Origin of the sequence: Undibacterium sp. Ji49W (assembly GCF_049340205.1) — a bacterium.
Lineage (GTDB): Bacteria > Pseudomonadota > Gammaproteobacteria > Burkholderiales > Burkholderiaceae_D > Undibacterium.
Genome location: NZ_JBMPOW010000013.1, coordinates 114,076 through 171,746, shown reverse-complemented (window position 1 = coordinate 171,746; position 57,671 = coordinate 114,076). Strand labels below are relative to the sequence as shown.

The 57,671-nt window shown below is 52.3% G+C and carries 48 protein-coding genes (2 of these 48 only partly in view); 21 read left to right on the top strand and 27 right to left on the bottom strand.

The genetic code is table 11. From position 1 onward, the window contains the following. A protein-coding gene (locus tag ACO0LK_RS17315) for an SDR family oxidoreductase (protein ID WP_422977168.1) crosses the window boundary here: on the top strand, positions 1 to 469 show its 3' portion. The gene continues 350 nt to the left of window position 1, outside the view; the window shows 469 of its 819 coding nt (coding positions 351-819); its start codon lies beyond the left edge, outside the window; the stop codon is at positions 467 to 469. 127 nt (positions 470 to 596) lie between these two features. Here ACO0LK_RS17315 and ACO0LK_RS17310 read toward each other — a convergent pair whose 3' ends face one another. Further along, the gene (locus tag ACO0LK_RS17310) at positions 597 to 1,646 is read right to left on the bottom strand and encodes a porin (RefSeq protein ID WP_422977166.1); all 1,050 of its coding nucleotides are present in this window, start codon (positions 1,644 to 1,646) and stop codon (positions 597 to 599) included. A 376-nt stretch (positions 1,647 to 2,022) separates the two neighbouring features. On the opposite strand from ACO0LK_RS17310, the gene ACO0LK_RS17305 reads away from it, so the two are divergent. Then, positions 2,023 to 2,787: a hypothetical protein gene (locus ACO0LK_RS17305; protein ID WP_422977164.1), complete on the top strand. Its 765-nt coding sequence runs from the start codon at positions 2,023 to 2,025 to the stop codon at positions 2,785 to 2,787. 88 nt (positions 2,788 to 2,875) lie between these two features. On the opposite strand, the gene glmU is transcribed toward ACO0LK_RS17305, so the two are convergent. Further along, positions 2,876 to 4,252 (bottom strand): bifunctional UDP-N-acetylglucosamine diphosphorylase/glucosamine-1-phosphate N-acetyltransferase GlmU, encoded by a 1,377-nt coding sequence (gene glmU / locus ACO0LK_RS17300; protein WP_422977162.1) that lies wholly within the window; start codon positions 4,250 to 4,252, stop codon positions 2,876 to 2,878. A 335-nt stretch (positions 4,253 to 4,587) separates the two neighbouring features. Here glmU and ACO0LK_RS17295 point away from each other — a divergent pair, with 335 nt between their 5' ends. The 6 genes from ACO0LK_RS17295 to ACO0LK_RS17270 all read left to right on the top strand — a co-directional run bounded on the left by ACO0LK_RS17295 (position 4,588) and on the right by ACO0LK_RS17270 (position 11,406). Beyond that, a complete protein-coding gene (locus tag ACO0LK_RS17295; RefSeq protein ID WP_422977160.1) occupies positions 4,588 to 5,229 on the top strand; it encodes a PepSY-associated TM helix domain-containing protein in 642 nt (213 codons plus the stop codon). 60 nt (positions 5,230 to 5,289) lie between these two features. After that, entirely contained in the window at positions 5,290 to 5,808 is a 519-nt protein-coding gene (locus ACO0LK_RS17290; RefSeq protein WP_186946145.1) for a DUF2271 domain-containing protein, read from the top strand. Positions 5,809 to 5,827: 19 nt separating this feature from the next. Beyond that, the gene (locus tag ACO0LK_RS17285; protein ID WP_422977158.1) at positions 5,828 to 6,637 is read left to right on the top strand and encodes a DUF4198 domain-containing protein; all 810 of its coding nucleotides are present in this window, start codon (positions 5,828 to 5,830) and stop codon (positions 6,635 to 6,637) included. Positions 6,638 to 6,658: 21 nt separating this feature from the next. Next, positions 6,659 to 7,678 carry an FAD:protein FMN transferase gene (locus ACO0LK_RS17280; protein ID WP_422977156.1) on the top strand — a complete coding sequence of 340 codons (1,020 nt, stop codon included), beginning with the start codon at positions 6,659 to 6,661 and terminating at the stop codon, positions 7,676 to 7,678. Between the two features lie 50 nt (positions 7,679 to 7,728). Next, positions 7,729 to 9,225, top strand: a complete 1,497-nt coding sequence (locus ACO0LK_RS17275) for a sulfite reductase subunit alpha (RefSeq protein ID WP_422977154.1) — start codon at positions 7,729 to 7,731, stop codon at positions 9,223 to 9,225. 261 nt (positions 9,226 to 9,486) lie between these two features. Then, positions 9,487 to 11,406, top strand: a complete 1,920-nt coding sequence (locus ACO0LK_RS17270) for a M64 family metallopeptidase (RefSeq protein ID WP_422977152.1) — start codon at positions 9,487 to 9,489, stop codon at positions 11,404 to 11,406. A gap of 126 nt (positions 11,407 to 11,532) precedes the next feature. On the opposite strand, the gene ACO0LK_RS17265 is transcribed toward ACO0LK_RS17270, so the two are convergent. From ACO0LK_RS17265 to ACO0LK_RS17210, 12 genes are all read right to left on the bottom strand, one after another. Beyond that, positions 11,533 to 12,171 carry an SGNH/GDSL hydrolase family protein gene (locus ACO0LK_RS17265; RefSeq protein WP_422977150.1) on the bottom strand — a complete coding sequence of 213 codons (639 nt, stop codon included), beginning with the start codon at positions 12,169 to 12,171 and terminating at the stop codon, positions 11,533 to 11,535. A 12-nt stretch (positions 12,172 to 12,183) separates the two neighbouring features. Beyond that, positions 12,184 to 12,525: a zinc ribbon domain-containing protein YjdM gene (locus ACO0LK_RS17260; RefSeq protein WP_422977148.1), complete on the bottom strand. Its 342-nt coding sequence runs from the start codon at positions 12,523 to 12,525 to the stop codon at positions 12,184 to 12,186. Positions 12,526 to 12,657: 132 nt separating this feature from the next. Next, positions 12,658 to 14,328, bottom strand: a complete 1,671-nt coding sequence (locus ACO0LK_RS17255; RefSeq protein ID WP_422977146.1) for a hypothetical protein — start codon at positions 14,326 to 14,328, stop codon at positions 12,658 to 12,660. Positions 14,329 to 14,358: 30 nt separating this feature from the next. Then, on the bottom strand, positions 14,359 to 14,808 hold the full coding sequence (locus tag ACO0LK_RS17250) for a GNAT family N-acetyltransferase (RefSeq protein ID WP_422977144.1): 450 nt from the start codon (positions 14,806 to 14,808) through the stop codon (positions 14,359 to 14,361). Next, complete coding sequence (locus ACO0LK_RS17245; protein ID WP_422977142.1) at positions 14,805 to 15,305, bottom strand: DinB family protein; 501 nt, start codon at positions 15,303 to 15,305, stop codon at positions 14,805 to 14,807. Before ACO0LK_RS17245 ends, ACO0LK_RS17250 begins: the two co-directional genes overlap by 4 nt. Before the next feature lie 103 nt (positions 15,306 to 15,408). Next, positions 15,409 to 15,882, bottom strand: a complete 474-nt coding sequence (locus ACO0LK_RS17240) for a VOC family protein (RefSeq protein ID WP_422977140.1) — start codon at positions 15,880 to 15,882, stop codon at positions 15,409 to 15,411. 369 nt (positions 15,883 to 16,251) lie between these two features. Continuing rightward, positions 16,252 to 16,485, bottom strand: coding sequence for a hypothetical protein (locus tag ACO0LK_RS17235; RefSeq protein ID WP_422977138.1), 234 nt, complete (start codon positions 16,483 to 16,485; stop codon positions 16,252 to 16,254). Between the two features lie 433 nt (positions 16,486 to 16,918). Further along, positions 16,919 to 20,197: a fused isobutyryl-CoA mutase/GTPase IcmF gene (icmF, locus tag ACO0LK_RS17230; protein ID WP_422977136.1), complete on the bottom strand. Its 3,279-nt coding sequence runs from the start codon at positions 20,195 to 20,197 to the stop codon at positions 16,919 to 16,921. 291 nt (positions 20,198 to 20,488) lie between these two features. Beyond that, entirely contained in the window at positions 20,489 to 24,127 is a 3,639-nt protein-coding gene (locus tag ACO0LK_RS17225) for an indolepyruvate ferredoxin oxidoreductase family protein (protein ID WP_422977134.1), read from the bottom strand. Between the two features lie 447 nt (positions 24,128 to 24,574). Then, on the bottom strand, positions 24,575 to 27,292 hold the full coding sequence (locus ACO0LK_RS17220; RefSeq protein ID WP_422977132.1) for a glycoside hydrolase family 3 N-terminal domain-containing protein: 2,718 nt from the start codon (positions 27,290 to 27,292) through the stop codon (positions 24,575 to 24,577). A 230-nt stretch (positions 27,293 to 27,522) separates the two neighbouring features. Continuing rightward, positions 27,523 to 28,539, bottom strand: coding sequence for a LacI family DNA-binding transcriptional regulator (locus ACO0LK_RS17215; protein ID WP_422977130.1), 1,017 nt, complete (start codon positions 28,537 to 28,539; stop codon positions 27,523 to 27,525). Between the two features lie 68 nt (positions 28,540 to 28,607). Next, positions 28,608 to 29,507 carry a LysR substrate-binding domain-containing protein gene (locus tag ACO0LK_RS17210; protein ID WP_422977128.1) on the bottom strand — a complete coding sequence of 300 codons (900 nt, stop codon included), beginning with the start codon at positions 29,505 to 29,507 and terminating at the stop codon, positions 28,608 to 28,610. 121 nt (positions 29,508 to 29,628) lie between these two features. On the opposite strand from ACO0LK_RS17210, the gene ACO0LK_RS17205 reads away from it, so the two are divergent. Further along, positions 29,629 to 30,111 carry a DUF1348 family protein gene (locus tag ACO0LK_RS17205; protein ID WP_422977126.1) on the top strand — a complete coding sequence of 161 codons (483 nt, stop codon included), beginning with the start codon at positions 29,629 to 29,631 and terminating at the stop codon, positions 30,109 to 30,111. Here the strand turns inward: ACO0LK_RS17205 and ACO0LK_RS17200 are convergent. The 5 genes from ACO0LK_RS17200 to ACO0LK_RS17180 all read right to left on the bottom strand — a co-directional run bounded on the left by ACO0LK_RS17200 (position 30,081) and on the right by ACO0LK_RS17180 (position 34,605). Beyond that, the gene (locus ACO0LK_RS17200; RefSeq protein WP_422977124.1) at positions 30,081 to 31,280 is read right to left on the bottom strand and encodes an acyltransferase family protein; all 1,200 of its coding nucleotides are present in this window, start codon (positions 31,278 to 31,280) and stop codon (positions 30,081 to 30,083) included. The genes ACO0LK_RS17205 and ACO0LK_RS17200 overlap by 31 nt on opposite strands. 123 nt (positions 31,281 to 31,403) lie before the next feature. Beyond that, entirely contained in the window at positions 31,404 to 32,108 is a 705-nt protein-coding gene (locus ACO0LK_RS17195; protein ID WP_422977122.1) for a LytR/AlgR family response regulator transcription factor, read from the bottom strand. Between the two features lie 28 nt (positions 32,109 to 32,136). Then, on the bottom strand, positions 32,137 to 33,198 hold the full coding sequence (locus ACO0LK_RS17190) for a sensor histidine kinase (protein WP_422977120.1): 1,062 nt from the start codon (positions 33,196 to 33,198) through the stop codon (positions 32,137 to 32,139). Position 33,199: 1 nt separating this feature from the next. After that, complete coding sequence (locus tag ACO0LK_RS17185; protein ID WP_186946125.1) at positions 33,200 to 34,138, bottom strand: LysR substrate-binding domain-containing protein; 939 nt, start codon at positions 34,136 to 34,138, stop codon at positions 33,200 to 33,202. 20 nt (positions 34,139 to 34,158) lie between these two features. Then, positions 34,159 to 34,605 (bottom strand): Lrp/AsnC family transcriptional regulator, encoded by a 447-nt coding sequence (locus tag ACO0LK_RS17180; RefSeq protein ID WP_422977118.1) that lies wholly within the window; start codon positions 34,603 to 34,605, stop codon positions 34,159 to 34,161. A 125-nt stretch (positions 34,606 to 34,730) separates the two neighbouring features. Here ACO0LK_RS17180 and yedA point away from each other — a divergent pair, with 125 nt between their 5' ends. Beyond that, entirely contained in the window at positions 34,731 to 35,618 is an 888-nt protein-coding gene (gene yedA, locus ACO0LK_RS17175) for a drug/metabolite exporter YedA (protein WP_422977116.1), read from the top strand. A gap of 21 nt (positions 35,619 to 35,639) precedes the next feature. Here yedA and ACO0LK_RS17170 read toward each other — a convergent pair whose 3' ends face one another. Continuing rightward, positions 35,640 to 36,689 (bottom strand): GGDEF domain-containing protein, encoded by a 1,050-nt coding sequence (locus tag ACO0LK_RS17170; protein ID WP_422977114.1) that lies wholly within the window; start codon positions 36,687 to 36,689, stop codon positions 35,640 to 35,642. Positions 36,690 to 37,045: 356 nt separating this feature from the next. On the opposite strand from ACO0LK_RS17170, the gene ACO0LK_RS17165 reads away from it, so the two are divergent. Beyond that, positions 37,046 to 37,615 (top strand): methylamine utilization protein, encoded by a 570-nt coding sequence (locus tag ACO0LK_RS17165; RefSeq protein ID WP_422977112.1) that lies wholly within the window; start codon positions 37,046 to 37,048, stop codon positions 37,613 to 37,615. Positions 37,616 to 37,745: 130 nt separating this feature from the next. Next, a complete protein-coding gene (locus tag ACO0LK_RS17160; protein ID WP_422977110.1) occupies positions 37,746 to 40,130 on the top strand; it encodes an EAL domain-containing protein in 2,385 nt (794 codons plus the stop codon). 22 nt (positions 40,131 to 40,152) lie between these two features. Here ACO0LK_RS17160 and ACO0LK_RS17155 read toward each other — a convergent pair whose 3' ends face one another. Continuing rightward, a complete protein-coding gene (locus tag ACO0LK_RS17155) occupies positions 40,153 to 41,865 on the bottom strand; it encodes a diguanylate cyclase domain-containing protein (protein ID WP_422977108.1) in 1,713 nt (570 codons plus the stop codon). Positions 41,866 to 42,163: 298 nt separating this feature from the next. Here ACO0LK_RS17155 and ACO0LK_RS17150 point away from each other — a divergent pair, with 298 nt between their 5' ends. The 7 genes from ACO0LK_RS17150 to ACO0LK_RS17120 all read left to right on the top strand — a co-directional run bounded on the left by ACO0LK_RS17150 (position 42,164) and on the right by ACO0LK_RS17120 (position 48,789). Further along, positions 42,164 to 43,312 carry a tetratricopeptide repeat protein gene (locus ACO0LK_RS17150; protein ID WP_422977106.1) on the top strand — a complete coding sequence of 383 codons (1,149 nt, stop codon included), beginning with the start codon at positions 42,164 to 42,166 and terminating at the stop codon, positions 43,310 to 43,312. A gap of 177 nt (positions 43,313 to 43,489) precedes the next feature. Then, the gene (locus ACO0LK_RS17145; protein WP_422977194.1) at positions 43,490 to 44,362 is read left to right on the top strand and encodes a DUF3034 family protein; all 873 of its coding nucleotides are present in this window, start codon (positions 43,490 to 43,492) and stop codon (positions 44,360 to 44,362) included. A gap of 35 nt (positions 44,363 to 44,397) precedes the next feature. Beyond that, positions 44,398 to 44,844 carry a group I truncated hemoglobin gene (locus ACO0LK_RS17140; RefSeq protein WP_422977104.1) on the top strand — a complete coding sequence of 149 codons (447 nt, stop codon included), beginning with the start codon at positions 44,398 to 44,400 and terminating at the stop codon, positions 44,842 to 44,844. A 530-nt stretch (positions 44,845 to 45,374) separates the two neighbouring features. Beyond that, positions 45,375 to 46,199, top strand: a complete 825-nt coding sequence (locus ACO0LK_RS17135) for a DUF3034 family protein (RefSeq protein ID WP_230412079.1) — start codon at positions 45,375 to 45,377, stop codon at positions 46,197 to 46,199. A 63-nt stretch (positions 46,200 to 46,262) separates the two neighbouring features. Then, the gene (locus tag ACO0LK_RS17130) at positions 46,263 to 46,706 is read left to right on the top strand and encodes a group I truncated hemoglobin (protein ID WP_422977102.1); all 444 of its coding nucleotides are present in this window, start codon (positions 46,263 to 46,265) and stop codon (positions 46,704 to 46,706) included. 31 nt (positions 46,707 to 46,737) lie between these two features. Then, positions 46,738 to 47,409 carry a methylamine utilization protein gene (locus ACO0LK_RS17125; protein WP_422977100.1) on the top strand — a complete coding sequence of 224 codons (672 nt, stop codon included), beginning with the start codon at positions 46,738 to 46,740 and terminating at the stop codon, positions 47,407 to 47,409. A 168-nt stretch (positions 47,410 to 47,577) separates the two neighbouring features. Then, positions 47,578 to 48,789, top strand: coding sequence for a M24 family metallopeptidase (locus ACO0LK_RS17120; protein WP_422977098.1), 1,212 nt, complete (start codon positions 47,578 to 47,580; stop codon positions 48,787 to 48,789). Positions 48,790 to 48,863: 74 nt separating this feature from the next. On the opposite strand, the gene ACO0LK_RS17115 is transcribed toward ACO0LK_RS17120, so the two are convergent. The 4 genes from ACO0LK_RS17115 to tagH all read right to left on the bottom strand — a co-directional run bounded on the left by ACO0LK_RS17115 (position 48,864) and on the right by tagH (position 53,314). After that, positions 48,864 to 49,346: a TssQ family T6SS-associated lipoprotein gene (locus ACO0LK_RS17115; RefSeq protein ID WP_422977096.1), complete on the bottom strand. Its 483-nt coding sequence runs from the start codon at positions 49,344 to 49,346 to the stop codon at positions 48,864 to 48,866. Positions 49,347 to 49,358: 12 nt separating this feature from the next. Next, positions 49,359 to 51,119 (bottom strand): serine/threonine protein kinase, encoded by a 1,761-nt coding sequence (locus tag ACO0LK_RS17110; protein ID WP_422977094.1) that lies wholly within the window; start codon positions 51,117 to 51,119, stop codon positions 49,359 to 49,361. A gap of 128 nt (positions 51,120 to 51,247) precedes the next feature. After that, entirely contained in the window at positions 51,248 to 52,018 is a 771-nt protein-coding gene (locus ACO0LK_RS17105) for a PP2C family protein-serine/threonine phosphatase (RefSeq protein WP_422977092.1), read from the bottom strand. A 21-nt stretch (positions 52,019 to 52,039) separates the two neighbouring features. Then, on the bottom strand, positions 52,040 to 53,314 hold the full coding sequence (gene tagH, locus ACO0LK_RS17100) for a type VI secretion system-associated FHA domain protein TagH (RefSeq protein WP_422977090.1): 1,275 nt from the start codon (positions 53,312 to 53,314) through the stop codon (positions 52,040 to 52,042). A 575-nt stretch (positions 53,315 to 53,889) separates the two neighbouring features. Here tagH and ACO0LK_RS17095 point away from each other — a divergent pair. After that, positions 53,890 to 54,408, top strand: a complete 519-nt coding sequence (locus ACO0LK_RS17095) for a helix-turn-helix domain-containing protein (RefSeq protein ID WP_422977088.1) — start codon at positions 53,890 to 53,892, stop codon at positions 54,406 to 54,408. Between the two features lie 149 nt (positions 54,409 to 54,557). Here ACO0LK_RS17095 and ACO0LK_RS17090 read toward each other — a convergent pair whose 3' ends face one another. Further along, positions 54,558 to 55,067: a DUF1993 domain-containing protein gene (locus ACO0LK_RS17090; RefSeq protein ID WP_422977086.1), complete on the bottom strand. Its 510-nt coding sequence runs from the start codon at positions 55,065 to 55,067 to the stop codon at positions 54,558 to 54,560. Positions 55,068 to 55,387: 320 nt separating this feature from the next. After that, positions 55,388 to 56,002 (bottom strand): OmpW/AlkL family protein, encoded by a 615-nt coding sequence (locus ACO0LK_RS17085; protein ID WP_422977084.1) that lies wholly within the window; start codon positions 56,000 to 56,002, stop codon positions 55,388 to 55,390. A gap of 237 nt (positions 56,003 to 56,239) precedes the next feature. On the opposite strand from ACO0LK_RS17085, the gene ettA reads away from it, so the two are divergent. Beyond that, positions 56,240 to 57,671, top strand: the 5' portion of a protein-coding gene (ettA, locus tag ACO0LK_RS17080; RefSeq protein ID WP_422977082.1) for an energy-dependent translational throttle protein EttA. It continues 236 nt past the right edge of the window; only the first 1,432 of its 1,668 coding nucleotides appear in the window; the start codon lies at positions 56,240 to 56,242; the stop codon falls past the right edge of the window.

Genomic DNA, 57,671 nt, shown 5'->3' with positions numbered 1-57,671 from the left:
TTTCTGGGGCAGTATCTGGTGCACGCATGCGGCACTGCCCTACCTGAAAAAATCGCGTGGCTCCATCGTTGCCGTTTCTTCGCTGGCCGGCTTGATCGGTGTGCCAGGTCGCACGGCTTACAGTTCCAGCAAATTTGCCATGGTCGGTTTTTTTGAAAGCCTGCGTGCAGAGCTCAGGGGTTCAGGCGTCAGGGTCACGCTGGCTTACCCTGGCGTGGTTGCCACCCAGATCCGCTATCACGGTTATAACGCCGCAGGCGAAGCTGCTGGCAGCAGTGGTCTGAAAGAAGATGATGCGATGTCGATAGAAGAATGCGCCGCCCTGATCATACGCGGCTATGAACGCGGCGACCGCGAAGTGGTCATGACCTTCAAGGGCAAACTGGGGCGCTGGCTGAAATTGATAGCACCAGGCCTGGTAGAAAAAATGGCGATGGCGGCGCTGAAGAAAGAAGTCAGGCCGCACTAGGAACATAAACGAACAGTTTCATCAAGCAAAAATGGCCTGAGCTGCAATCGCAGTTCAGGCCATTCAGTTTTCTACTGCACTACTTGATCAGAAACGATCAGAATCGATCAGAATCGATCAGAATCGATCAGAAGCGGTGTTGAATACCTACCGTCGCAGACGACTGATTGGTCGCAAAACCGGCATCATCACGTGATACACCTGTCAGCTTGTTGTTGCTGGCCTTGGCATAGCCGGTGGCTACGTAGATGTCAGTGCGTTTCGACAAAGCATATCTGGCGCGCAATACCAGCAAACCCGGGTCAGCATCTGCACCTGGCGCTACATTCTTGATGTCTTGATAGTAGTACACACCTGTCAATGTCCATGCCGGAGCCACTGCATAATTGGCACCCAGCCACAGGGTGTCACTACGCTGATCGGCTGCGCCGGTAGCCAGGGTTTTCTTGAAATTGCGGTAACCGACAAACAGCTTGGCATCACCCAGATCATAGGTGCCGCCCAGATGCAATACCTTGGCCTGGTCGTAAGAGCCGTTGGCGATCGGTGCGCTATTGTTTTGTTCGTAAGTGATGACCGCAGCCCATGGGCCATCAAATGCACTGGCAGCCAGGATGTATTTGGCGTTGCCCGACGTATTGCCAGCGACTTCACCAAAACCATAGGTTGCACCCAGTTTGAAACCCTTGCCATCAAACTGGTATTTGAGCAGATTGGAAACACCGGTCAGCATGCCGTCTTTGCGGTTGCCCGTAGCACCGGCAGAAGTTGCCCAGGAATATTGCGGCGCATAGCCCATAGGGTCAAATGGCAAAATGAAATCATAGATTGTGCTGTAAGAACGACCAGCAACGATACGACCAAAGTCACCCTGCAAACCCACGTTCGCCTGACGGCCAAAGATGTCACCATCGGATGCGCCGGTATCCAGCAAGACGCCGCCTTCCAGCTGCATGATGGCTTTCAGGCCATTGCCCAAGTCTTCGCTACCGCGCAGACCAAAGCGCGATGTATTCATACCACCACTGTTGAGTTTGAACTGGCTGTTTTTATTTGCATCAGCATTGTTGTTGTAAGTGATATTGGCATCAATCAAACCGTAGATGGTCACACTTGATTGTGCATGTGCTGCACTTGCCATGCATACCAGCGTTGCGACGCCGAGTAGCTTTTCCATTGCTGTTCTCCTTTAGAAATTTTATTTTGCAGACAACATGCGCGTCATGTAGTCCAGGTCGTGCTGACCTGTGATGTGAATACAAACAGTTCAATACGCCCTGAATACATGCTAAAGAATTGAGGCTTTCAGTTTCCTTTCTATTGCCGCCTTTGGCTCTTGCAGGCTGACGGTCTGTGGTAAAAAAGCCTCTTTACACCATAGTTGAATTTTCTGGTTCCAGCCAGATTTTCCATTCCGCTTACGCCATTTTTTGTTGGTTTTACTCCCTTTTTCTACGTTTGGTCTCATTGCGATGGTGGCATGCGACAGCGCGTCTTAATCTGTCTCTGCAGTCACCCATAACCCGAAACAAACTTACCAAATGGAGCTCATCATGAATAAAGTTACATCTATCCTCAACAATGCCACAGCCAAAAAACTGGTGTTTGCTGCCAGTCTGGCAATTTTCTCTGCCAGCAATGCCATGGCTTTTTCTGAAACAGAATTCCGTACGGCAGTGAAGAAACTCGTAGCTGGTCCCGACACCAGCCCCAGCTCCGGAATCAGTCACGATCAATATGTTGCCAAGGCCGTCAGCATGTGGTTGAACCAGGATTACGTTAACTCCGTCGGGCAGGCAGAAATTGATGCAGCACGACAAGCCAGCCAGCATGCCGCCAACAGCTTTAACAGCTTGCTGCAACAAGAACCAGGCAACCCCTTGCTGATGTCGTATGCAGGCGCAGCGACGGCCAAATCCTCGCTGGAAAAAATAGCAAAAGAAGAAAAAACGACAGCACTGGAAGATGGCACCGCCATGGTGGAACAGGCATTGCAACTGGCAGGCAACAGCCAGGCCATGCATGGTTCGGTACCGGTTGCGCTGGAAGTACGCTTTGTCGCCGCCAGCACTTTTCTGGCTGTACCACGGGTCATGAACCGCAAGCAGCAAGGCGAACAATTGTTGAATGAAGTGCTGGATGCCCCACAGTTTGCCCAGACTGATCTGAACTTCCGTGGTGCAGTATGGTTGCGTGCCGCCACACTGGCGATGGAACAGCAACGTGCAGATGATGCCAAAAAGTTTTTGACCGAAATCCTGAATAACAATGCGCCGCAATCACGCAGCGCGACGGAACTGTTGCAGAAACTGTCCTGATCACTTGTCCTGATCAATGCTAATGAAGATATACCCTGAGCTTGCGGTCAGCATCCATCAAGACCGCAAGCGCACAGGTTGCAAGACTTTATTTCTTGATTTTTACTGGCCTTTGCCAGGAATCAATCGTCAATTGCCTGGGGCGGGATACCGTCAGTTTGCCTGCCGGTGCATCCTTGGTCAGGGTAGTACCAGCACCCAGCGTCGCCCCCTTGCCCACCCGCACTGGCGCCACCAGTTGGGAATCACTGCCGATGAAAGCATCATCCTCGATGATGGTACGGCTTTTGTTGACGCCATCATAATTGCAGGTGATGGTACCGGCACCGATATTCACACGGCTGCCTATCGTGGCATCGCCTATATACGCCAGGTGATTGGCCTTGCTGTGCGCCGCGACCTGGCTATTCTTGACTTCAACGAAATTGCCGATGTGCACATCTTCGGCCAATTCTGCACCGGGGCGCAAACGCGCATATGGCCCTATCTGTGATGCAGCGCCAACAATTGCCCCTTCAATATGGCAAAACGCCTTGATCACCGCGCCCGCCGCGATGCGTGCATTCTGGATAACGCAGTGGGCCCCTATGCTGACGCCATCTTCCAGAACGACATCACCAATAAACACGCAACCCACATCGATGCTGACATCACGCCCGCATTGCAGGTGGCCGCGCGCATCGCCACGTACATCAATGCGCGCCGGGTCAAACAGGGTCACACCCTGTTCCAGTAACTGGCGGGCGATATTCAGTTGATGGGTTCTTTCCAGCTCGGCCAATTGCACCTTGCTGTTGACACCCAGGGTTTCCCAGATGGCATCCGGTTGCGCCGATACCACTTCGACACCGCTGGCGACTGCCAGTGCGACGATGTCGGTCAGATAATATTCACCCTGCGCATTATTGTTCGACAACTGACCCAGCCAGGATTTCAACTGCACGGTCGGTGCCAGCATGATGCCGGTGTTGATTTCGGTAATCTGGCGCTCTGCCTCATTCGCATCTTTTTGTTCGACAATGCGCACGATGTTTCCATTGCCATTTTCCCTGACGATACGTCCCAGACCAGTAGGGTCAGCCATGTGGGCGGTCAGAATACCCAGCTTGTCATTACCGGCAGCAGCAACCAGGCGTGCCAGGCTGGCGGGGGTGGTCAGCGGCACATCGCCATACAAAACCAGGGTGGGTACGCTGTCATCCAGTACCGGAATTGCCTGCGCCACGGCATGGCCGGTACCCAGTTGTGGTTCCTGACGGGCAAAACGCAAGTCGTCGGCAGCTACGGCAGTAGGCACTTGCTCACCGCCATGTCCATAAATAACGCAGATATTGCTGGCATGTAGCTGGCGTGCCGTGTCGATAACATGCGACAGCAAGGGCTTGCCAGCCAGTCCATGCAAGACCTTCGGCAGGGAAGACTGCATGCGTTTGCCCATACCGGCAGCGAGAATGACGACGTTCATGGTGTATTGAGAAAGTGAATATCCTGAAAATTTTATCACGCGGGACCGTTCCGCCCCGTGCCAGATACTTACCCGGTACTTGGCAAACACGGATTAAACCCGTAACCGCTGGATTTTTGCCGGCTTTTTGTTGAGTTTTTGTCGGGTTTTTGTCGGGTTTTTGTCGGGTTTCTGCCAGACCTTTAATGCACTTTTAATTCTGGCAAGATACAAAAAAGTACAATTCAGCCTGTTCTGCGAAAGCTGACTCATGTACAATTGAGAATAATTATCATTTAGAATAGCAAGCCATACGCTTTATTTTTCGCTTTTTTGGATTTACTTAGATTTACGACATGCAGCCAACCAGTTCCGATCCATTGCCACTACAACAAAAACGGGCCTTCTGGCTGCGTCATCTGCATCAGTGGCACTGGATCAGTTCCGCCATGTGTCTGGTTGCCATGCTGCTGTTTGCCGCCACCGGCATTACGCTGAACCATTCTGCCCAGATTGAGGCGCATCCGGTAGTCAGCAAGAAGAACGGGCAATTGCCATCGGCCTTGCTGGATCAGTTGCTGGCCCTGAAAAACACTGATGATGCCTTGCTGCCCGCCCCGGTGACAGACTGGCTGGGTCATGAACTGGATATTCAGGTCAACGGGCAAGTACCCGAATGGTCACCAGAAGAAGTGTATGTTGGCCTACCCCGCCCCGGTGGTGATGCCTGGATGCGCATTGCACTCGATACCGGCGATATCGAATACGAACTGACCAGCCGTGGCTGGATTGCCTATTTCAATGATCTGCACAAGGGCCGCAATACCGGCACTGCCTGGAACTGGTTTATCGATGCATTTGCCGTCGCCTGCCTGATTTTTTGCGTGACCGGATTATTCCTGCTGAAAATGCATGCCAGCAAACGTCCAAGTACCTGGCCGCTGGTGGTATTTGGCCTGGTCGCACCGTTTTTGCTTGCCCTGATGTTTATCCATTAGTTTCATCCTAAGTTTATCTTTCGTTTATTCATTGATTGTTCATCATAAGGTTGTTCACCCATGCGTAATTTGCTCCCGTTTGCTATCTCCAGCCTGCTCGGCGCTCAGGCCATGAATGCCGTTGCGGCCGACCTGACTCTGAAAGTGGAAGTACCCGCCCTGAAAGTGGCGGAATACCACAAGCCCTATGTCGCCATCTGGCTGGAAAAACCAGACCAGACTTTTGCCGGCAACCTGTCAGTCTGGTACGACATGAAGAAACGCGACAATGAAGGCACGAAATGGCTGAAGGACTTGCGTCAATGGTGGCGTCGCAGTGGCCGCGAATTGCAGATGCCTGTCGATGGCCTCAGTGGCGCAACCCGCACCACGGGTGAACAAACCCTGAGCTTTGCCGGCAACAAGGGTGTGCTGGCCAATTTGCCAGCGGGTGATTACCAGTTGATCGTCGAAGCAGCACGTGAAGGCGGTGGCCGTGAAGTCGTCAAAGTGCCATTCCAGTGGCAAGCCAAGGGTGAACAAAACCTCAAGGCCCAGGGCAGTCATGAACTGGGTGCCATTGCTGTGACCATCAAATAAATCAGGCTCAAGGATAATAATGAAAACTTTCAAAAAAATCGCCCTCCTCTCGGCACTGGCATGCGTCGCTTTCTCTGCCCAGGCACACCGCGCTTTCCTGGTACCGTCTTCCACTGTGGTGGCAGGTAATACGCCATGGGTAACAATCGATGCCGCCGCTGCGACTGATGTCTTCGTTTTTGATCACAACGCACTGAAGCTGGACAACCTGTTTATTACAGCGCCGGATGGCACTGCACAGAAACCGGAAAACGCCAGCACCGGCAAGTTCCGCAGCAGTTTTGATGTGAAACTGAGCCAGGTCGGCAGCTATAAAATCGGCTTCGTGAATGAAGGCCTGATGGCCAGCTATAAAGAAGAAGGCAAGGTCAAACGCTGGCGCGGCACGGCAGAAGCGTTTGCCAAGGAAGTACCGGCAAATGCAGAAGAACTGCAAGTCACGCAACGCAGTGGCCGTGTTGAAACTTTCGTTACCAATGGCAAACCCGGCGGCAAGGCCATGGATATCAGCGGCAGCGGGCTGGAACTGAGCGGCATCACGCATCCGAATGACTTGGTGGCAGGTGAAACAGCACAGTTCCGTCTGTTGCTGGATGGCAAACCAGCCGCCAATGTCAACGTGACTGTGATCGCTGGTGGCGTACGCTACCGTCAAAAGCTGGATGAAAAAACCTTTGTCACCGACAAGGACGGCAAATTCAGCATCACCTGGGCAAACGCTGGCCTGTACTGGCTAGAAGCAGAACTGAAAGATGACAAACAGGTCAAAGCACCTGCCAAGGTCAGGGTCGCGAGTTATGTGGCGACACTGGAAGTCTTGCCACAATAATCTGTAAAGCCAATCCTTACCATGCGTCGTGTTTTTATTCCTCTGGAAGCATCTGAACCATCTGCACCTGTAGCCGGGACACAAAGCCTGACGCTGACTGGTGCATCCATGGGAACCAGCTGGCATGTCCAGTTGCTGTCAGATGGCAAGCACGAACATGCAGTGCTGGAAGCTGGAATACAAGCGGGCATACAGCGGGTGCTGGATCAGGTCGTCATGCAGATGAGTACCTGGGACCCGGCATCTGATCTGTGCGTGTACAACCGCGCAAACGCAGGCAGTTGGCAACAACTGCCTGGTGAATTTTTCAAGGTCGTCGATTACAGCCTCTACCTTTCACAACAGACTGCCGGTGCCTTCGACATCACGGCGGGCAAGCTGGTTGATCTGTGGGGCTTTGGCCCGACCGGCAAACGTGCGACGGCACCAGAACCGTCACAGATTCAAACAGCCATGCAGGCCGGTAACTGGAAAACGCTGGAGCTGGACCATATCAAGCACCGCTTGCTGCAACCGGGCGGCATTGCGCTGGACCTGTCGTCGATTGCCAAGGGTTTTGCCGTCGATCAGATAGCACGCTTTCTTGAATCCCTGTCCATCAGCAGTTATCTGATAGAACTGGGCGGCGAATTGCGCGGCCTGGGCATGAAGGCGGATATGTCACCATGGTGGGTTGCCATCGAAAGCCCCGGCGACATGCAGGCCAGCGAACCAAAGAAAGAATACATGGTGGCACTGCATGAATTGTCCGTTGCCACCTCGGGCGATTACCGCCAGTACTTTGAGCAGGATGGTCAACGTTATGCACATACGCTGGACCCGCGCACCGGCTACCCGGTGGCCAACGAACTGGCTTCGGTCACCGTATTGCATCCCCAATGCATGGTTGCCGATGCGCTGGCCACGGCCCTGACTGTACTCGGCAGCGAAGATGGCCTGGCTTATGCCAATCAGCATCATATTGCCGCCCTGTTTTTGCAACGCAATGGGCCACATCTGGAAGAGAAAATGAGTGCCGCCCTGACTGCCATGCTGGACTGAGCGAATGACTGACTGATTGAATGACTCATTGAATGACTGATTGAGCTGCGATGCGACTTCCCTCCCTGCGCCTGACTGGCCTACTGTGCCTGGCGTTTACCTTACTGTTTATCCTGAGTTTTTTCTGGCACGGTGCCGTACAGCGCGACCTGTCTGCGGGCTTGCTATTGGTCGGCTACCTCAGTTTTTGCGTTTGGACAGGACTAAGGCACAAGGATAGTCAGTCCCGGTCCATGCAAGGTTTTCCTGCTGAATTGCAGCGTCATGATCAGGAAAGCATCCTGATCACCTATGCCAGCCAGACCGGCTATGCCGAACAGATCGCCATTAAAACGGCCATGCATCTGCAAAAGGCCGGGATGGACATCGCCGTCTGCGCGCTGGGTGCCATACAGCCAGCCCAGTTGCAAAAGGCGCAGCGCATGCTGTTTGTGGTCAGTACTACCGGCGAAGGCGATGCTCCCGACAATGCGGCTGCCTTTACCCGCCGCTTGATGAACCAGACGCTGGATTTATCGCATCTGAGTTTTTCTGTGCTGGCGCTGGGTGACCGTCACTATCAACAGTTCTGTGCTTTCGGTCACCGTCTCGCGCATTGGCTGCGCCAGCAACAGGCACAATGCCTGTTCGACCTGATAGAAGTCGACAATGGCGATGAAGGTGCCTTGCGCCACTGGCAACATTATCTGGGCGTCATCAGCGGCCATACTGAAATGTCAGACTGGAGCAAACCCGGCTATCAGGACTGGATACTGACCGAGCGCGAATTACTGAACCCCGGCAGCATGGGTGGCCCGGCCTATCGCATCGCCTGTCGCCCTGCCGACGGCGAACTGAAATGGGCTGCCGGTGATATTGCAGAAATTGAACCGCAACACCCGCCCGCCACCTCAGCAAATACCGCAAATACAGCAAATACACAGGGAGAAGACCTGACTACCCCGCTGCCACACCGCGAATATTCAATTTCATCCATCCCCGCAGATGGCAAGCTGGAATTGCTGGTGCGCCAGATGCGCCGCCCGGATGGCAGCCTGGGCATAGGCTCGGGTTGGCTGACGGAATATGCGCAAGTTGGGCAAACCCTGGGCCTGCGCCTGCGCGAAAACCGTAACTTCCATACACCGGCGCAGGATATCCCTCTCATCCTGATCGGCAACGGTACTGGCCTGGCTGGCCTGCGCGCCCACATCAAGGCGCGTGCCGCCAGACATCAGTTACGTAACTGGCTGTTTTTCGGCGAAAGACAGCAGGCGCATGATTATTTTCATCGCGATGAAATCCAGGCCTGGCAACAGACCGGCGTGTTATCCAGACTGGACCTGTGCTTTTCGCGTGACCAGGAAGAACGTCGTTATGTCCAGCATGCCATGCTGGAACAGGCCAGTGAGATCCTGTCCTGGGTAGACCAGGGTGCCGCCATACTGGTTTGCGGTAGCCTGCAAGGCATGGCAGAAGAAGTACATGCCACCCTGAGTATCATCCTTGGTGCCGGGCGCCTGGAAGAATTGACCGAGCAGCACCTTTACCGCCGCGATGTATATTAACGACACGCCATCTCTTGTGGCCAGACTTGTATCATAATGCTCATTCCTGCCGTAGCTATCAGTGGCTGTGCCTGCAATTTCTGTGACAAGCCAGATTGAAATGTTACGAAATATTGCCTGCTATTGTATTCAGTCAGGACTAAGGCTATACCTATAAAAATTCATCCTGAGCATTGATCAAACCTGTCAATCAGACCGGTGTCGCGCTGCTGCAAAAAACTTTGCAAACGGTATTCTTTTACTCTATAAGGCACATACATCATGGCTGACGTCACCACACTATTGAATACCGGCCCCAGCAAAAGTCGCGTCGATATTGTGTTTGTGGCCGAAGGCTACACGGCTGCTGAGAGAGACAAGTTTCTGGCGGATGCCAAAAACTTTCTCAACAATATGCTGGGCGATGCCAATACTCGCCTGAATGCGCCGTTTTCTGTCTACAAAAACCTGTTCAATGCCAGCGCCATTTTTGTGGCTTCGGCCCAATCCGGTACCGATCAGCCCAACAATAATATCAGCGTCAATACCTATTTCGACGCCACCCAGCATGGCAGCGATGGCCGACTGCTGTACGGTGATTTTGGCAAGGTCACGACCTTTGTTTCTGGCGCCGTCGCCAGTGATGCGCATGAACTGACCGTGGTGCTGGTCAATACCGCCTTGTATGGCGGGGCTGGCGGCTCTATCGCCTGGGCATCGGCTGGCAATATCTCATCGGCAGAAGTTGTCTTGCACGAGATAGGCCACAGCTATGCTGGTTTACAGGATGAATATGTGGACACGTCCATCGCCAGCAATTATCCGCTGACCGACCCCGGCTTTTTGGCCAGCCCGCATGTGACCGACTCACTGAGCCGTATCCCCTGGTCTGACTGGATAGGCTATAACGATGGCGAACTGGGTGTCGTCGGCACTTATCAAGGCGGTTATTACCGCGACACCGGAATCTGGCGTGCCACACAGGATTCCAAGATGAATCATTTGAACAAGCCATTCAGCGCCCCCGAAAAAGAAGCCTTCGCGCTGAAATACTACCAGTCAATTGGTGACTATCTGTCACTGAGTACGAGCATCCCCGGCATTTACCAGCCGGTGGTACCCGACAGCAGCCTGCTGGGCTTTACCTGGAAAATCAACGGCACAACCGTCAACACCACCGACAAGAATTATTTTGATGCCTATGCCACCGGTGCCTACAAAACCGGTGCCAGCATGAGCCTGACGACGATAGACAGTACCGGCTATATCCGCAAAAACCTGAGTACTACGCAGCAGGTAGAGAACGCGACACTGGACAAGGCTGTCATCAATGTCAGCGGCATCAGCACCATACTGACTGGCAGTAACAGCATCGTACAGCTCGATGGCAGCAATAACACCATTTCGCTCAGCACACCGGACACCACGCGCTATGATTATATCGATGGCGGAGCCGGCACCGATATCCTGCAAGTCAATGGATCAATAAGTAAAGGCAGCACCTATTTCATCAACCAGATCACCGGCAGTACAGTCTTGCTGGGTTACCAGAGCAATGCCTACTGGGCCACGCATAATGTGGAAAAAATCCAGTTCTCCGACTATGTCGTCAACACGACAGTGTATGACAATGCCCATACGATCAAGACATCAGACTTGCAGTCGCTGGAAGAATTGTATGTGGCCTATTTCAACCGCGTGCCGGATGCCGACGGGCTGGATTACTGGGTCACCCAGTACAAATCCGGCATGTCGTTCAAGCAGATAGGTGATGCATTTTTCCTGGCCGCTGCCCAGTTCCCGGCACAGACAGGCTACAGAGCCGACCTCAGCAACACTGACTTCATCAATACCATCTATAAAAACGCGATGGGCAGAACAGCCGGTGCGGATAGCGCTGGCCTGCAATACTGGTTGAATGAACTCAATACCGGCTTGCAAAGCCGGGGGTCGATGGTGACTGCGGTACTGGCAGGTGCCCGCGCCTACAAGGGTGATGCGACCTGGGGCTGGGTAGTGGATTTACTGGACAACAAGATCAAGGTTGCCAATCAGTTTGCGGTTGAATGGGGACTGAACTACCTGACACCCGAAGCGTCGATCACCAATGGCATTGCAATCGCATCGGCCGTCACCGCAACCGACATCAATGCCGCCATTGCACTGATAGGCATCAGCAACGGACAAATTCATTTCATCTGAGGCTATGCGGGACGGGATCACTACCGGACCATCCCGCGATGTGTGAGGTATGTGTGACGCATGTGTGGCGTAATAGTGCGCGCTGACCATGTCAGCGCCCATTTTTGGTCTTACTGGATTATTTGATTACTTTAGCAGCGAAGAGACCACACCAACCAGTTCCCAGCCCAGTATCAGATGCTGATCTGCATCGAGGTGCACACCATCATATTCGCTGCAAGTCACGACACTGCCAGCGTCGAAAAAATGACAGGCATTGGCCGCTGCTACTTCTTTATAGGCATCTGCCAGTCCCTGGCTTTTTTGCTCGCAACCAATAAATTTGGGCGCAATTGCACCTCTGGGTGTGCCTGGTGAAGGCGGTACGACGATCAGGATAGGTGGTATCTGCATGCCCGGTTCTACCGGTGCCTGGCGTATGGTGTTGATGATCACAGCCAAGCCTTGCGACGACATCCAGGCGTCATTCTGATGCATGACCTGAAAATCGTTCATGCCCAGCATAACCACCACCAGTGACAGCGGTGTCAGGCTTTCTATGCGCTGAGCCAGTCCCAGCGTGCCGTTACGGCCGGGCTTGAACGGATCATCCCAGACGGTACGTCGCCCGTTCAGGCAATCTTCCACCACACGCACATGATGCTCGGCGCTGTTCAAACCGATTTCAAGCACACCGGGCCAGCGTTCTTCAAAAGACAGGCGCTTACGCGTAGTGGGAATCAGGCCCCAGGACAGCGAATCACCATAGACCAGGATATGGCGCATGCGATACTCCAGTTAAACTTTTTTCAGATAGCAGGCTTTCAGCATGAAGCTGCCGGCATCCATCTTGCAATCGACTTCATGGTCACCACCCACCAGGCGTATGCTCTTGACCTTGGTCCCCATTTTCAGGGTAGTAGAAGATCCCTTGACCTTCAGGTCCTTGATCAATACCACTGCATCGCCGTCGGCCAGCACATTGCCATTGGAATCCTTGACGATGCGTTCATCACTGTCATCTGCACCGGCTACTGCCTGTATCGACCATTCATGGCCACAATCGGCGCAAATATAATTGTCGCCATCTGGATAGGTGTTTTCCATGGAGCAGACAGGGCAAGCGGGAGATTGGGACATGGAAGACTTTCTTGATGCGAAAAAAGAGACAGTATAGCCGACCACCTCTGTGAAACCAGCAATACCCGAGCGTATCGGTCAGCATCACACAAACCCCAAGCTCCAAATTTGGCGGAACAAAAATACAGACAATCAGCGGTTCAGGCTACTTAACAGTTTCATCATATCAACCTCATAAAATTGCTCGACTGGCTGATAGACTTTCTTGCAAGTTAAATCTAGTTGTTGCCCAGACTCTATGGTCAATCTGACTTGCGAGCGCTGCCTGCAAGCTGCTATGGTGGCGACCAGGGTGTCAGGATGAGTGTATAAAGGCAAATTCTCTGACTTGATGATGTTCATACCACCCCGCAGTATTTTGCAACCCTTGACTTCATCCACGCCAAGTTTGTCTGCTTGTGGAAAAGTACTGCTGGTCCCGCAATCCTCTCTCATCAACTCCTGCATGACTTGATTGAGCATGGCGTTTTTTTGTTGCTGACTGGCGTCGACAGCGCGGGCAAAGCCGGTTTGCTGGAAAAAATCTACCCATACCGCTTGCATGCTTTCCTGCTTGCCAAGCATGCGAGATAACCACTTACTTTTGCAGGCAGGCTCTTCACCACATTCCAGTGCGTGGGCAAAGTCGGGCCTTGGTGCCTGCATCTGTCCTTGTGTCTGTCCTTGTGCCTGCCTGAGCTGATCATAAAAACCGTCAAAGCGCTCAAATGGTCCCGCCTTGCCTTGCCTGGCTGCCAAACCAAACACATAGACCGCCAGGCCACAGTGATAATCAAGCCGTCCGCCACGTATCTGATTGGCAGTCAAGTTACCCCAGCTAGACTGCCGTACATTGAGCAGACATTCGCCCAGAGCCATATTTAACTCATCCGCTGCCTGTTCATGTGTCAGCCATCCTTTGCGTACCGCCATCAGCCAGCGCAAGAATTCGGCACCACCTTCATGGATCAGGCGTGCGTCGGCATAGACGTCAGTCGCATCACGCATTTGAAAGCGGTGACTGAATTCATGTGACACAAACAATGTCATCATGCGTTCTGTCTCTGCATCTGGCTGTAGCGGCCAGTTGAACAAGCCCAGACGCAAGACGTCACCAGCATCGCCATCTGGCCTGGCACCGCCAGGACCAAGCACTCTGGATGCGGCAATGATGGGCATGTCGAATGTTGCCCTTGGTAATGCCTGGTGTAAAAAAACGATGGACTCGCCGGCAATCTTGCGTATGTTTCTGATATTGGCCTCACCCAGTGCCGGGTCAAAATAGCCGATGAAATTACTATCCGTTTTCAATACTTGCGGCAATAACAGAACGGACATGTCCTCGCCGTTTAAGCCCGTCGGCCTGGTATGGTTTGCAAACACCTGGGCATTCATGGCAATACCGGGTGCACTAAAACTGTAGCTGACTTTGCCACAGCCAGACTCCACCGCATAATTACTGGTATGGACATAGATCGCATCGGCTACCGGAAAAGCAGCCGGATAGCCCCGCACTTTATCTGCGCTGACAGGCACTTGAAAACGTAATTGCGTACACGTCGCTTGTTGTGCCTGCTGCGCCTCTTGATTACTCAAATGCTGACCATCTGCCTTGCCACAAGCATCCAGAAGCTGCCAGGTACTGCGTATTTTTGCTGCATCATTACCTTTTTTCTTGAAAGCCAGGCTGGAACAAGCAGACGGTATTTGATAACTCACTTCCAATGCCTGTGAATGCAGATATTTGATATTGACCTCAACATCTGCATTGGCCATGCCAGACACAGCTAAAAACCAGGCGGCGAGTAACTTTCTATGTCTCATATAATTTTCTATCAAATCAACAAAAATCACCTAACTGTTACCGTCGGCTAGCTGCGGCCCAACATGTTCCAGCAAACAATACACGCCATCGGCACCATGGCCCTGCTGTAGTTCTTTCCAGCCCAGGCGGCGGTAAAACGCCATACCGGCCGTATTATCAAGCACACATTTCAAACGCCAGGGAAAGGCCATGTGTGCCTGCAAAAATACCAGCAGCGCACGGCCCAGGCCCTGACCTTGTGCACGCGGATGTACATACAGGTGATGGATGTAAGCATGTTCAGGCTGCACTGCCAGCAAGGCCAATACCTGATCCTGCGCATCAACCGCCACCCAGATTACTTCATCGCGCGATATGACGGCAAAATCAGGAATCGCCTCAGCCGGACGAACCTGCCAGGATGCTTCGATGATGCAATGGCGGTAAATGTCTTGCAGTTGCGCCGCATCGGCCCCTGTGGCCAAACGTATTGGAGTCAAGTTGCGGGCTTAGTAGCTTGGTGCAGATGCACCGTCAGCGTGTCCCTGGGTGGCTGCACGCCAATCTGGAACAGAATACGACCAACAGCACCCCGGTGATAGTTGCCATGGGTCGCCACATGCAACAGCATTTCGCCACGCGACATGCTGCCCGGCTTGCCATCGACAAAAGTGAAATGGATCTCATCGCCAAAGCTGGTATCCGGCTGTTGGTCCAGATAATCCAGAAACCACTGATCGGTTTTGGCGACACGCTGATGCAAGCTATCCAGCGCAGGTGTGTCCGGGGTATTCAGTGCGGTAAAACCGTGCGCCTGCGACTGCATATTGGCGGCAAATATCTGGTCGACGACATGGATATGATTCAAGATACGTATCGCGTCATGCAATTCACGCGCATGCGTATCGGCAGAGACAGTGCCCATCAGGTGGAACAGTTCCTGATTCGCCCAGGCCTTGTATTCAAACAAAGTCAGCAAGAGTTTTTTGGTTTGCATGGGCGTCTCCCGATATGAAGTAGTGGCATGTCACCCACGCATTTTACCTGTACTTGCCAATTCGCCGGGATGGTCGGGTCTTAGCCACTATCAGGCCCTACCCTTAAAGCCCCTGATAAGCGCGGTCCAGCGCGGCAATATCGATCTTTACCATCTGCATCATCGCCATCATAACGCGCTGGGCTTTGACTGGATCGGGATCGTTCAGATAGGTGATCAGTGCCTGCGGTACGATTTGCCAGGAAACACCGAAGCGATCAGTCAGCCAGGCACATCGGCTCTCGGTGCCACCATCCAGCAGTTTTTCCCAGTAGTAATCGACTTCCTGCTGTGTATCACAATTCACCACAAAGGAAATGGCAGGATTGAACGTGAAATGCGGGCCGCCATTCAATGCCACGAACTCCTGCCCTTCCAGGATAAACTTGGCTGTCATGACTGTCCCCTTGGGCATCGGCGCTCCATCGCCATAACGGGAAATGCTCACAACTTCAGAGTCCTTGAAAATGCCAGTGTAAAACAGCGCAACCTCTTCAGCCTGCTGGTCAAACCAAAGGAAAGGGGTAATTTTCTGCATGATGTCTGCTCCTGTGGAAAATCGTGTGCTTGCGGCGGCCAAGATCAATAGTACTTACTTCAGATAATAATTGGGCGTCAAAACCTGGGAACATACGGATATGCGTATGGATGTGCGCCTGAAAAATATCAAAGGAATAATGAGATTTATTGAACAAGAATGCAAGGGCAGAAATTCAAGTTTCTGAAATACTTGTCATGCAAGACCAGCCCTTGCTGACGCAGTCAACAAGTAAAAATGCGGGGGAAATGCGGAGGAAGCGCGGAAAATATGAGGAATAGAAGCATACAGGCCGGGCAAGCCCGGCAAAAACTGACTACCGGCATGCCGGCGAAAAACCTGCCACTTCGGCAGTCAGTCTGTTAAAACTTATTTATCTGCCTTCTTTGCGGGCTGACCACCGGTCTGCACTTCGATGACATCTCTCTGTGCATCAGCCGCTTTTTGCACGGTATCTTCCACCTGTTTGGCTTTTTCCAGTTGCTTGCGCTGGTCTTCCATAATCTTGATCGGTGGCGGCGCTTCCGGCACCGGCGTGGATTCCTTGGCCTTGCCACAGGCACAAATGACGCCGCAAGCTAACAGTATGAATAAGACACGCATGGTAAAACTCCAAATTAACAGTTCCGGCCGCACACGAAAGAAATTAAGCCATGGCAGCAATATGGCATTCTAGCAATAATCCCTCAGCCTAGCGCAGAAAAAGAAAGTCCCGAAAAATCCGGGACGAATGGCGCGCGCAGCACCGCCCACCACAGCCGCACATGACGCGTTAAGAAATTCAATTTTCGGGACACAACGCAGATCTAGTAGGGTTCGCTGCGCGCACCGTTCTCCATTTTATACAATCGATATGTTCAAGAAAATCGGTGCGCGTGGCGCACCCTACCGTCACAACACATGACACGCTGAGAAATTCATTCAGCGGGATGCAGAGCAAGGCCAATGTTAACCCTTGCACAGCAATACGTCGGTATTGCGAGCATTTGCAACGCAGCTATGCGCCCGCTAATTGGATTTATCAGCGTGACACACATTACATGTTGCGTCTGTACTGTCCCCCTACCTCGAAGAGCGCCGTAGTAATCTGCCCCAACGAACAAACCCTTGCCGCCTCCATCAATCTGGCAAACACATTCTCATTATTGATAGCCGCCTGTTGCAAAGCCGCCAGCGCTGCCGGTGCGACATCCGCATGACGGCCATGGAAATCCGCCAGACGTTGCAACTGCGATTGTTTTTCTTCTTCAGTCGAACGTGCCAGTTCTATCTTCTGCGGTGTGTCATTGGCTTTTGGATTACGGAAGGTATTGACACCAACGATGGGCAGAGTGCCATCATGTTTCAGGTGTTCATAGTGCATGGATTCTTCCTGTATCTTGCCGCGCTGATAGCCGGTTTCCATGGCACCCAGTACACCACCACGTTCGGCGATACGTTCGAATTCTTGCATGACGGCTTCTTCTACCAGATCAGTCAGTTCTTCGATGATGAAGCTGCCCTGGATAGGATTTTCATTTTTCGCCAGACCCCATTCGCGGTTGATGATGAGCTGGATCGCCAGCGCACGGCGCACTGATTCATCAGTCGGCGTGGTAATGGCTTCATCATAGGCATTGGTATGCAGGCTATTGCAGTTATCGTAGATGGCAATCAGGGCTTGCAGCGTGGTGCGGATATCGTTGAAGTCTATCTCTTGTGCATGTAGTGAGCGACCGCTGGTCTGGATATGGTATTTGAGTTTTTGGCTACGGTCATTTGCCGCATATTTGTCACGCATGGCCACCGCCCAGATACGACGAGCGACGCGGCCCAGTACCGTGTATTCAGGGTCCATGCCATTGCTAAAGAAAAAGGACAGGTTGGCCGCGAAATCATCAATGTGCATGCCACGTGCCAGATAGGCTTCCACAAAGGTGAAACCATTTGACAGCGTGAACGCCAGTTGTGAAATAGGATTCGCGCCTGCTTCGGCAATGTGGTAACCGCTAATGGATACGGAATAGAAATTACGTACCTGGTGATGGACGAAATATTCCTGGATATCGCCCATGACCTTCAGCGAGAATTCTGTCGAGAAGATGCAGGTGTTTTGCCCCTGATCTTCTTTCAGGATATCTGCCTGTACGGTGCCGCGCACATTCTGCAATACCCAGGCGCGTATCTTGGCGGATTCATCCGCCGTCGGTTCACGCTTGTTATCAGCACGGAATTTATCCATCTGCTGATCGATGGCGGTGTTCATGAAGAAGGCCAGTATGGTCGGTGCCGGGCCGTTGATGGTCATGGATACCGATGTGGCTGGGTCACACAGGTCAAAGCCGTCATACAAGACCTTCATGTCTTCCAATGTCGCAACCGACACACCAGAATTGCCGACCTTGCCGTAAATATCAGGGCGTATGGCCGGGTCTGCACCGTACAAAGTTACAGAATCAAATGCAGTCGACAAACGCTTGGCATCCATGCCTTGCGACACCAGCTTGAAACGGCGGTTGGTACGGAAAGGATCGCCCTCACCGGCAAACATGCGGGTAGGGTCTTCACCCTCGCGTTTGAAGGCAAACACACCGGCCGTAAAAGGGAAAGAACCGGGCACATTTTCCAGCATCAGCCAGCGCAGGATTTCGCCATGATCGACAAAGCGTGGCAAAGCCACCTTGCGTATCTTTGTGCCAGACAGGGATTGCTGTACCAGACGGGTGCGGATTTCCTTGTCGCGGATCTTGACGACATATTCATCGCCTGCATACGCAGCCTGCATGTCTGGCCACATGTTGATGAGCTTTTTGGATTCGCCATCCAGACGGTTTTCGCGCTCGGTAATCAGTTCATCAAAATCGGCCGACTTGCCAACGGCTGACAGCATGCGCTTGCTTTCTTGCAGTTGCTGGCGTTCACGGGCGATCAAAACCTGTTTGCCGGTGTTCTTGTGATAGGCGCGTACGGTATCCGCAATCTCGGCCAGGTAACGGCTGCGGGCCGGTGGCACGATGACGTTCTTACCGCTGGAAAATTTGACATCAATAGCTGTCAATTTGCTAGGCTTGGCCTGCAAGCCACGCTGCACCAGTGCTGGCAAAATACCCTGATACAGGGCCGTAACGCCATCATCATTGAAGCGTGATGCCTGGGTACCGTAGACCGGCATCTGATCCGGCTTCTGGCTCCACAATTCGCGGTTGCGCTGATATTGTTTGGCGACATCGCGCAGGGCATCCTGTGCACCTTTGCGATCGAACTTATTGATGGCGACAAAATCGGCAAAGTCCAGCATATCGATTTTTTCCAGCTGCGACGCGGCACCAAATTCTGGTGTCATGACATACATCGATACATCCACATGCGGCACAATCGCCGCATCACCCTGACCTATGCCTGAAGTTTCGACAATCACCAGATCAAAACCGGCGACCTTACAGGCTGCAATCACATCTGGCAAGGCTTGTGAAATTTCAGAACCGGCTTCACGGGTTGCCAGTGAACGCATGAAAACCTTGAGCTTGCCCTTCCACGGGTTGATGGCATTCATGCGTATGCGGTCACCCAGCAAGGCGCCGCCAGACTTGCGGCGTGAAGGGTCGATGGATATCAGGGCGATGTTCAATTCATCATCCTGATCCAGTCGTATGCGGCGTATCAGCTCATCTGTCAGCGAAGATTTACCAGCACCACCAGTCCCGGTAATACCCAGGGTAGGCACCTTGCAGTCTTTGGCCGCATCGATCAACTGTGTACGCAACTCTGGCGCGACCTTGTCGTTTTCCAGTGCGGTAATCAATTGTGCAAGTGGACGATGTTTGTCGGCGATATCGCCATCCTGTAATACATTCAGTGCAGTCGGTGCGTAACCGGACAGGTCACTGTCACAAGCCTGTATCATCGACAGAATCATGCCCACCAGGCCCATACGCTGGCCATCTTCGGGGCTGAAAATACGGGTCACACCATAAGCGTGCAGATCGGCTATTTCTTCCGGCACGATGACACCACCGCCGCCACCAAATACCTTGATATGCGCACCGCCACGTTGCCTGAGCAGGTCTATCATGTATTTGAAGTATTCAACATGGCCGCCCTGATAGCTGGAAATGGCGATACCCTGGGCATCTTCCTGCAAGGCGGCAGTAACGATTTCTTCTACCGAACGGTTATGGCCCAGGTGGATCACTTCTGCACCATTCGCCATCAAGATGCGGCGCATGATGTTGATCGAAGCATCGTGCCCATCAAAAAGGGAAGCCGCAGTCACAAAGCGCACTTTGTTGGCAGGTTTGTATTCAGTCAGGTTCTGGGCAACGGACAGGTCAGTCATGTCTTCCTCATCGGTCTTGTTTTATCACAATGACTATTGCTATTTAACAACAATCACTGCGTTTGGGTTAAGCTAAGTTATATGACGTTAACGTAAACGTCAATATGATTATGTGAATCGGCAAACCCCGACTGCATGCGGCTTGTAGCAGCAAAATGTCTTGAAAGCCTCATGGATACTGGGTGCTTAATATCTGTGAAGTCCACAACAGAAAATCCGCCTGCAAACTGGTTTTACCGTTCAGGCAAGGCAGACAAACATGTCGGCCTTGCCACAATGCCATCAACAGGATCACGCCACGCGTGTCACTTCCTGGATGACTGTTGTTTTTTGCGGATTCAGCAAAGCTGCTTTTTCTGCATGATACGCCTGCATGGCCTTTTCTTTGACATGGCCATAACCACGGATTTTCTCGGGCAAACTGGCCAGTGCAATCGCCTGCTCCAGATTATCCGCATTCAATCCGGCAGCCAGTTTTTCCATCAGTGCACGGTATTCAACGATGAGGGCGCGTTCAGCCTTGCGTTCTTCTGTGCGACCAAAAATATCCAGTGCCGTCCCACGCAAGCCCTTGAGTTTGGCCAACAGCTTGAACGCCTGCCAGACCCAGGAACCATATTGCGCCTTCACCAGATGCCCTTGCCCGTCTTTCTTCGAGAAGATAGGAGGAGCCAGGTTGAATTTCAGGCTGAAGTCACCTTCAAACTGCTGCTTCAGTTTTGCCGTGAAATCGCCATTGGTGTACAAACGTGCGACTTCATACTCATCCTTGTAGGCCATGAGTTTGAAGGCGTATTTGGCAACTGCCATGCTGAACTTGTTACCGGCATTTAATGTTGATTCTGCCTTGCGTACCTTGTCCAGTAAATCTGCATATTGCTGGGCGTATGCCGCATTCTGGTAATCCGTCAATACTGCAATGCGGCGTTTGACGAGCGTATCCAGGCTTTGCGGCATCTGGATCACGACAGGCTGGCCGGGGATGGCGATTTTTTCCACGCGGGTAAAGTCCACCGCAGCACGGCGGCCCCACAGGAAAGCTTTCTTGTTGGCCTCGATCGCCACGCCATTCAGTTCTATCGCGCGTAACAAAGCTGTTTCAGATACCGGTATTGCACCCTTTTGATAAGCAAAACCGAGCATGAACAAATTAGTGGCGATAGAGTCCCCCATTAAAGCTGTGGCCAGTTTGGTCGCATTGATGAAATCAACATTGCCACCGACTGATTCAGAAATCAGGTGCTCTACCGATTCCAGCGGGAATTGCCAGTCAGGATTTTTGGCAAACGGGCCGGTCGGTTGTTCATGGGTATTGATGACAGCACGGGTACGACCTGCACGCATTTTGGAAATCGCGTCATGGGCACCGGCAGTCAGAATATCGCAGCCCAGTATAAGATCAGCTTCACCGGTCGCAATACGCTGTGCACGCAATTTACCCGCCTGGTTGACGATGCGTATATGCGAAGTCACCGAGCCATTTTTTTGCGACATGCCTGTCATATCGAGTACCGACGCGCCCTTGCCTTCCAGATGTGCGGCCATGCCCAGCAAGGCACCGACGGTGATGACACCCGTGCCACCTATGCCGTTCAACAAGATGTTGTATGAGCTTTCACAGACGGGCAATACGGGATCAGGCAAGGCACCGAAATCATCCGTCTTTGCCGTACCGGTTTTGGACCTGACCAGCTTGCCACCTTCTACCGTGACAAAGCTGGGACAGAAACCCTTGACGCAAGAATAATCCTTGTTGCACGACGACTGATCAATGCTGCGCTTGCGGCCAAATTCTGTCTCGACCGGCATGATGGACGTACAGTTGGATTGCACACCGCAGTCACCACAACCTTCACAGACTGCTTCATTGATGAACATGCGCTGGTCAGGGTCAGGGAATTCGCCTTTTTTGCGGCGACGGCGTTTCTCGGCGGCACAGGTCTGATCGTAAATAAGAACGGTCGCGCCAGGTATCTCGCGCAATTCACGTTGTACTGCATCCATGTCCTTGCGGTCATGCAGGGTCAGGAAGCTGGGTAGATTGGATCTGTCGGTGTAGCGGGACAAGTCCTCAGTCACCAGGGCAATGCGCTTGACGCCTTCTGCGGCCATCTGCTGCGCCATCATCGGTACGCTGATGATGCCATCGACGGGTTGTCCGCCCGTCATCGCCACCGCATCGTTATACAGAATCTTGTAGGTGATATTGACCTTGGCCGCCACCGCAGCACGTATCGCCAGATAACCGGAATGGAAATAAGTACCGTCACCGAGGTTCTGGAACACATGCGGCAAAGTCGAGAATGCGGCCTGACCTATCCACGGTGCACCTTCGCCGCCCATGTGGGTAGTCAGTTTATTGAATTCAGGGTAAATAGCGGTTGCCATGACGTGGCAACCTATGCCTGCCAGCGCCAGGCTGCCTTCCGGCACCTTGGTCGAAGTATTGTGTGGGCAACCCGAGCAATAGTAAGCGGGGCGTGCCGGTGTATTGACCTGCTTGCTGAGGACGACATCCTTGGCTTCCAGAAATGCCAGACGTGCCTTGATGAGGTCGCTGGTATGGAAGCGGGCGATGCGTGAAGAAATCACGCGCGCAATCTGTGCCACCGAGAAATCGGCTTTCGAGGTCAGCAGCCATTCACCGCGTGGGTGTACCCATTCGCCTTTTTCATCGAACTTGCCGATGACGCGCGGGCGCACATCGTCGCGCCAGTTGTATAGTTGTTCCTTGAGCTGGTACTCCACCATCTGGCGCTTTTCTTCAACCACCAATATTTCATCCAGACCCTGGGCGAATTCACGCACGCCGTCCGGCTCCAGCGGCCAGGGCATGGATACCTTGAACAGGCGTATGCCGATCTCGGCAGCGAACTTTTCATCGATACCCAGTTCTTCCAGCGCTTCCAGCACATCCAGGTAAGACTTGCCAGAGGCGACAATGCCCAGACGTGCAGTCGGGCTGTCTATGGTCACATGATTGAGTTTGTTGGCGCGTGCATAGGCCAGGGCTGCATAGATTTTGTAATCCTGCATCAATGCTTCCTGCTTGCGAGCCTGTATGCCCAGGGTATCCAAAGATAAACGGGTGTTCAGACCACCTTCGGGCATGACAAAATCTTGTGGGATGGTGATTTGCAGACGGAAAGGATCGGCATCCACCGATGAAGTGGATTCCACGGTGTCTGCCAGCGCCTTGAAACCAACGGCACAGCCAGAAAAGCGCGACATGGCCCAGGCATGCAGGCCCAGGTCCAGGTATTCCTGCACATTACTGGGATACAGCATGGGTATCATGCAGGCAGAGAAAATATGGTCAGACTGATGCGGCAGCGTTGATGAATAGGCACCATGGTCATCACCGGCCACCAGCAAGACACCACCATGTTTGGAGGTGCCAGCATGGTTCATGTGCTTGAACACGTCAGCACTACGGTCCACGCCGGGGCCTTTGCCATACCACATGCCAAACACGCCATCGTATTTGGCCGGACCTATCAGGTCTACCGTTTGTGAACCCCAGACTGCAGTCGCTGCCAGGTCTTCATTGACGCCGGGCACGAACTGCACATGGTTTTGCTCCAGCAGTTTTTTGGTTTTCCACAATGTTTCATCCAGACCACCCAGAGGGGAACCACGATAGCCGGAAATAAATCCCGCCGTATTCAGCCCAGCAGCCAGGTCACGCTGGCGCTGCATCATGGGCAGGCGAACCAGGGCTTGTATGCCGGACAGGAAGATGGTGCCGCTATTCGACGTATATTTATCGTCGAGTTGCACATCGTTCAATTGCGGGGGGCTGGTGATCTGACTGGCTTCGAGTGCATCGATGCCTGAGCTTGCAGGGGTTTCCTTGCCTGTTTTTTCAGTATTTTTTTCGAACGGCAGGGACGAGAGTCCAGCAGACTCCAGGGTGGTGTCGGATGACATAAGGTGGCTCCAAAATTTGTGATTTAGATCGCAAGGAGCATGCGTTGTATCCGGTAAGACACAATTTTGCTCAGAGCCTATAGCGAGGTATCAGAGATAGGCTCTCGTTGCGTTGGTAGTGATAACTACCATTTTATTCGAATTCGATACAAAATTCGATGTCAAGACATCATGCATTCTGTCATGGCATTATCCGATAACAAACTGCCAAGCCTGCACGTTCATTCATATCGAATCAAAGAGACATCAAAAGAAGCTTTCGAAATTTCGCTGCAGCGCTTCTTCGACTTCCTTTGAAATCTGCTGTGTTCACAGTGTAGGGCGAATACGCCAGCATGGAAAATATGGAATTAAAATAGGGCTATCATAAAAAATGATAACCCTGATTTGACTTGCATGAACTTATTGCTTCAATTCAATTTTGCTTCAATTCAATTGAATTCAACTTCATTTCAACTCGGCACATGTCAATGCATCCTGGTCTTTTGCCGCACCGCCGATAATTTGTATATTCGTGATGGCAAGACTGAACGCCGCTGAAGTACTGAGGCTGAAAGGAATATCGATGTTTTCCAGCTTGATACCCTTGGCGATAAAACAGGACAGTGGAATTTTGATGGTCTGTTTTTCTTTCTTGCCCGCCAGCCGTCTGAAGCTGTCTGTCATATCCAGACTTGCCTCGCAAGCCTTGCCACAATGCATGGACAGACTGACGCTGCTGGCAGGTGCTGTCACGACGATGGTATCGAATGTCAGTGCGCCATCCTTGCTGGCGTAGGCAGGTATGGCTTTGCCGCTGGCCCCGCGTGCTTCTACCCTTGCTTCTACCCTTGCTTCTACTCTTGCTTCTACCTGTGTTTCTATTTTTCCTGCACTGCTCCAGGTCAGCAGTTTGGCGTCCTGCTGGGTATTGACCTGAGATGTCTGCACGCTGATGCCAGGCATGGTCAGAACACGATTCAAATCTGCACCTACTGCCTGTTGCTCATTGCCACTAAGGACATACAGAGGATAAGTCGCACGGTCAGCCTGGTTGAAGACCGGATAAGCGTTTGTCACGCCACAACCACCAGACGGATATTTGCTATCCAGCTTTCCTAGCTTTCCATGTTTAGCAACTTTAGCTGAGCCGGAGTAGTTCAGACCATACCCAATTTTGAACAAGGGTGAGTAATTGGGTTCATCAAAATTCAAACTGGTCTGACACACGGACCTGGGCCAGGAAAATGACAGCGTCCCCTTGAAGTCATGCGCTACTGTGCCATCCGCAGCACGAAACAGAACATCAGCCACGCCCTTGCCTTCTGTGCCCGGTAACCAGGCAGCAACAAAACTGTCAGACAGATTCAGCAAGTCATTCACATACAAAGGGCGGCCAGACACAAATACCGTCACCACCGGTTTGCCCTTGCCAGCGACCGCCTGCAAGACAGCCAGGTCTTCAGGGAAACGGCTGCTGTGACGCAGACTGCCGGCAGGGCCGATATCACCGAACATTTCTGCATACGGTGTTTCACCAATGACGGCAATCACGGCATCATAGCGGCTGACATCGACACCGCTGGCATCGATACTGAAATCTACATTGGCAGCGCCAACCGCATCACGGATGCAGGCCAATATCGAGTCAGCATTCGGAAAGTCTGCATTGCTATTGTCTGTACCCTGCCAGGTCAGCGACCAGCCGCCAGTCTGGTTGCCAATATTGTCGGCGGTTTTACCGACGACCAGAATTTTTCGGTTACTCTTCCCATTACGGGCCAGTGGCAATACTGAGGCATCGTTCTTCAGCAAGACCAGGGATTCACGCACTGCCTGTCGTGCCAGTGGCCGGTCTTCCAGCGCATCCTGTTTGCCGGCATAGCTATTTTCAGACGGTTTTTTGCCGAACAAACCGGCACGCAATTTGACGCGGATGATGCGTGTCACCGCATCATCTATCCTGGCTATGGGTATGTCACCCGCCCTGACCTGGGCGATGGTATTGGCAATAAAAGCCTTCCAGGCATCCGGCACCATGATCATGTCGACACCGGCATTGATGGCCTGCGGGCAGCTATCGGTGCGGCAACCGGGCACTTCGCCTATGGCATCCCAGTCGCTGATGACAAAGCCGTCAAAGCCCATTTTTTCTTTCAGCACATCGGTCAACAGGGCCTTGCTGCCATGTATCTTGCCGTAGCTGGCACCGGCTGCCTGGTCGTTCCAGCTGTGGAAAGATGCCATCACTGTTTGTGCTCCTGCTGCCAGCGCGGTCATATACCCCTGCGCATGGATATTGAGCATCTGTGCATTGGTCGACAGGTTGATGCCCCTGTCCTTGCCCTGATCGGTGCCGCCATCCCCCATGAAGTGCTTGGCTGTCGCCACCACATTACCATCATCATTGAAAGCACCCTGCAAACCTTTGACATATTCACCCGCATACTGGCGCACCAGCGCGCCATCTTCAGAAAAACTTTCATAAGTGCGCCCCCACCTGTCATCGCGCACCACGGCCAGGGTGGGGCCAAACACCCAGGCAATGCCGGTGGCCCGGACTGCCTTGCCCATGGCGCGACCTATCTGCCCTGCCAGTTGCGGATTATGCGCCGCCCCCAGACCAATATTGTGCGGGAACAGGGTGGCCCCGTACACATTGCTATGTCCATGTATGGCATCGATACCCCAGATGACGGGTATCCTGACTGTCATGTCGGTCGCCATGGATGCTGCATGGTATTGATCAGCCAGGGCTACCCAGTCGGCCGCGGTACCGTGCTTGTTATTGCGGTCGGGCCAACTGCCGCCGCCATTGAGGACTGAGCCAAGATAATACTGACGCACGTCGTCCGGTGTAATCGACTTGATTTCCGGTTGCGTCATCTGTCCTATCTTTTGTTCCAGAGTCATGCCGGCGACGATGGCTGCTATCTTCGCTTCCATCGCCGGGTCTTTGCGGATGGCACTCTGAATAGCTGGCCAGGCAGCCAGGTTGCTGGCGGACATGCTGGCAGGGCTGTTTTGTAGGGGCAGCTCAGTCGCAGCCATACTCAGACTGCCTGCGCTGCATGCCAGCGTCAGGGCAGAACCCAGTGTAATGGCGCGGATACAGTTATGAATGCGGGCGTGGGTACGGGTTTGGGTACAGGTTTGGCTACAACGACGGGTCATTATTTTCATCATGATGTGCTCTTTTTTTTAAACGCATCTGTCGATGCGCCTTGTCTCTTTATTGATGATGGAGCGATGGTTTATTAAGCGATGCCTTATTTTTGGAAAGCTTCCCATTTTGGTTTGAGAAGATAGTGCTGGCTTGCGTTTCTTTTGTCAATGAGAATGTCCTGACTACTGCCGCATGATGTCAATACGCACCATGACATCGGTTCATAAGCCTTAAGTAGCCTTAAGCAGCCTTAAGCAATTTTACGGCGCTTGGCCAGGGATGCGCGCAAGGTAACGGAAACCTGAAAGTCGCGGTTGACCGGACGCGTCCATCCATAACAGCGATTCAGTAATTCATTCAGGGCATTCAGTGTGACGTCATGCCAGGGAATACGTACAGAGCTCAGTGGCGGCGCAGCAAAAGCGGCACCCGTGGTGTCGTCATAGCCTATCACCGATACATCGCGTGGCACGGCAATACCGGCCTGCTGGAAATAGGAAAGCGCACCCAGCGCCATTTCATCATTGGCACAGAACAGGGCAGTAAACGAATAGCCGGAATTGACCAGTTCCCTGGCTGCATTCCAGCCACCTTCCGGTGAAAAATCGCTTTCCGCTATCCACATGTTTGCCGTATCAATACCGGCACGAGCCAGCTCACCCAAAAATCCATTGATGCGGTCTACATTGTCTGCCACCGCAGAGGGGCCAGCGATAACAGCGATCTTTTTATGCTGGTGCGCAAGCAAGGCCTTTGCTGCCAATACGCCACCCAGCACATGATCTGCAATAAAACACTGTGCGGCAAATTGTTCCGAATGGTGATTCAGCATCACCAGTTGTGCCTGCTTGGGGCCCAGCGTGGAAAAATCATCGTCATTCAAGACATTGCTCATGACGATCAGGCCATCGCATCCGCGCTCCATCAAAAACTGTATGCCTTCGACGCCCTGACGGTGCTCGTCAACACCACTCACACCAAAAGCCACCACCATGTGCAGACCGGCAGCGCGCAGTTCAGTATCGATGGCCTGCAGGATGGGCATATAAAAAGTGCCCTTGAGTACGGGGATATACACCCCTATCATTTGCGAATTACCGGACAACAGGGAACGCGCTGCATGCGAAGGACGAAAATCCAGTTCGGCGATGGCTTTCCTGACTTTTTCCTGTGTCTTTAATGAGACTGAACCTTTGCCGCTCACCACACGCGAAGCCGTTCCCAGACCTACTCCCGCCAGGCGGGCTACATCCTTGATGGTTGCCACTTGATTCTTTTCTATGATTAAAGTATCACCAGTATATTAAATTTCCATCGCGCGCGGCATGACTGAAATTAGTGTATCTCCACTTTTTCCCGCAACTGCGCCACGATAAGATCAACAAAGCTCCTGACCCTGGTGGATGCATAGCGGCTTTCCCTATGCACCACGTGTACCGGCAGGGGCGCTGTTTCGTAGTCAGGCAGCAGGCGTATCAACTGCCCGGTGTTGAACAGGGCATTCACCTGATATGACAACAGGCGACTGATGCCCAGTCCGGCCAGACTGGCTTCTATCGCTGCATCAATGCTGCTAACGGTCAGGCGTGGCTTGAACTTGAATGCCATGTTCTGTCCCTGATGGCTGAAACGCCACTCAATCATGGGCGTCACACTTGATGCAGCAATCATGCAGTGGTCACGCAATTGATCGGGATGCTGCGGCTGGCCAGCCTTTGCAAGGTAGGCTGGCGATGCACACAAGACGCGCCGTATCTGTCCCACACGTATGGCTTTCATGCTCGAATCGGGTAATTCGCCTATGCGTATGCCAACATCCACGCCCTCTTCCAGCAAATTCACCACTCGGTCCAGAAACAGGGCAGACACATCCATCGCCGGATAGCGTTGCAGATAATCGACGATGCCGGGCATCACAAACATTTTGCCAAACAGCACAGGTGCCGTCACCGTCAGATGACCACGAGGTTCGGCATTGATACCGGCCGTGGCTTCATCTGCCGCATCGACTTCGGCAATGATGCGTCGTGCGTCATCCATATAGCGTTGGCCTGCTTCCGTTACCCTGACATAACGTGTACTGCGATTCAGCAGTTTGACACCCAGCCTGGCTTCTAGTGCGGCAATGGCACGGGTCACTGCCGGTGGCGACATTGCCAGGCGACGCGCAGCAGCCGCAAAGCCCTCTTCTTCTGCGACGGCAACGAACACCGTCATCAAATGCAGTTTATCCATAGACGCATCCGGTGATTATTCCATTTTTTACAATAGTCAATTGTATGTGATGCGTATTCTGTCTACAAACGATATTGCGTAGATTGCAGGGTTCAATCAGTTCTTTCAACATCAATACCCGATGAACAACATACAAGAAGAAGCACGCCCACCCTTCCCTCCCTTCACACTGGAAACGGCCATACAGAAAGTACGTCTGGCAGAAGATGCCTGGAACAGCCGTGATCCAGACCGTGTCGTCCTGGCGTACACAGTGGATACGATATGGCGCAATCGCCATGAATTCCCCACAGGCCGCGAGGAAGTCAGGGAGTTTTTGCAACGCAAATGGGCGGCAGAACGTGAATACCGCCTGATCAAGGAATTATGGGCATTTCACGAAAACCGTATCGCCGTGCGCTTTGCCTATGAAAGTTGTGACCATGACGGTAACTGGACCCGTTCATATGGGAATGAAAACTGGGAATTTACTGAAAATGGCCTGATGCACAGACGCCTGGCAAGCATCAATGATGTGCGCATCAACGCAGACCAGCGCCTGTTTCACTGGTCACAGGGACGCCGGCCAGACAATCACCCCGGGCTGAGTGATCTGGGTTTGTAAACAGCACCCATATCAAGTCCAAACAGGGGGCGCAAGAAAAACACGCGACGCACAATCTCGTAGCTGATAAAGCAGGTCGCTGCTGTCATCGCGACCAGCAGGATACCTTCGCTCAGTGCAGGCAAGGCAAGCGGCTTCAGACTATGCGCCATGATGACGATATAGGTCTGATGCAGGATGTAGACGGGGAACACCGCCTGTGTCAGGTAACGCCGGGCCGGGCTGTCAAAGTTCAGGTACTGGCGCGCATAGGCACATGCCGCGATGATCGCTGACCAGGCCATGCAAACCCATACCAGTCGCTGTGCCATCAGCAGCCATTTGGGAATATCGTCGCTGGCAAGATCAAAATAAACGATAAGCAAGACCCAGCTGCCTGCGACCAGTCTCAGTGCCAGCCAGCGCACGGCTGCCAGCTCTTGCCAGAATGTGGTGGAATTGGCGATCAATGCGCCAAACACAAAGACAAACAAATAGCAGGCATGGTTATACCAGTCGGCAACGAGACCGTTATTTGGTGGAAAAGCACTCAATAAGGCCATGCGTACTATCGCCAGATACACAATCGGAAAAACCAGTATGCGCCAGCCCTTCATCTGTTTTTCCAGCCATGTGCGGGCTGCCTGAAACCAGGCAGGTCTGACCGCCAGCCATAGCCACAGCAAGACGCTGTAGACCCACAGATAGGCAACAAACCACAGGTGGTTCCATGTTGGCAGGTCCAGAGTCTTGCCCTCTATCTTGAAACCATGATAGCCATGCACATACAATTGCATGAAGTCACCATAAGTACCTGCATAGGCGAGTTTTTCCACCACTTCCAGATAGGCTTGCGGAGGCACCACCACCAGCATGCCAAAGATCAAAGGCAGCAAAAGGCGGATACTGCGGCTGCGCAGGAATTGTCCCGGCCGGATTTTCTCCAGCATGAATGCCGATGCCACGCCGGAAATAAAAAACAGCAGACTCAGACGCCATGGACTGGTCAGCATCATCAGCGGCTGTATGGTAGGGCTGGCATGCGGGCTTTTGACATGCCAGCCCCATTCCACGTAATACATGCCGACGTGATACAGGATCAGCAGGAAGAAGGCAATGATACGGACCCAGTCAAGAAAGTACAGGCGTTGTGACGGCAAGCTGGTAGCAGGTGTAGATGAGATCGGCATGATGGTGGCATTGGCATCGTTATGAACACACAACCAGATTAAAGTGCGGCCCGCCCGTGCGCGAGGAAAATGGGACCAACTGGATGCTAGCCGGGGCGAACTGGACAAAAGCAGGAATATCTGTCAACAAATGCTGCCGAGTTGCTGGACCACATCCTCCCTGTACTGGCGGCTACAGGGCAGGCTGAGTCCATTGCGCAGCAATAATTCGGCATCCCCTTTTTGCGCGGGCAATACCTGGATGATCTGGTCCACACGTACGATATGACGGCGATGGCAACGCACAAAGCTGCCTCCCAGACGTTCGTGCAGGCCGGACAAGGTCTGGCGCATCATATGCTGTTCTTGCGCAGTACAGATCAGCACATAATTGTCGGCCGCTTCCACGTGCACAATGTCAGCCAGTTTAATGACCAGGACGCGGCCTTTTTCACTCAACAGCAAATGCTGCTCAGCGCCTGTCTTTCTGGCCGTTGATCGGCGTTCTTCCACCCTGTGCATGGCGCGCAGGAAGCGTGCTTCATCATAGGGTTTGAGCAGATAATCGATGGCATTTGTATCGAAAGCCTGTAAGGCAAACTGGTCATACGCCGTCACGAACACGATCAGTGGCACGGGTGCTGTCAACTGACTGGCAACGCTGATGCCATCCAGCTCCGGCATCTGTATGTCGAGGAAAACCAGTTCGGGCTTATGCTTCGCAATACTGTCCAGGGCTTCCCTGCCATCCCTGGCTTCGGTCACGCTGACATCGGCCACATGCTCGGCCACCAGACGCCTGAGCTTGTCCCTGGCATAGGCTTCGTCATCAACGATGAGAATTTTCATGGTGTCCTATTCTGTGCTCAAAGTAGTCTCAGATTGGCAAGCGCAGCTCTGTCATGACACCGGCGGGCATCAGGGCGCTTAAAGTCAGGCTGGCCCTGTCCGCATACAGCACTTGCAGGCGCTGACGCAAATTGCTGATGCCGACACCGCTGCCATCTTCTTTTTCTGTCAGGCAGCCGGCGTCATCCTGGATACACAGTAGCAGTTGTCCCTGCTCGCTACGGGCGCTGATATGGATGCGCGTCAGTTGCGTGCGCTTTTCCACCGTATGCTTGAAGCTATTTTCCAGCAGGGTTTGCAGACTCATCACCGGCACCCGGCAAGTCTGCACGTCGTCGGCAATGTCCCAGCTGAGTTCTACCCTGTCGATAAAACGCAGACTCATGAGCCGCGCATAGGCATGTAATAACTCAAGCTCATGCCGCAATTCGGTTTCCGACTGCTGTCCCAGATCGAGGCTGGCACGCAAGAGTTCCGCAATCTGGCTCAAGGCGGTATCGGCCAGTTTGACATCGGTATACATCAGGGACGAAATGGTATTGAGCACATTGAACAAAAAATGCGGCTGCATCTGTTGTGTCAGCCTGTGCAACTGTGCCTCTCGCAACAGAGCCTGGGATTTTTCTGCATTTTCCTTTTCTTCCAGCAGCGATGCATAGGCTTGCAGGCCGAAGATGACGACATAGAATATGCCAAAGAACAGGAAAATCTTGCTGCATTCATACACCAGCACCTGGCCCCAGCCAGCATGGCTATAGCTCAGCCCTAGCAAGGCATACACCAGATGACGCAGGCTGTAAATGAGGACGACAAATGCAATGCTGATCAGCGGCAGCGGCAAAATCTGTCGCCAAAACCATTTCGCGGGCGTCTGCAACAACACGCTATCAGTCAGCTTGCGTCTTTGTATCAGCAGCAAAGCGGTGCCGACGAGCGCCGACGAGCTTTCCCAAAAGATCGGTTCCCAGATATGTTTGCCGCCACCCTTCAAATGGTCTTGCACGGCTACCGCTATCATCAATAACCAGAACAATACCCAGCCGGCCAGCAGAGGCAGTTTGATTTTCTTCCAGAATCGCTGATGGCGCATATCAGGCAGACACCAGGTTTCTGGTTCCCAGCCATTTGCCGCTCTGGCTTAATTCACGGGTCAATTCCAGCACCAGTTTTTCTACCGCCATGGCGGCATTCGTCAGCGGGATGTTTTTGGATGCACACAAGGTAACCGTACGTGAAAGCTGCACGTCACTGATGGGGCAGGCGCGCATCTCGCCTCTTTCAATTTCTGCCAGCATGGGGGAAACCGGCAAGATGGTGGCCCCCATATCCGCCAGCAGAGCCGATTTCAAAATCGCGATGGAAGTAATATCGATCACCTGTTCTATGCTTTTACCCTGTTGCCGTACCACCTGCTCTATGCGTGGCCGCACTCCGTGCTGGATACTGGGCAGTATCAGGGTCGCCTTCAGGGCCTGCGCCAGGGTGATAGATTTGCGCTTGCAGGCAAATTGCGAATCACTGCGGGTGATATACATCATCTCTTCTTCGACCAGAGGTTTGGTGGCAAAGCCGCCCAATTGCCCATCGTCAAACAGAATGGCCAGGTTCAGCCGCCCCGACCGCAACTGCTCGGTCAGGTTGCCGGTCAGTTCTTCTGTCAGTTGAAACACGATATCCGGGTAAGCTGCCCGCACCGCCTTCAGCAGCGGAAACGCCAGTGCCCCCGAAGCGCTTTGTGGTATACCCAAAGCCACCGTGCCACGCGGTTTGTCGGTGGACTGTGCCACCGCTGACCTGGCGTCGCTGACCTGTTTCAATATCGCCTGCGCATGTTCGTAAAATACCTTGCCAGCATCGGTGGCCTGCATGCCCTGGGCGGAGCGGTGCAAGAGCATGGCCCCCAATTCTTCTTCCAGTTGCTGCAATTGCTGGGTCAGGGCTGGCTGCACGATATGCAGTACACGTGCAGCGCGTGACAGTGAACCATGATCGACGATGGCAACAAAATAGCGTAATTGGCGCAGTTCCATTTTCCCGCAGTTCCCTTTTTCTATTCAACAGGCTTGATCGCCCTGCGTTCTATCGATGACGACAGGATCAGCGAAGTCGATGTCACACCACAACGCGCCAGACTGGTGATCACACGTTCCAGTTCACGTACCGACGGGGCAACCACTTTCACGATGACGCAATCTTCGCCGGTAATCGCGTGGCATTCAATGACTTCTGGCACTTGCTCGGCAATTTTCAGTACCGGCGTATCGGTCGCGCGGCTGGCTATGCGGACAAAGGCAGTAATCCCGTAACCCAGGGCTTCAGGATTGACACGGGTGTGATAGCCAGTGATGACATTCGCCGCCTCCATACGCTTGACCCTTTCAGCCACGGCGGGCTGACTTAAATGGATGCGACGGCCGATTTCGGCCAGCGTAACCCTGGCATCCGCCTGCAAAATCTCAAGGATCTTGCCATCCATTACGTCTAGTTCTAACTTCATGGGAAAAACCTCTTTTTTCTGTGAGATCAAAAGAAATGTACCTGATTTACCTTTGTTTATCCATTCAAAATCACATCTCACTGACATACACTGACAGTCGATAATTGATTGCACAAGAAAAATTCATGCGCCACCTGCCCCGCCAAGTCCTGTTTGCCCTGCTTACCGTCTATATCGTTTGGGGCTCCACTTATTTCGCCATTCAGGTTGCACTGACAGCCTTCCCGCCCTTCATGATGATAGGCACGCGCTTTCTGGTAGCCGGTGCGATATTATATATTTGGCAAAAATGGCGTGGTGCGCCCAACCCAACCTTGCGTGAATGGCGGGACGGGGGCATTGTCGGCATCCTGATGCTGGGTGGCGGTACTGGCCTGACTGCTGTGGCGCAGCAATATGTCTCATCGGGTCTGACTGCTGTGTTCATCGCCTGCTCACCAATGATACTGTCCGGCCTGTCTGGCCTGTTCGGTGACTGGCCAAAAAGGCGCGAATGGCTGGGCATAGTCTGCGGCTTTATCGGCGCCATGCTGCTGGCTTCGGACGGTCAGTTTTCCGCCAAACCGCTGGGCATACTGTTTTTGCTGGGAGCCATACTGTGCTGGGATATAGGTTCCATCCTGTCGCAAAAGAAACTCAAGATGGCTGCTGGCGGTATGGGCTTTGCCAGTGAAATGCTGGTGGGCGGTCTGTTCCTGTTCCTGGTCAGTCTGTTTCGCGGTGAGCAACTGACTGGCGAAATCACCTTCAATGCGGTAGCGGCCTGGGCGTATCTGGTCGTTGCAGGTTCATTGCTGGCATTTACGGCGTATATGTATCTGTTGTCCAAGGTCCCTGCCGGGCTGGCCGCCAGCTATGCCTATGTCAACCCTGTCATTGCGGTCGCTCTGGGTGTGGCGTTTGGCGGAGAACATCTGTCCATGCGGGCAATGCTGGCGATGAGCATCATTCTTGGCAGTGTCATCGTACTGACCAGCGCGCACAAGAAAAGCACCGAGCAGGTTGTCAGCTAATACTGCTGTACAAACAGGTTCTTAGAAAAATTCTGCGGTATCGTTGGAAACTTCAGTCTGCAAATCGCCGCTGGTGACCAGTGCATCGTAATAACAGGTGCGGTTGCGGCCATTGGTCTTGGCAAAATACAGGGCCTGGTCGGCGCGACCGACGATAGCAACAGCAGGCTCAAACGGGTCTATACGTGCATAACCTATGCTGATGGTTACGGTGCCCACCTGCGGGAAATGATGCAGCTCCACATTCTGGCGGAAACGATCAAAGATCATCTGTGCATCTTCTTGCGATGTCGAACGCAATAAAATCACAAATTCCTCACCACCAAAACGGAACAGGCGATCTGAGGGACGGAAAGAACTACGCAATAAATTGGCAATCAGGATCAGGACTTCATCGCCATACAGATGACCGAACTGATCATTGACGCGCTTGAAATGATCAATATCTAGCACTGCAAGCCAGTGCTGGCGTTCTGGTTCACGCCGGCGGCGCTCTTCTTCTTCGCGTTCGGCTTCCGAGCTGGCTTGCTGTTGCAGTGCACTATTGCGCAATACCTTGGAAAAATTATCGTCGAAGGTCTTGCGGTTCAACAAACCAGTCAGCGAATCACGTTCACTGTAATCAAGCAGGTTCTGGAAGTTTCTGTAAACAATCAGCATTCCATTGACCACTTCCATGGCATTTGCCGTGTAGTTAGCCGGTTTGTAGATTTCCAGGCAGGTCTGTAGCTTGTCGTTAATCCAGATCGGCAGCCAGACTATCCTGCCGCCCTCAATCAGATGTTCAATGACAGGCTGTTGCCGGGCAATACCTTCTTTTAACTGGGGATAATGCTCTATCGAATCGTTCGCAGTTGGCGACGTGTGTGACTCATCGGCCATGGCCACTGAACCTTCGTGGATGGTAATCTGGGGTTTGATAAAGACTTGCTGGCCAACGGAAACGACATCCAATACACGTGCCGACTCTGCATTGGTCAATTGACGCAAAGCCGTAATCACTGAAATATTCAGTAAGTCATGATCGCGATGTCCGGTAATTTCTACCAGATGTTTAATGATTGATTCCATGCCCCGTATTCCTGCACCTTACAGCATTAACACTAGAACTCATTTCATAAATAGGTGTGAGATGCGTTCTACGTACGAAGTCAGTACCGGCCATAGACACATTGCCGTTTTACAATAGTATAACAAGTCAAGGCACACCGTCACCTGATTATCTGCAAACAATCTTGCCATAGATAAAAATGATCAGCGCCTGGCTCTGGCGAATCAGCGCAGGCATTATGTAAAGTGCAGAACTACAGTAATATACACTGACATCATTTCAACCATATTTTTTTGACAAGGTGCAGATCATGCGAGATATCATGCGAGATAAAGCGTCGTTCTTTTTCTGCTCCAGAATGATCTGCCTGGGAGGCATGGCTACACTACTGGCTGGTTCAGCTGCAGCAGCTTCCCTTATCCAGGTTACCGACAGCAGCGGACAGCCCGTGCTGGATGCCGTCGTGTACGCCGAATTGACGACCGGGCCGCAGCTTGCCAAATCAGCCACGGCAGAAATCCAGCAAAAAGACAAGAAGTTCATGCCCCTGGTGACAGTCGTACAAACTGGCACCTCGGTCTCTTTCCCGAATAATGATACGGTCAGGCACCATGCCTATTCGTTTTCACCGGCCAAGCCCTTTGAGCTCAAGCTGTATTCAGGCAAGCCGGCTGCACCTGTCATATTTGACAAGGCCGGCACAGTGGTCGTGGGCTGCAATATCCATGACCAGATGGTGGCCTATATCCACGTCGTCGATACGCCCTATTTTGCCAAAACGGATGCCAGCGGTGCGGCACGCCTTAGCACCATCCCATCGGGTAAATACGTATTAAAAATATGGCATCCCAAACAGGCCCCCGGTGCTGCGATTCAGGAACAGAGCCTGCAAGTTGACGGGAGCGCAACGCCAGTGATTGTCAAACTCAATTACAAAGCGGGATAATCAGGTCGTGTTGACATATCTCTTGTTTAGCGCTGCCTGTCGAGCCCTGGCGGGCGCAGAACATGTAGCCACTGCATATTGGCAAACATCAACAACACTATTGTTTACGTACGCACATCGAGGATAATTCATGCGTTTGCATAGTCTGGAAAGCCGCGTCGTCACCCTGTTCATCGGTCTGCTTCTGACCTTGCAACTGGTCGGCTTTTTCGTCATTCGCAATACGATAGACAGTAATGCCCGCAACGCGATAGAAGAAAGCCTGAAGCTCAACGAAAAAATCCTGTTGCGCCTGCTCGATCAAAATGCCCAAAAACTGATACAGGGTGCCATCGTCCTCGCCAAGGAATATGCCTTCCGTGAAGCCATAGGCACGCATGACACGGAAACCATCGTCTCCACCCTGTCGAATCACGGTAAACGCATAGGCTCTGACCTGACCATGCTGGTTGGTCTGGACAGAAAAATAACGGCGTCTTCCAGCTCGGCTGCCAGTGACGATCTCAGTCACAGCCTGCAGCAATCTGTTGCTGCCCTGATACAAACAGCAGAAAAATCAGGCAGTGCGGCCAGTACTGCCATCGTCGATGGCAAGCCCTATCAAATGGTAGTAGTGCCGATTGAAGCACCAGTAACAATCAGTTGGGTCGTGATGGCGATTCCCATTGGTAAAACCCTGGTGAGTGACATGCATGAACTGTCGCTAATGCAGATCAGCCTGCTGTCAACCGAGAAAAATGCAGAAGGAAAAAATGGCTGGATATCAAACGTATCCACACTCAGTGATCAACAGGCGGCGGAGCTGGCGCAGTTGATACCGCAGCCAGAAAAAAAAATCAGCTACCTGCCAAATATTCAGATCGATGACGACCAGTATAGTACCCGCATCGTCCAGCTGGCACAGGACGGACAGGCCAGCACCATCGCCGTGCTGCAACTATCCATCAGTCAGGCGGTTGCACCTTACCAGAAACTACAACTGACTCTGCTGATACTGACGGTTTTCGGTGCCGTCGTCGCCAGTGTCATCAGTGCCATTACCGCACGTCGCATTACTGGCCCGGTACGGCAGTTGGCTGAAACCGCCAGACGCCTGGGCGCAGGCGACTATACGGCTGCCATCCATGTCAAACAGAAAGATGAAATCGGCGATCTTGCACGCACTTTCACCACCATGCGTGACGGCATCGCCCAGCGCGAAAAGGAAATCAGCCGGCTGGCGTACTGGGATACTCTGACGAATCTGCCAAACCGTGCCCTGTTCACCGACATGCTGGAAGAAGCCATCGCCATGGCCCGCGCGCATGAGAAATCCTGTTACGTGCTGATGATGGATCTGGATCGCTTCAAGCATGTGAACGATGTCATGGGTCATCGCTTTGGCGATATTCTGTTGAATCAGGTCGCCATTCGTCTCTCAGATGAGCTTGGTACCGGCGGCACCAAGCCCGCCCGCCTCGGTGGTGATGAATTTGCTATCCTGTTGCCAAATGCATCCAAAGAAGAGGCACAAAGCCTGGCTGACCGGATTTTGCGCTCACTGGAAAAACCGATTTCCATCGAAGATCAGACCGTTGACCTGGGTGCTGGCATAGGCATCGCCGGTTTTCCTGAGCATGCCAGCGATACCCAGACCTTGCTCAGTCGGGTCGAAGTGGCGATGTATGCAGCCAAAATGGGCAATAGTGGTGCTGTGATTTATTCACCGGATATCGACAAAGGCAGCCAGCAAAGTCTGTCGCTGCTCAGTGAATTGCGGGCAGCGCTGGAACAACAGGCATTTCGCATGTACGTGCAACCCAAGGTCGGGCTGGATAAGGGCCAGGTCATCGCGGTAGAAGCGCTGGTACGCTGGATACACCCTGAGCGCGGTTTCATCTACCCTGACCAGTTCATTCCTTTTGCCGAACAAACCGGATTCATCCGTCAGTTGACGCACTGGATCATGAATGAGGCGGCGCGTGCATGCAGTATATGGAACAAGCAGGGCATGCACTTGAAAATCTCGGTGAATATTTCCACCCGGGATTTGATGGATCAGGATCTGCCCATCAAGTTTGCCCAGATCCTGCAACACCACCAGGTGGACGCATCATCCTTTTGTCTGGAAATTACAGAAAGCGCCATCATGGATGACCCTGTCCGTGCCTTTCAGACGCTGGATCGCCTGCATGCTATGGGGCTGGATCTGTCCATCGATGACTTTGGTACCGGCTACTCTTCGCTGGCCTATCTGAAACGCTTGCCAGTGGATGAACTCAAGATCGACAAGTCTTTTGTTCTGAAAATGGAAAAAGATATTGATGACACCAAAATCGTCAAGTCCACCATTGATCTCGGCCACAATATGGGCTTGCGCGTCGTCGCAGAAGGTGTAGAAAACGCCGAAGTCATGGCCCTGCTGAAAGAACTAGGCTGCGACCAGGCTCAGGGTTACTTCATCAGCAAACCCATGCCCTCGACTGATTTACCGGCATGGCTGGAAAAATGGCAGCAAAACAATCCGGCAGCCTGAGCACCTTCATGGTGAGCGGGCTTTACACCAAATGTACAGACTGCGCTAACTTGCGATCACGCTTGCGATTGTACATACGGCTATCGGCAATCTTGATCAGCCGCACATAGTCGTCACCGTCCTCTGGAAAGCTGGCCCAGCCTATGGAAACGCCGACACTGACAATGACATCGTCAATCGCTATCGGTTGTTCAACCACACTGCATATCTTTTCCACCATATTGTTGATGTCGATGGAATTTCTGGTGTCTTTCAGCAGCAACACGAATTCATCGCCGCCATACCTGGCGACTTCATCCGTATCGCGTATGGCGGAACGCAGACGTGCCGCAATAATCACCAGTGCCTTGTCACCGGCATCATGTCCATGGTTATCATTGATGGATTTGAAGCGATCGAGGTCCACAAACAGCAGCGTAAATCCTTCACTTCTCCCCGGCTGCTCCAGTGCCTGCTTTTGCAGATAATTGATCTGGGCAAACAGCGATTCGCGATTAGCAACCTGAGTCAACTTATCAAAGCGCAACTTGTTTTCCATCTCGGTGAAGGTTTGTGCCAGCTTGCCGATTTCATCCGTGCGGGTAATGCGCAGGCTGGGCATGGGTTCGCCATTGCCGAATTTTTCTGCGGCAGAAGTCAGCTTGCGGATATCCCTGACCACGCGTTCGACGATTGTCAGACCGATGGTTAATGCAAAGATGATGCAGGCAAAAGCAATCACCATGCTTTGCAAAAAACCCTGGTTGATGCTGCTCATGAAATCCGAACGTGGCACCGCCACCACCGTCTGCCAGTTCAAGCCCTGACGGTTACCCAGCGGCGAAACTGCCACATCCACCGTACCTATGCCGAGTTCCATGGACTGCGTGCCCGCTGTCAACGCAGTCGTATTCCCCAGCTTTTGGAATGTCTGGTTGATGAGAGGTGTTTTCATGTCGATGGCACGCATGCGTTCCGGCGTACCATTCACCGTTCTTTCCGGTATTTCCTGGCCTGAAGTGGCGACGATATAACCATCTGCATCGACGATATAGGCAACACTGTTCTTGCTGATTTCCAGCTTGCGCAAAAAGTTGGATAGCTCCTTGAGCGTGAGATCAGTCGCCACCACACCGGCAAATTCATGATTCTTTTGATAGACCGCCTTGGCCAGGGTGATGGTGGGGTAATGGAAAGAAAAATTATTATAGATTTTTGACCAGACCGGCTTTTCTGATCCCCTGGCAGTCTGGTACCAGGGTCTCAATCGCGGATCGAATGCATCACTACGCAATAATTCGGCACGGTCACCGACATGTCCGACCCGGTAGACAAGACGCTTGTTCCATTCCGGCTCGCGCCAGAACAATTGCACCATGCCGTTAGAGATACGGTAGACGCCGACAAAGCGTCCGTCACTGCCGCCAAAATAGACATAATTATTGACATCCATGAACAGGCCACTGGCGGCCCAGAATTTTTCTTCCAGCAATCTCATGTCAGTGGAGAAAGCCTGTTCCCTGGGTACATTGCCGGCGCTTGGTGCTACCGATTCAAGCGCTATGAGAGCGCCATCGAGATGCTTTTCCGTCGCATGATTGATACGGTTTACCATGTCGACCAGAATACGCTGCGTTAATGTATACACGGCATCCGTCCCGGCCTTCATCGAGACCCAACCTATGGCAGCGGACACACCGATCACCAGTACGGTAATCGGGATCACCAATTCACGACGCAACGACGAACGACTCATACTCGGGCTCAAAAACGACAATATCAAGTTCAGGAAAGAATGAAGGAAATGCGCAACACTGCAACAAAATCAGGATACCGCCTCGATTTCGATTTTCGGGGCTCAAAAAATCAAGCTTTTCAGTATATACCGTTAAAAATTGTTAAAACCAACTTCTGCGACGGCACGGGAATTAAATCTTGCGTATTGTGGTAGTTCGCGAGACAAGATTGACTTCAGTGCTCACTTTTTCATTCATTTATTTTAACAATTGAATCGCTTCCCAAGAGAGGAAATCTCTCAGGGCTTGCAGCATACTATGGACTTATACGCCACCGATAGCGAAGTTAAACAGTTAGAGCAGCGTTTGGCCGAAATGGTGGCGCAAGAACAACTGGACGATATGCTGACGCTGGCGTGGGGCCTGCGCCAGCGCGATAGCCGCCAGGCTCTCAGCTTGTGTGATCAGATAGGCATATTGCTCAACAAATCCAGTCGCTCCGAAGCCGACAAGGCACTGGTGTATCTGCGCCTGCAATTGATACGCGCAGAAGAACGCTGGCTACACGCCGATCTGGATGTAGCTGCCAGCATTGTCCAAGCCATACTCAGGCATCCAGAAGTACACCTGGATGCTGTCTGTCTGAGTGACGCCCATCGTTTGCTGGGCTTCATTTTTTCTGACCAGGGCAAGCATGTGGAGTGCGACATTGAAATGGCCATCTCCATAGACGAAGCCAGCAAGGTTGATGATGTGCTGCGCCGTCAATGTACAGCTGCTGCCCTGGCACGCATCGCCGTCTTGCGAGACTGCAAACTGGCAAAATCCTATTTTGACCGTCATTTTGATGCCAGAAACGCTCCCAGGGATGTACATCCGGCACTGGGCGCACTGATGAATGATTTCCTGGGTTTATATGCGGGCCTGAATGAGCAGTTTGATGATTCCATCGTATTTCTGGACAAGGCATACCGGCTATGCCTGCAATCCGGACAAATCCGCCGTGGCATCCTGACTGCGGCAAATATAGGCTATACCTATAGCAAAATGAATAATTATGCAGCAGCTCTTGAATGGCAACAAAAGGCCTTGAAACTGGCAAGACCTGCTGGCTGGTCCCCCAATATAGGTAATTGCCTGATGCAGATCGGTGATACCCTGCGCAAAATGGGGTCGCTTGATGCAGCCGAACAGATGCTGCACGAATCGCTGGAACAACTGGCCACGCTGACCAGTTCTCGCAACTATGCCCTGACCATCAGCGTACTGGCCGATATCGCCCTTGACCGCCGTGATTATCACCTGGCACAGAATTTATTCTCCCAACTGGCCATGTTGCCTGGTGCCCAGGAACAGGCAGACCTGCAACAACTTGCCATCCAGGGACAATCCAGGGCACATGCAAAAATGAAAACGCCGGGACGTGAAGCCAGCGGTAACGCAAGTACTCTGTTTGTTAAACGTTGATACTTGCACCTGTTCGTGGTTTATTCTGTTGTATGCTGGCAATAAATTCCTGCCGCCAACGTCCCTTTGATACTTGACGCGACAGAAGTTTTCTCTGGTTTAAACTGAAGACACACGACGCGCTCTTGATATGCCATGTTGAACAAACCCACCCCCCTGCATTTTGCTCCTGGACTGATGGCAGCATCCATGCTGCTGACCGCTGCTCACGTGTCCGCACGAGACCTGCCCTTACCAGACAAAGGTCGCTTGCTGGCGACTGGTGGCGTCAAGCAGGTCGAAGGTGCAGGCGGCGGCGGTCTGGCTCCCTGGGCCACCATTACCGGGTACGGTAGTGAAGACAGCTATGGTGTCAATGCCCATATTACCCAGATCAGTACCCAGGATTACCGCTTGCGGACTGCCGGTATTGCCGTCGGAATTGCCGACCGTCTGGAAATGTCATTATCCACCCAACAATTCACCGGCAGCCAGGCACCGCTGGACAAACTGGAACTGAACCAGGATACGCTGGGTATCAAACTCAAGCTTGCCGGTGATCTGGTCAGTGGTCAGGATACCTGGCAACCGCAAGTCGCCGTCGGCGTCATGTTCAAACGCGACCATGCTGTCAAAGGACTGGAAGCACTGGGCGTCACCAACGTCAAACAATTGGGTGCCATTGATGACCACGGCATCGATTATTATGTATCGGCCACCAAGCTCTACCTGGATCAAAGTCTGCTGGTGAATGGCACTCTGCGCCTGACCAAGGCGAATCAGATGGGCTTGCTGGGTTTTGGTGGCGATAAACGCAATCAGTACCAGTTGCAGCCCGAAATATCTGTGGCTTATCTGTTCAACCGCAAGCTGGTGGGCGGCATCGAATATCGCAGCAAGCCACGCAATCTTGGGGTGGATAATGAAAAAGCCTATCATGACGCTTTCATTGCCTGGTTCCCGACCAAAGAATTTTCGCTAACCCTGGCCTATGTCAATCTGGGGAATATCACTATCTTCAATCCTAAAACCCAGCGCGGATGGTATCTGTCGCTACAGGTCGGCAATTAATTGGTAACAGGGTGGCAAGCATGCAGGAAACAGCTATGAAATTACGTCACATCGCAACCGCCATCAGTCTGATAGTGGCATGTACCGGCCAGGCAATGGCGCAGGCCGCACAAGGCAATCTGTTTCAGGCACTGGGCAATGAGCCCGGCATCAGCAAGATCGTGGATGAAATGCTGGTTGTGGTCATGCAGGATGAACGCATCAAAGCATCATTCAAAGAAACCAATATGCCGCGCCTGGCACAGTTACTGAAAGAGCAATTTTGCGTCATCAGTGGTGGCCCCTGCAAATACACAGGCGACGACATGAAAGTGGTGCATGAAAACCTGGGCATCAATGCCGCCCAGTTCTATGCGCTGGCCGAAGATTTGCAAATCGCCATGGACAAACTGGCTGTTGCATCCTCCACGCAAAACAAGCTCATGGCCAAACTATCCCCCATGAAAAAAGACATCGTCTTTCCCAAGCCCAAACCACAATAATTTTAGAACTCATTTCATCAATAGGGATGAGTGCGAGCAAGGCGATTCGGGATGCAGTGCGAGGCGTCAAGGGTGACACTTGCAGCTAAGGCTGGTGCCTTAGCAAGCGCGATGCAACAACCTCACGCTGCAATGCGCCCGCGAAGTGTCAATGCGGCCAGCTCCCGAAGGGTTTGCCTCATAACGTATGCTGGACTGCAAGGTGTGAACAATTCGACTCGTTGTCAATAGACCCGCTATTGACTGCCTCGTCCATAGTTTTACCATTGCCAGCCCACGTTATGAGGCAAACGCATCTCACCCCTATTGATGAAATGAGTTCTAGATATTTTGCATCTGATCTGAATCCGATTTTCGATTTACAACGTACAAACAGCAGGAGCCTGGATTATTCCAGGTGAAAAAGCAGCTTGTAGCAGTTGATAACGAAATAACACAGAGGAAACATGATGCAAACTACCAGAAAAATCCTGGCGACTGTCCTGTTCGGCAGTTGCACCACATGGTCGCAAACCGGCCTGGCGCAAGACATGCTGAAACCCGATATGGGCAAGCTGACAGCCACCGGTGGCGTCAGCCAGCTTGAAGGTGCTGGTGGTGGCGGTCTGACCCCGTGGGCATTGATCACTGGCTATGGTACGCGCGACAGTTATGGTGCGAATGCTCATCTTACCCAGGTGAATACCCAGGATTACAGCCTGAAAACCTACGGTGTTGCCGTCGGTATTGCTGACCGTGTGGAATTATCCCTGGCGACTCAGGAATTTACCGGTAGCCTGGCACCACTGAATGCACTCAATATCAAACAGGATATTTTCGGTATCAAGGTCAAGGTTGCCGGTGATGCCGTGTATGACCAGGATAGCTGGATGCCACAAATCGCCGTCGGTGCCATGGCCAAACGCAACAAGGGTATAGGCGGCCTGGGCGCGCTGGGTGTGACCAATGTCAAACAACTGGGTGCCAAGGATGACCGTGGTGTTGATTACTATGTATCAGCCACCAAGATATTGCTGGAACAAAGCCTGCTGCTGAATGGCACAGTGCGCATGACCAAGGCCAATCAAATGGGCATACTGGGTTTTGGCGGTGACAAGAAAGATAGTTATCAGGCCAAACTGGAAACTTCGGTCGCCTACCTCATCAACCGCAAACTGGCCGTCGGTGCCGAATACCGCATGAAACCGCGCAATCTGGGCGTGGACAATGAAAAAGATTATTACGATGTCTTTGTAGCCTGGTTCCCGACCAAGAATGTATCGGTAACCGCTGCCTATGCGACGCTGGGTGACATCACGGTGTTCAATCCAAAAAATCAGCGTGGCTGGTATCTGTCAGTACAGGCCGGATTTTAAGCGCCTGTTTTCTGGACACGACACTTGCAGATATCCACTAAAAAACCATAGAAAGCGAATACCATGATTTCCATCTCCCGTTTCAGCAAAGCCGTATGTGGCTTGTTCCTGCTAACAAGCCTGTCTGTGCATGCCCAAAGCCCATCCACCAGCGATGAACTGTATCAAAGCCTGGGCGCCAAACAAGGCATCAATACCTTCGTCAATTCCTTCGTCGCCATCGTGCTGGAAGATCCACGTATCAACAAGGCGTTCAAAGACACCGATACCGAAAGACTGGCACAATTGCTCACCGAACAATTTTGCGAATTGAGCGGTGGCCCTTGCAAGTACAGTGGCCGCAGCATGGCAGAATCGCACAAGGACATGCAGGTTACCAATGCCCATTTCAATGCACTGGCCGAAGATTTGCAGGTCGCCATGGAAAAACACAATGTTCCGTCTTCCGTCCAGAACCGGCTGATCGCCAAACTGGCTCCTATGCAACGCGCTATCGTCACCAAATAAGATGACGCATTTATCAGGACAGAAAATCACGATGAAAAACTTGTTGTCATCCATCTCTGCGCGTAAGCTCGGACCACTGATGCTGGCCTGCATGCTGGCCACTGGTTTGCCTTCCCTGGCATTGGCCGCCAAAGTGAGTGTGCAGGCGGTGGACAAGAATGGCGCAGCCATGGCGGACGTGGTCGTATATGCCACGCCCATAGGAACACCCCTGCCGCCAGCAGGCAAAGCCGAAACAGCCACGATTTCACAAAGCGATATGCAGTTTTCGCCGTATGTGACAGTGATCAGGGTCGGTACGCAAGTCAAATTTCCCAACTACGACAAGATGGAACATCATGTGAAGTCTTTCTCTGCCGCCAAGGAATTTGAAATCAAGACCTATGAACGCGGTGTAGTACCGCCTCCGGTGATGTTCGATAAACCTGGCATCGTGATTGTCTACTGCCTGCTGCATAACTGGATGCGCGCCTATGTGCTGGCGGTAGATACCCCCTACTTCGCCAAGACTGAACAGGCCGGCACCACCACCCTGGATCAACTGCCGGATGGCAATTACGAAATCAGGGCCTGGCATCCGAATATGGGTAGCGTCAAACAGCCACTGGTGCAGACCATCAAAGTAAGTGACCAGACGCCGTTAGTGAAATGGCAGTTTGACTTTGTACCCACGCCAAGAAAAGCCAAGGCAGCCAATTACTAATGGATTCTTTTATAAGTAGGGATGAGTTCTAGATATCCTGGCTTGCTATGCCAATTTCGTCATGCCTGCACGGGTAAATCAGCAAGACCCGTGCCGCCATTTATACTAAGCTCTTGCCGCTAAGGGACTGTAAAAGTCCGCTCGTTTTGGCTACTACGGAGTGTGAGTATGACATCAGGCATCGGCGGCTCGACAGCCACCAAAGAATTGGCAGACATACAGGCTGACACCAGCAGCGTGCAGCCCATCAGCGCGGCAGAGCGCCGTGCACGCGTGGAAAAAGCTGCCCGGCTGATGCAGGACAATGCAGTTGATGCGCTGATCCTGCCAGCAGGTAGCAGCCTGTATTATTTTACCGGCCTGCGCTGGTATCCCAGCGAACGCCTGACTGCCGCCATCCTGACGCCAGACGCCAGGCTGATCTACGTCTGTCCCGGCTTTGAAGAATCCAAACTACGCGAAACCCTGGGTGCCAGTGCCGATATCCGTTTGTGGCAGGAAGAAGAAGATCCCTGTCTGCTGATTAAAACCTGCCTGCAAGACCTGCATTGCAAAAGCGATGTCGTCGCCCTGGATGAGGCAGCGCCCTTCTTTGTCTTCGATGGCTTGCGCAATGCACTGCCTTTGGCGCGCATCATCAACGCCAGCACGATCACGGCAGAATGCCGCATGCACAAATCGGCGGCGGAGCTGGCCATCATGCAGGCGGTAAAAAATATCACGCTGGAAGTGCAAAAAAAGGCCGCCCGAATTTTGCATGAAGGCATTTCTTCTTTTGAAGTCGCGCACTTCATCGACCAGGCCCACCGGGCCTACGGTGGCAGTGCATCGACTTTTTGCATCGTCAGCTTTGGTGCCGCTACGGCCATGCCGCATGGCCCGGATGGCGAACAATTCCTGCGCGAAGGCGACATGGTATTGATCGACACCGGCTGCAAACTGCATGCCTACAACTCCGACATAACCCGCAGCTATGTGTTTGGCAAACCCAGCCAGCGCCAGCGAGATATCTGGGAACTGGAAAAAACCGCGCAGGCAGCTGCGTTTGATGCCGCCCAGACCGGCGTGCCCTGTGAGCAGGTGGATGCCGCCGCCAGAAAGGTATTAGCCAATGCCGGTTTTGGCCCCGATTACCAGTTACCCGGCCTGCCGCATCGCACTGGCCACGGCATCGGTCTGGATATCCATGAATGGACTTACCTGGTCAAAGGCAATCAGCGCCCGCTGGCTGCCGGCATGTGCTTCAGCAATGAACCCATGATCTGCATAGAGGAGGAATTTGGCATCCGGCTGGAAGATCATTTCTACATCACGGAACAGGGACCGCGCTGGTTTACAGGGCAAAGTCATGCCGTCGATGCGCCATTTGGCGATCATTGAAAACTGAGGGAAACTGGCAGACCGCTTGAAACAATACAAGGCAAGTCTTCAACTCAAACCGTCTGCCTGGAAGATTACTTCTTCTTGATGGCGTTCTTGGATTTCAGAAATACCGGGCCCCAGATAGGGTGACCGATTTCGCCAGGTGACAGATTAAAAGTCGGGTCCAGCTTCAGCGCGCGATCAAACTGCTGGCGGCACAATTGCGCTCTGGAAGTGACGCAATAACTGAATGCCATGATCTTCAGCGCATTCACTTGCAAATCCTTGTTATGCCCGTTCCAGATATCCGGTGATCCCAGTCTTTTGATGGCGCCGTTGTAATCACCGGCGTCATACAGGGCCAGGCCATCCTTCATCGCCTGGAGATCCGCTGCCAACGGTGGCGGTGCAGGTGCCGTTTCTGCCTGCGGTGGTGGCGGGGTGACTGTCGTTTCTTTTTGCTTGACCGCAGGCTTGGGCGCTGGTGCCTGCTTGGGTGCAGTTTCGCATCCCAGCAATGCCGTACATGCCAGCACCAGGCCAGTCATATACACCTGTTGAATTAATTTCTTCATCTTTATCCGGATTTATTTACTGTTGAACTCATGTTCGATGGCAGCCGAATTTGTCTTGCTGCCGTCGATCTCGGTAACCAGATCAGGAAAGCCCGGGTTCGTCACTCTGATCTTATGCTTGCCAGCAGTTAAACTCAATTGCTTCAAAGGTGGGCTGGCACCTTGCTGTATGCCATCGACAAATACCGTGCCCCATGGTCTGATAGCCAGTTTGACTGTCAGTTTGCCAGCTGCTTTTTCCTGCGTGCTGGCGGCCTTGGCTGCTGCCGCCTTATTGGCTTCCTTCAAACGCAATTGCGCTGTTTCCGTCAATTTGCCATTCGGGAATTGCTGCAAAAATGCATTGATCGCTTCAGGCGTGGCATTGGCATCGTCTTTCAACTTGTCCCATGCCTGCTTTTCCTGTACTTCCCGGGCAGACAAAGGTGCGGGGCTGGCCGCTGCCACGCTGGTTGCCGCTGGCGCAGCAACAGTCGGTAGTGCAGCGGCTGCAAATGAAGCAGGCGTTGCAAGAGCTGTTGCTTCATCCTTTTTGGCTGTAGCCGGTGGCGTCGCGGTTTTGCTGGCAAGCGCAGGCACTGCCTGTGGTGCCGGGCCACTACGCAAGGTGACAGTCAGCACTGCAATCAGCAGCGCGACGACAACACCACCAGCCAGCAGCAGTTTGGTGTGGGATTTCACCTGGGTCATCACCCCGGCTTCGGTTACCTCATCCGTGGCGGCTGATTTGCCAGCCGTCCTGGACTTGCCTAGCGTTACCACTTTTTCAGAAGATGTGCCAGCAGCAGATGCTGGCATATCGCCACCATGTTCAGGCTTGCTTTTGCGTGATTTGCGGGTAGAAGTAAAAGCGCTGATACCTAGCAGTATGCGGAATTCATCTATCGATTGCGGTCTGTCTTGCGGTTGTATGGCAAGAGCCTGATCGACAGCTTTCAGGAATTTTGTGCTGAATCCAGGGCGTTCGCCATCTTGCAGCGGCACCAGTGAATCTTTGACTACGCGTGCTACCGACATCGGTGGCGGCGTTTTCATGATGGCGAAATACATCACGGCTGCCAGCGCATAGATATCGGTAAATGCGCCCTGAGGCATATCGGTTTCATCTGAATACTGTTCCACCGGCGCATAGCCAGGTTTCAGTATCACGGTCATACCATGGGTCATGTCGCCGATGATCTGGCGGGCAGAACCAAAATCCAGCAGAACGGCAACGCCATTCTTTTGCACGATAATATTGTCTGGTGAAATATCCCTGTGCAGAATTTTGGATTTGTACAGGGTATCGAGTGCTTCCAGTATTTGCTTGAAAATAAAGCGCAGCCAGGCTTCCGTCACCAGCTGCGGGCGTTTATTGACAATATCCTTCAAGGTATGGCCATCGTAATAACGCATGACCATGTAAGCAGTTTTATTTTCTTCCCAGAAGCGGTAGACCTTGACCAGAGAGGGATGATCAAATTGCGCCAGCAAGCGGGCTTCATTGATAAAACTCTTCAACCCTGCATCAAAAGTGGATTTGTGACGTTCAGACCTGACCACCACACTGGTATCCGCCGCCCGTCCAGCCAGGGCACCGGGCATGTATTCCTTGATGGCAACCGTGCGTTGCAGGGAATGATCAAACGCCAGATACACGATTCCAAAGCCGCCCTCACCCAATACCCCGGTAATTTCAAAGTCATTCAGCCGCGTGCCGGCAACGAGGCAATTCTCGGTACCGGCATGCAATGCCACTGGTGCTTCGTTAGCGAGTACGTTTTCTGTGTTCAAGGCTTACTCGGAGAGGTAATGTTGATAGGCGCTGCTATTGTTCAAATTCCGGTCATACACTACTGACACGGATATCCTGGCGGGCCACAGCAGGAACAGACCTGCATACTGCACCTTGACCCCGGTTATCATTTTCCCACTGGATTGTCATGTAAGCAAATGGCAAAAGCCGAGAAATTATCCCTGTTAATAGCTTTTGACGTATTAATATTTTTTTCTGCAATAGCATTCATTTTACTTAACCACTCATCACTCGTCTTTGATGCAGCAAGACAATATTCCATTTCGTGCTCAAAAACCCATTCCCAGAAACCGTCAGTACATAGCAAAAAGGCATCACCATGCTGTAAATCCGCGACTTCAGCGGTCACTTCAGCGGCAAAACCACCTTCCGCCCCGATCGCGGCGAACAGCACGTTGCGCCTGGGATGGCGACGTATCTGCCCATAGTCGGCAAAGCCGGCATCCACCATCATCTGTGCCTGGCTATGGTCTTTGGAGACTGTTTTGATTCTGCTATTGCGAAACTGATAGATACGGGTGTCGCCCATATGAGCCCACAAGGCGCAGCGATTGGTCTGATCTATCAATATCGCGGCGATGGTAGTGCTCATCTGTCGCTGATTGACATGCTCCTGCTTGCCCTGCGCCACTTTCACGGTGGCCCAGTCCAGGTAAGAGCGCAAAGCATGAGGGCTGAAAGAAGCGTCCTGGAGAAATTTCTCTATGATGGCATCGGTTGCCAGTTGGGCCGCCAGCTCACCGCCAGCATGCCCACCTGTGCCGTCCGCCATGACAAAGCAGACTATGTCGTCTTCCAAGGCGCAAGCCAGCGCATCCTGATTAATCTTTCTATCGCCTATCGCAGTGATCTGCGCTGTGTCCAGATGCATGGGCATGGTTGTGTAGTGTGTACTTACTTAAAAAGCCTGATGACTGGCTTCCGCTCGTTCAACTTCCTTCTGGTATGCCGTTAAAAATTCTTTGCCAAACAGTGCCTGAAACTCATCTTTCCTGCCCGCATAGATGGTTTCAAACAAAACATTGAATTGATCCCACAATGCAGCCTTGCGACGTGCTGGCATGGCTTGCTCCAGCAAACCTGGTGCGCTCAAATTCTGTTCCACACTGGAGGGTTGCAAAGCTTCAAGCACTGACTCCATCACCGCACGGGTACCGGCAGCTACCCCCATCTGATGTGCACGTATATCAAAAAATGCATCTTCCATGGCTTCGGCCGGTGCCATGAAGCCAGGCATCTTCTTGCGCAACATCTGTGTCAGTACTGTTTTACTGTCAGGGAAAAATTTTAAAGGATTATTTTCCCTTAAGACAACCATCGTTACTTCTGCTTTCACTTCTCGCTTCAGTAAAGCGCGCTGGGACAGCTCTTCCATCACCCCCTGAACCGAACTGGCCATTAGCTTACCCAGGGTTTCCATCAGCTCTACCGTCAGGCCCGAGGAAATGCTCAGATCAGCCAGATCGGCCCCATTCAGAAATGCCTGCATCAGCTCGGCATTGCTGGCTGGCGGCTTGCTGTTTTCGGTTCGGGTAGTTGCCTGGGCTTTGGCTGGTGTCGCCACTGGTGCAGGCGATTCGCTGACCGCCGTTGCCGTAGGTGATTCACTGACAACCGGTGCGCCGGGAGCCACTGTGTCTGCTACATCAGGGGCACGCTGCAAAAACTGCGGCAACGGCACATCAGGCAACAATTTCCCGGACGAGGTACGGGCTGGCGACGAGATATTTGCCTTCAGCTCCCCGGCATCTGCTTTCGCCTCGGGTACAGGGTTGACAGCAACTGCCGTATCACTCTGTTTCTCAAGGTCCGCAGCAACTGCTGGCAAGGAAGAAACTGCACCGTCTTCCAGTGCCTCGCCAATTGATTCAGCAAGCAACACATACAGGCCCACCTGTATCTCGTCGCCGTCATGAATTTCATGGTCGGATTCGGCCTGGATTTCCTTGCCGTTAACCAAAACCGGATTCGCCAGGCTAAGGTTATGAAGAAAATGTTTGCCGCCGGTACTCCATACCTTGGCCTGGGTGCGGGAAACAAAGTGTCTTGGATCAGGCAAATTCAGAAAATTTTCTTCATTGCGCCCTATTGTTTCTTGTTCGGTACCAAATACTGCAAAAATCGATGTGGCGGGTGCTTCATTGTTGTAGGAAACAACTGCTATTTTGATCATTAGTGGCACTCCAAAACCATTTTGTGACGCCTGAAAATAAGTATCCTGTGCAGGCAGTTTGAGATAATCTTACGATAGCGCTTTTATATTTCACATATATTTGAAAAAATAGGGCTTTCATCGTGCGGCCAAACATCAATGCCCTTCCAGAAGCATCGGATATGCTGCCTTTAAAGCAACAAAGTCCCGGACAAATTGAAATCTTGCCGCGCTTGCAGCAGCTTACCCGATTATCTTTAAATCAGCGACTGACTCAATCCCAATTTTCGGTTTAGCAATTTAGAAAAATTCTTAGTAGCAACATTGGCACGTTTAATGCTATAAAGTGCGGTTAAATGAGCCCTTGAATACCTTTGTGCCTGACCAATCCGGCACATTTTGAGCACAAACGCATTTCGTGGCCAAATTGCTCAAGCAAACTGAGCAATTCCGGTCTTGGAATGATGCTATCGTTTTTATATAAGGGGCTTTGTTGATGGACTTCAAACGAAGTCTTTCTACGAAAACTTCAAACAAGACTTCAAACTGACACTCCACTATGCAAGCTGCACTCCGTTTTCACAAAAGGCACGGTAATGAAAGATTCTGAGACAACTGTGCAGCCCATGCCGGAAGCCACGGGCGCATTTCATTATCAGGAATTGATAGAGTCCCGGCTTGGACAACCCATCGCTACCGAATTAATCGATGCCGAAGCCCAAAGGCTGGCTAGCTCGCCTGGCGCAAAACTGGCTGCCGCACGCAATGCGCTGGGCCTGTCGGTGGAGCAGGTGTCGGCACAATTGAAGATGGCACCCCGTCAAATTAACGCCCTTGAGAAAGATGACTATGCATTATTGCCAGAACCAGCCATCATCCGGGGTTTCATACGTGCCTATGCAAAGTTGCTGAAACTGGACTCTGTCGCCATCATCGATTTGTTTACAGATGATTTCAACAGGAAAAAACTGGCTGGCGAACTGGGGCGTGGCAAAAGCCGCCACAGCATCGCCCAAACCAGCAATACCAACAGTAATGCACCGTCCTACACACTGGCACTGCTGTTATGTCTTGCAGCAGCGGCGGCATTGGCCTACTTCAATTTGCTACATTAGCCAGCAAGCCTGCATTTCAAGAAAAAAGCTGGCACGGATCACTCCATGTCAGCTTTTTATATCAGGATGCCATTCGCTGGATCATTCATGCATAAATCATGAATTAATCATGAATTAATCAAAGCACCAAGGTCCTTCATAAGCTCAAATCAACGCAGACCCATGAAATCTTTCTTGCCGATTTCTATGCCGTTATGGCGCAAAATTGCGTAAGCGGTAGTGACGTGGAAGAAAAACTGTGGCAAACCGTAGTTGATCAGATAGGCCTGGCCCGAAAATGTCTGTTCCTTCGGCGTACCAGGGCGCAGGACAATATTGCGGCCTTCGCTGCCTTCAAATTGAGCAGCATCCAGGCTAGCAATAAATGCCTTGGTCTTGGCAATGCGTGCCTGCAAGTCAGCAAAACTTGTCTCAGTATCTTCATAGGCAGGCAATTCTGCCTGTGCCAGACGGCCAGTTACACCCTTGGCAAAATCAGCAGCGATCTGCACCTGGCGTACCAGGGCCAACATGTCCGGGAACAAACGCGCCTGCAAATAGTTTTCTGCGGGAATATTCTTGGCTGTTGCGTGATCTTCCGCCTTTTTCAGCACATCACTCAGACTGTCCAGCATCTGGTTAATGACAGGAACAGAGGCGGCATACATAGAAATAGACATGAGGAAACTCCAATAAGTGAGCAAAACGGAGCTAGATTATAGGTCGTCTGGATTTTTTGCGTATGACACCAGATTAAGCCGCATTACGCCAGATTACACCGGCCCTGCGCGCTCATCAGCACGGTACCGTTCAAGGTTTCATCAGGAAAATATCAATACGAGAAGTACGTGACAGCATAACTGCTATCGATGCATTCCGGGATGAAGCTTAAAACCGGAAGAATTTATTCAGCGGTAAGCGGCGACGTGCACCGGGGGAACAATAAAAAAATCCCCTCCCAAGCCGGAAGGGGAAAACATGAACGTCTGTATTGGCTTTTTTAGAAGCGGTAACCGACACCAACGCCAACCAGCCAGGGATCAATCTTGACCGCGCTGACTTTGGCGCCACTGATGGTGACGTCACTGCGGATCTGCACTTTTTTCACATCCAGATTCAGGGACCAGTTTTTATCCAGTTTGAAATCGACGCCAGCCTGTATTGCCAGACCAAAGCTGCTGTTTTCCAGACCGCCTGCGCCTTTCAGCAGGTTCACGTCAGAAATACGTGTGTAGTTCACACCAGCGCCAACATAAGGGCTGATTTTAGATTCGGGTGCGAAATGGTATTGCGCAGTCAGCGTAGGTGGCAAATGTTTGAATGTACCGATAACGGCACCATCCAGCATCACATCATGCTTTTGTGGGTAAGTCAGTATCAGTTCAGCAGACCAGTTTGGCGTGAAGAAATAAGTGATATCGACTTCAGGAATTTCTTTGCTGCTGACGGTAATACGGTCAGAGGCACCAGCGCCACCGACGGGGTCAGAGCTATTGGCGGGACTGATGTTAACAACACGGGCACGCACTTGCCATGGGCTCTGTTCTTGAGCCATTGCCTGGGTTGCAGTAAAACCGATAGCTGCCAGGGAGAGTGCGATTACGATCTTTTTCATTTTCATTTCCTTTTCTCAACAGTGATGAATAAAGTGTATATCCACACAAACAACAGGGGCTTGAGCTAGCTCAACTTCTGGTGCAGAGCACAAAATACGCGTTGCACTGCCTTTCCAGACAGCATCAGCCCACCAGAATCTACACAGCCGGGTCATAAATTTGGCAAAATATGACGACACCCGTCTGCATGAGGTATCCTTGCAGGCATTCTTATTCCCTATGAAAAATCAAGAAAAATGGCCAATTACGTCTACACCATGAATCGCGTCGGCAAAATCGTCCCGCCGAAGCGTCAAATCCTGAAAGATATTTCCCTGTCCTTCTTCCCTGGTGCCAAAATTGGCGTGCTGGGTCTGAATGGTTCCGGCAAGTCTTCCCTGCTGAAAATCATGGCAGGCATAGACAAGGACATACAGGGCGAAGCCGTGCCCATGCCTAACCTGAACATTGGTTACCTGCCGCAGGAACCGCAACTTGATCCTGAACAAACCGTGCGTCAGGCCGTTGAATCCGCCCTCGGCGAAGTGTTTGAAGCCAAGGCAAAGCTGGAAGAAGTGTATGCCGCCTATGCAGAAGAAGGCGCTGACTTTGATGCACTGGCAAATGAACAGGCACGTCTGGAAGCGATTATCTCCACATCCTCTGGCGACAATGTAGAACTGCAACTGGAAATGGCTGCCGATGCGCTGCGCCTTCCACCATGGGATGCCAAAATCGGCGTCTTATCCGGTGGTGAAAAACGCCGTGTGGCTCTGTGTCGTTTGCTGCTGTCCAAGCCTGACATGCTCTTGCTTGATGAACCAACCAACCATCTGGATGCTGAATCGGTCGACTGGCTGGAACAGTTCCTGCTGCGCTTTCCTGGCACCGTGGTGGCGATTACCCATGATCGCTACTTCCTCGACAACGCCGCTGAATGGATACTGGAGCTGGATCGTGGCCACGGTATCCCGTGGAAAGGCAATTACTCTTCCTGGCTGGACCAGAAACAAGCCCGCCTGAAGCAGGAAGAAGCGACCGAATCCGCACGCCAGAAAGCCCTGCAAAAAGAACTGGAATGGTCACGTCAGAACCCGAAAGCACGTCAGGCCAAGAGCAAGGCCCGTCTGGCCCGCTTCAATGAAATGAGCGAACATGAATACCAGAAGCGCAATGAAACCCAGGAGATTTTCATCCCTGTGGCCGAGCGTCTGGGTAATGAAGTCATCGAATTCAAAAACGTCAGCAAAGCCTTTGGTGACCGTCTGCTGATCGACAACCTGAGCTTCAAGATTCCTCCTGGCGCGATTGTCGGCATCATCGGCCCTAACGGTGCCGGTAAATCGACTTTGTTCAAGATGATCAAGGGTCTGGAAACACCGGACAGCGGCGAAGTCGTGCTGGGCCAGACTGCCAAAATTTCGCTAGTGGACCAGTCACGTGAAGACCTGGGCAATACCAAGACCGTGTTTGAAGATGTGGCGAATGGTGCCGACATTTTGACCGTGGGTCGTTTTGAAATGCCATCGCGCGCTTACCTGGGTCGCTTCAACTTCAAGGGCGGTGACCAGCAAAAGATCGTCGGTAACCTGTCTGGGGGTGAACGTGGCCGCCTGCATCTGGCCAAAACCCTGCTGCAAGGCGGCAATGTCTTGCTGCTGGATGAACCATCCAACGATCTGGACGTGG

Excerpts from the sequence above, each read along its gene's own strand:
- ACO0LK_RS17310 (WP_422977166.1), bottom strand. The coding sequence starts at position 1,646 with ATGGAAAAGCTACTCGGCGTCGCAACGCTGGTATGCATGGCAAGTGCA.
- ACO0LK_RS17305 (WP_422977164.1), top strand. The coding sequence starts at position 2,023 with ATGAATAAAGTTACATCTATCCTCAACAATGCCACAGCCAAAAAACTG.
- glmU (WP_422977162.1), bottom strand. The coding sequence starts at position 4,252 with ATGAACGTCGTCATTCTCGCTGCCGGTATGGGCAAACGCATGCAGTCT.
- ACO0LK_RS17295 (WP_422977160.1), top strand. The coding sequence starts at position 4,588 with ATGCAGCCAACCAGTTCCGATCCATTGCCACTACAACAAAAACGGGCC.
- ACO0LK_RS17290 (WP_186946145.1), top strand. The coding sequence starts at position 5,290 with ATGCGTAATTTGCTCCCGTTTGCTATCTCCAGCCTGCTCGGCGCTCAG.
- ACO0LK_RS17285 (WP_422977158.1), top strand. The coding sequence starts at position 5,828 with ATGAAAACTTTCAAAAAAATCGCCCTCCTCTCGGCACTGGCATGCGTC.
- ACO0LK_RS17280 (WP_422977156.1), top strand. The coding sequence starts at position 6,659 with ATGCGTCGTGTTTTTATTCCTCTGGAAGCATCTGAACCATCTGCACCT.
- ACO0LK_RS17275 (WP_422977154.1), top strand. The coding sequence starts at position 7,729 with ATGCGACTTCCCTCCCTGCGCCTGACTGGCCTACTGTGCCTGGCGTTT.
- ACO0LK_RS17270 (WP_422977152.1), top strand. The coding sequence starts at position 9,487 with ATGGCTGACGTCACCACACTATTGAATACCGGCCCCAGCAAAAGTCGC.
- ACO0LK_RS17265 (WP_422977150.1), bottom strand. The coding sequence starts at position 12,171 with ATGCGCCATATCCTGGTCTATGGTGATTCGCTGTCCTGGGGCCTGATT.
- ACO0LK_RS17260 (WP_422977148.1), bottom strand. The coding sequence starts at position 12,525 with ATGTCCCAATCTCCCGCTTGCCCTGTCTGCTCCATGGAAAACACCTAT.
- ACO0LK_RS17255 (WP_422977146.1), bottom strand. The coding sequence starts at position 14,328 with ATGAGACATAGAAAGTTACTCGCCGCCTGGTTTTTAGCTGTGTCTGGC.
- ACO0LK_RS17245 (WP_422977142.1), bottom strand. The coding sequence starts at position 15,305 with ATGCAAACCAAAAAACTCTTGCTGACTTTGTTTGAATACAAGGCCTGG.
- ACO0LK_RS17240 (WP_422977140.1), bottom strand. The coding sequence starts at position 15,882 with ATGCAGAAAATTACCCCTTTCCTTTGGTTTGACCAGCAGGCTGAAGAG.
- ACO0LK_RS17235 (WP_422977138.1), bottom strand. The coding sequence starts at position 16,485 with ATGCGTGTCTTATTCATACTGTTAGCTTGCGGCGTCATTTGTGCCTGT.
- icmF (WP_422977136.1), bottom strand. The coding sequence starts at position 20,197 with ATGACTGACCTGTCCGTTGCCCAGAACCTGACTGAATACAAACCTGCC.
- ACO0LK_RS17225 (WP_422977134.1), bottom strand. The coding sequence starts at position 24,127 with ATGTCATCCGACACCACCCTGGAGTCTGCTGGACTCTCGTCCCTGCCG.
- ACO0LK_RS17220 (WP_422977132.1), bottom strand. The coding sequence starts at position 27,292 with ATGATGAAAATAATGACCCGTCGTTGTAGCCAAACCTGTACCCAAACC.
- ACO0LK_RS17210 (WP_422977128.1), bottom strand. The coding sequence starts at position 29,507 with ATGGATAAACTGCATTTGATGACGGTGTTCGTTGCCGTCGCAGAAGAA.
- ACO0LK_RS17205 (WP_422977126.1), top strand. The coding sequence starts at position 29,629 with ATGAACAACATACAAGAAGAAGCACGCCCACCCTTCCCTCCCTTCACA.
- ACO0LK_RS17200 (WP_422977124.1), bottom strand. The coding sequence starts at position 31,280 with ATGCCGATCTCATCTACACCTGCTACCAGCTTGCCGTCACAACGCCTG.
- ACO0LK_RS17195 (WP_422977122.1), bottom strand. The coding sequence starts at position 32,108 with ATGAAAATTCTCATCGTTGATGACGAAGCCTATGCCAGGGACAAGCTC.
- ACO0LK_RS17190 (WP_422977120.1), bottom strand. The coding sequence starts at position 33,198 with ATGCGCCATCAGCGATTCTGGAAGAAAATCAAACTGCCTCTGCTGGCC.
- ACO0LK_RS17185 (WP_186946125.1), bottom strand. The coding sequence starts at position 34,138 with ATGGAACTGCGCCAATTACGCTATTTTGTTGCCATCGTCGATCATGGT.
- ACO0LK_RS17180 (WP_422977118.1), bottom strand. The coding sequence starts at position 34,605 with ATGAAGTTAGAACTAGACGTAATGGATGGCAAGATCCTTGAGATTTTG.
- yedA (WP_422977116.1), top strand. The coding sequence starts at position 34,731 with ATGCGCCACCTGCCCCGCCAAGTCCTGTTTGCCCTGCTTACCGTCTAT.
- ACO0LK_RS17170 (WP_422977114.1), bottom strand. The coding sequence starts at position 36,689 with ATGGAATCAATCATTAAACATCTGGTAGAAATTACCGGACATCGCGAT.
- ACO0LK_RS17165 (WP_422977112.1), top strand. The coding sequence starts at position 37,046 with ATGGCTACACTACTGGCTGGTTCAGCTGCAGCAGCTTCCCTTATCCAG.
- ACO0LK_RS17160 (WP_422977110.1), top strand. The coding sequence starts at position 37,746 with ATGCGTTTGCATAGTCTGGAAAGCCGCGTCGTCACCCTGTTCATCGGT.
- ACO0LK_RS17155 (WP_422977108.1), bottom strand. The coding sequence starts at position 41,865 with ATGAGTCGTTCGTCGTTGCGTCGTGAATTGGTGATCCCGATTACCGTA.
- ACO0LK_RS17150 (WP_422977106.1), top strand. The coding sequence starts at position 42,164 with ATGGACTTATACGCCACCGATAGCGAAGTTAAACAGTTAGAGCAGCGT.
- ACO0LK_RS17145 (WP_422977194.1), top strand. The coding sequence starts at position 43,490 with ATGGCAGCATCCATGCTGCTGACCGCTGCTCACGTGTCCGCACGAGAC.
- ACO0LK_RS17140 (WP_422977104.1), top strand. The coding sequence starts at position 44,398 with ATGAAATTACGTCACATCGCAACCGCCATCAGTCTGATAGTGGCATGT.
- ACO0LK_RS17135 (WP_230412079.1), top strand. The coding sequence starts at position 45,375 with ATGCTGAAACCCGATATGGGCAAGCTGACAGCCACCGGTGGCGTCAGC.
- ACO0LK_RS17130 (WP_422977102.1), top strand. The coding sequence starts at position 46,263 with ATGATTTCCATCTCCCGTTTCAGCAAAGCCGTATGTGGCTTGTTCCTG.
- ACO0LK_RS17125 (WP_422977100.1), top strand. The coding sequence starts at position 46,738 with ATGAAAAACTTGTTGTCATCCATCTCTGCGCGTAAGCTCGGACCACTG.
- ACO0LK_RS17120 (WP_422977098.1), top strand. The coding sequence starts at position 47,578 with ATGACATCAGGCATCGGCGGCTCGACAGCCACCAAAGAATTGGCAGAC.
- ACO0LK_RS17115 (WP_422977096.1), bottom strand. The coding sequence starts at position 49,346 with ATGAAGAAATTAATTCAACAGGTGTATATGACTGGCCTGGTGCTGGCA.
- ACO0LK_RS17105 (WP_422977092.1), bottom strand. The coding sequence starts at position 52,018 with ATGCCCATGCATCTGGACACAGCGCAGATCACTGCGATAGGCGATAGA.
- tagH (WP_422977090.1), bottom strand. The coding sequence starts at position 53,314 with ATGATCAAAATAGCAGTTGTTTCCTACAACAATGAAGCACCCGCCACA.
- ACO0LK_RS17095 (WP_422977088.1), top strand. The coding sequence starts at position 53,890 with ATGAAAGATTCTGAGACAACTGTGCAGCCCATGCCGGAAGCCACGGGC.
- ACO0LK_RS17090 (WP_422977086.1), bottom strand. The coding sequence starts at position 55,067 with ATGTCTATTTCTATGTATGCCGCCTCTGTTCCTGTCATTAACCAGATG.
- ACO0LK_RS17085 (WP_422977084.1), bottom strand. The coding sequence starts at position 56,002 with ATGAAAAAGATCGTAATCGCACTCTCCCTGGCAGCTATCGGTTTTACT.